Consider the following 55,930-nt stretch of genomic DNA (forward strand, 5'->3'; position numbering starts at 1 on the left):
GAACACGCCCAACACCCCCAACACCCCGGGGTGATCACACCCCCCACCTGACAGCGCCGCGCAGTGCTCCACTGCGCGGCGCTGTCACGTCACGTCACGTGCCGCGGCCCGGCCCCGCGGAGGGCTCCGGGCCGCGGGGCCCCCTGACGACCACGGGCTACGCGCGGCTCAGGCCTCCGCCCACCTGCGCAACAGGGCCTCCCGCGCGCTCTGCTTCGGCGTGCCCTCCGCGCCGTGCTCGCGCCCCCACGCCTCCAGGACCCGAGGGTCCGCCGTTCCGGCGGCGAAACGGGTGAGCAGCTCCTGCGAGAGAGCTGCCTCGTCGGCGCCGTACCCGCCGGACGCCGCCGAGTGCACCGTCACCCGCTCCGGCCCGGCCTCCGTCGTCAGCCGCAGTGTCATCTCCGGTGGACCCTCGCCGAGGAAGGCGCCGACCGCGGCCGAGACCAGCGATCCGAGCATTTTCGATGCGCGGCCCGACGAGCTTCCCGTGGGCACGTCCTCGACCACCGCGGAACGGAGTCCTTCCCAGGTCCACCTCCGGGACCCGTCCGGATCCGCGGCCTCCAGGCCGTCGGCGGTCAGCCGGACGGACCTTCCGTCGGCGGTCGGCGGCGACCCCACGTACACCGCGTCCGGGGTGACCCAGAACAGTCCGACCATCGCCACAGCCACTCCCACGTCCGACTCCGGTGCGGGACTGCGCGCCCCGCCCGCTACCCGTACCGTCCGACCGGAACGGAAGGCCGCAGACACGCCGAGGGGTGGTGCCGGGGCCCCCTCCGCGATGCCTGCTGCGCGGCACCCCTGAGCGCGCGGACCGCCAGGGCGCAGTGCTCGTGGCACGGTCGGCGGCGTGTGTCGGGGTGCGGCCCCCGTCGCGGCCCTGATGGCCAGGGCCGCACCCCGTACACCGAACGTACCCCGTCTGGGGGCCCGCGTGCGTTCCCTTATCCGGGCGGCGGAACATTTCGTACGGGGTGGGAGGCCTGTGCCGGCGGGTGCAGGGGCATGGTTGCCGACCGCGTTCGCCGCTCCGTCGGCCGGGGAGGTCACCACGGCAACGGCGCAGCAGGCCGCCTTCGGTGCCGGCCCGCCGGACCAGCACTTCATCTGTTGTCACGTCAGCGGGGACCGCCGTGCGACGGGGCCCGTACCACTGCCGGACCCCCACCCGGAGCAGCGCGCAGCCGGGCGGGCCCACCCCGTGAGGACCGGCCCTCACGCCGGGCCCGGCAATGTCAGTGCCCTGCGCGAGGATCATGTCCATGAAGAACCTTTCCGCCGATGAGGCGCTGTCCGTCGTACCCACCCGCGACGCCTACGAGGCCGCTCTCGCCCGTCTGCGGGAGGCGTCCCGTGCGTACTACGGAGACGGCGACAGCCTGCTCGACGACGCCGCGTACGACGAGCTCCGGCTCGCCGTGCTGGCCTGGGAGGGGGCCCACCCCGACGCGGTCGCCCCGGATTCCCCGACCGGCCTGGTAGGCGACGGCGCGGCCCCGGTGGGAGACGTCGCGCACACGACGCGGCTGCTCAGCCTGGACAACGTGTTCGATCCCGCCGGCCTGATGAGTTGGGGCGCGTCTCTCCAGCGCCGCCTGGGCCGGGCTCCGGCCGGCGGGTTCACCGTCGAGCCGAAGATGGACGGCGCCGCCGTAGCCGCCCGCTACCGTGCCGGGCGGCTGGAGCAGATCATCACCCGCGGCGACGGCAGCCACGGCGAGGACGTCAGCCACGTCATCGGCACCGTCGAAGGGCTGCCCGAGCGGCTGCCGGTACCGGCCACCTTCGAGGTGCGCGGCGAGGTCCTGTTCACCCAGCAGCAGTTCGAGACCGCGAACGAGGTGCGCACCGCGCACGGCGCGCAGGTGTTCGCCAACCCGCGCAACGGCACGGCGGGCACCCTCCGCGCGAAGGACCGCCCGTACCGGCTCAGCATGACGTTCTGGGCCTACGGTGCCGTCGAGCTCGACGGGGTGGCCTTCCTGCCCCCCGGCGCGACGCACGCCCAGGCCCTGGCCGCCGTCGCCGAGGCGGGGGTACGGACCACGGCGGACACGCCCGCCGGTCTGCACGTGGCCGCCACCCTGGCCGAGGCGCAGCAGAAGGTGGACGAGATCGCGGCGCTGCGCCCGGGGCTGCCGTTCGGCATCGACGGCGTGGTGATCAAGGCGAACGACCCGGCGGAGCAGGCCGCGGTCGGGTTCGGCAGCAGGTTCCCGTACTGGGCGGTCGCGTTCAAGCTTCCGGCCGTGGAGCGGCACACCGTGCTGGAGGCCGTGGTCTGGGAGGTGGGCCGTACGGGCGTCCTCGCCCCGACCGCCCTCCTCACTCCGGTGGAGATCGACGGAACCGTCGTCACCCGTGCCACCCTCCACAACCCGGCGGACATCCGCAGACGCGACCTCCACCTCGGGGACACCGTGACGGTCTACAAGGCCGGCGACATCATCCCCCGTGTCCAGGCCGCCGTGGTCGACCGCCGTCCGGAGGGCGCCCAGGAGATACCGCTGCCCACGGCCTGCCCCCACTGCGGCGGAGAGATCGACAAGTCCCAGGAACGGTGGCGCTGCGCGAAGGGAAGCGCCTGTGCGCTGCCCGCACTGATCGAGTACGCCGCCGGACGCGACATGCTCGACATCGACGGACTGGGCAGGACCTACGTCAAGGCCCTGATCGAGGCCGGAGACGTCACCGACGTCGCCGACCTGTTCACCCTCACCGAGGACCAGCTCACCGCCGCGTCCGGGAGCAGCAAGCGCGGAGCCAAGCTGGCCGAGCAGATCGAGGCCGCCAGGTCCCGACCCCTCAGCCGCGTCTTCTGCGCCCTGGGTGTGCTCGGCACGGGACGCAGCATGTCCCGCCGGATCGCCGCGCACTTCGGGACGATGGACGCCGTCCGGCGGGCCGACGCGGCAGGTCTGCAGGAAGTCGCGGGCATCGGAGGGGAGAAGGCGCCGGTCATCGTCGAGCAGATCGCCTCCCTGGCCGCGGTCATCGACAAACTGGTCGCCGCCGGAGTCAACATGACCGAGCCCCAGGAGCCGGAGGCGGTCGGTGGGGGCCCGCTGGCGGGCACGACCGTCGTCGTCACCGGGAAGATGAGCGGGCCGCTGGCCAGTTGGGGACGCTCGGAGATGAACGCCCTGATCGAGCGGGCCGGCGGCCGTGCGGGGAGCAGCGTCAACTCGAAGACCACCTACCTGGTCTGCGCACCCTCCCCGAGCGGCAAGCCGAGCTCCAAGGCCGTCAAGGCCGCGGAGCTGGGGGTCACCGTCCTCGTCCCGGAGGCCTTCGCCGAACTGGTCGCCGACCACCTGAACTGACCCCACGGCCCGCAGCCGGTGGGGCGGCACCCGCCCCACCGGCACAGGCGGTCAGCGGAACTCGTGCACCGGCCGGGTACCCGGCGCCGGGGCTTCCTCCCTGCTCCGATAGGGTGCGCGGCATGATCCGCTCGGTTTCCGGGCCTCCCCGGCGGAGGCAACTCACGGGCTTCCTCGTGCTGCTGCTCCTCGGTGCGGTGTGCTGGTACGGGCTTCAGCCGGTCCCCCTTCCCGACTGCGTGGTCTACCACGGCGCATACGTCCCGGACGGACCGAACGGCCCGTCCGGGGCGGAACGAGTCGAACAGGTCCTGCGGGAAGTGCCCGACGCCCCCGCATGCCGGCCCAAGCCCCGCTGGGAGACCTGGGGCTTCTCCATCTGAGGAGCCTCCGGCTTCCTGGGCCGGCTCCGGCCCCCACGTGGTCGGCGGTGGTACCTGGCCATGAGCGGCCCCCTTCGATGGTTCGACCGGACGTCGCCCCAGGCCCCGGAGGCGTTCCACTCCAGCGTTGGAGCGTCTGCCCCGCGGTGCCACCTGGTACCGGACGGGCCGAGCCGTGCGGTGGAGCCGCCTGCGGAGGCCAAGGTGCTGAGTCGCCCGGGCGCGACTAGCCTGTGTGGGTGAGAGCTGCCACTGCGGGGCAGGCCTGCGTGGCCGACCCTCCCGCTAGGACGGGAACCGACGCTCTGCTGTGATTCCGCCTCGGGGATCCGCGTGGCCATGTGCCGCGTTCGCGGGTGAGAACGCGTCGGACCGCAATCGGTGGCAATACGCAACCTATCCGCGCTGCACGTCGTGCGGCTGCGGCCACGCTCGGGTCGCGAAGGCTGCCCGGGAAGTGGAGGAAAGGGCAATCCTCATGCGAGCACAGAGAGTCAAGCGTCTCTTCGTGGCGTCCGCCGCAGGTCTCCTGCTGGCCGGTGGCGCCGCCCTGGGCACCGCGGGCACGGCCTCGGCAGCAGCCCCGGCCCAGCCCGTCAGTTACGTCGCCGGCGGTGGTTGCGGTGACCGTGACGGTCACGGCGGCGGCCGCTACCACCACAGTGGCTGGGACAAGGACGACGACGACAAGGGATACGGCGGCCACAGGCACGGCCATGGCCATGGCCACGGTCATGGTGGCAACGGTCACGGCGGTCACGGCGGCTACGGCGGCTACGGCGGCCACGGCGGCCACGGCGGTCACTGACCCGGCCTGTTGACGTCCGTGATGCGTGGTTCCTCCCCTCGGAGGGCCGCGCATCGCGGCGCGTCCGGGGGCGCCGCGACGGCGCCGGACGCGCCGTGCCCACGGTGTCCGATCCCGATCCCGTACTCCCTCAGCCGTCGGACCCGCCCGCCGCGCCGAGCCACGCGCCGATGGCCGGCAGGGCCTGCGGCCCGCTGTCCTGCTCCACCGAACCGACGAGGTCGGCGATGGAGACACCGCGCAGCGACGCCCGCCAGGCATCGTCGGCGGCGGACATCACGCGGGCGATCCCGCACGGTTGCGTGCAGTCCTGGGGCGGTGTGCCGAGCGGTCCCCGCTGGCGGATCTCGGTGCACACGAAGGCCGGGCTCGCGCCGTCGACCGCCAGTACGACATCCAGGACCGAGATCGCGCCGGCAGCCCTGGTCAGAACGTATCCGCCGGTCTTGCCCTGCACGGACTCCACCAACCCCGCCCGGGACAGGGCCTGCATCTGCTTGGCCAGATAGCTGGGCGAGACGTCGTGCAGCTGCGCCAACCGGGCAGCCGGAACCGGCTCGGTCGCCGTGGTCAGCACCACACAGCAGTGCAGCGCCCACTCCACGCCACCAGACAGCTTCATGTCGCCCTCCCGGTTTGACTCGGACACACACTATCCGAGTAGTATCTCGGATATCAGATGTCCGAGTTTGCGATCGCAGTGCACTCGGTTCGCGAAAGGGTTGGATCATGAAGATCACGGTCATCGGAAGCACTGGATTGATCGGTTCCCAGCTCGTGGTCAGGCTCCTCGAAGCGGGACACGAGGTGGTCCCCGCATCCCTGACGACCGGAGTGGACCTGCTCACCGGCGAGGGGCTCGACCAGGCACTCCAAGGTGCCGACACCGTCGTCAACGTGACGAACTCCCCGACGTTCGACGAAGCCTCATCGGACTTCTTCCGAACCACCGTGGGGAACCTGCTGGCCGCGGGCGAGCGCGCGGGCGTCGGCCATCAGGTCATCCTCTCCATCGTCGGCGTCGACCAGGTGCCGGACCTGGACTACTACCGCGCGAAGACGCTCCAGGAAGAGCTGCTGAAGCAGGGACCCACCGCTTACTCGATCGTGCGCGCCACGCAGTTCTTCGAGTTCATGGACGCGGTCATGTCCTGGAGCTCCGACGAGGACACCGTCCGGCTGCCCTCCACGCCCGTCCAGCCCATCGCGGCGACCGATGTCGTCACCGCCCTCGCGGACGTCGCCACCGCACCGCCGCTGAACGGCACGGTCGGCGTCGCCGGACCCGACGTCTTCTCCCTCGACGACCTCGGCCGCCTCACCCTGTGGGCACGGGACGACGACCGCCCCGTCGTCACCGACGAGCAGGCGGGTCTGTTCGCCGCCGTCGAGGGCGACGCACTCCTCGCGGGGCCCGGGGCGCGCCTGGCCGCCACCCACTACAAGGAGTGGCTCAGCACCTCCCGCTGACCGGAGCGGTCCCCACCGTCCGGACCCCGGCGTCCAACGGCACCCCCTCAGCTCCGGTCCGGGCGCAGTTCGATCCGGTCCGGGGCCAGGTCGACCGCCACACGGTGTTCCATGCCCAGGGCCTCCAGGAACTTCGGGGGGAGCTGGACGCGCCCGGAGCGGTCCAGGACGACGTACTCGCGCTCGCTGATCGATTCCTCGCCGTGCTCGTCAGTGACCAGGCGGCGCAGGACCTCGCTGCTGGTGCGGCCGTCACGTATCGCCACCGTGCGGCGGACCTCGCCCGCCACCATCGGGTCGTGCGTCACGACGACCACGGTCACGCCGAGCTCCTTGTTCACCGTGCGGAAGGCCTCGAAGACCACCGCGGCAGTCTCCGAGTCCAGTTCGCCCGTCGGTTCGTCGGCCAGCAGCACCCTGGGGTCGTTCGCCATCGCCACGGCGATCGCGACGCGCTGCTGCTGGCCGCCGGACAGTTCCGCCGGGCGCCGGTGGGCCAGCTCACCGATGCCGAGGGCGTCCAGGATCTCAGCGACCCGCGCGGACCGGCGTGCGTTCGCGCCGCGCCGGGACCCGCCGCCCCCCTTCAACTGCATCGGCAGCGCCACGTTCTGGGCGGCCGTCAGGAACGGCAGCAGGTTGCGCGCCGTCTGCTGGAAGACGAAACCGACCGCCTCGCGCCGGTAGCGCAGCCGGTCCCGCGCCGACAGGTCCAGCAGGTCGTAGCCGGCGACCGCGGCGCTGCCCGCCGTCGGGACGTCCAGGCCGGCCAGGATGTTCAGCAGGGTGGACTTGCCGCTGCCCGATGCCCCTACGAGAGCCACCAGGTCGCCCTGGGCCACCGTCAGCTCCAGCCCCTGGAGGGCCTGCACCTCGATGCCGTCCGCGCTGAAGATCCGGACCAGGCGGTCGCAGGCGATGGCGGTGTCCGCCGCCGGGGTGCGGGGCTCCGCGGCGGCCTTCGCCCGGCGGCGCAGCTCCTCGTACGTCGGCTGGTCGGTCTTCAACGCTGGTCTCCCGCTCTCAACTCGGTGGTGATCTGCCGTCGCCCGGATGTCGCCGCCTCGGCGAGTACGGCCGCGGCGACCAGGGCGGCCAGGCCCAGGGCCTGGGTCAGTACGGATCCCGCCGTGAGCCGCACACCGGTCGGCACGCTCGCGCCGACCAGCGTGGACAGGTCCATCGCCGGGCCCAGCAACGCCACTGCGGCCGCCGCGACCAGGGCGCCGCCCAGGGCGGCCGCCAGGGCCTGCGGCAGCGTCTCGGCGAGGATCAGCGCCACGCCCTGCCGGCGGCGCAGCCCCATGGTGCGCAGCCGGGCCAGCAGCGCCGCACGTTCGGGGACGGTGCGTACCAGCGTCAGCAGGACGGCCAGCAGTGCGAAGCCGGCCGCTGCGGCCACGGAGGCCCAGAAGAGGCGCTGGGCCGACCGCTGCAGCGGATCGGCGCCCAGCTCGGCGACGGCCTCGGCGCTGGTGTGCACGGGGTAGACCTCGTCGACCGGGTTCCCGGGGGAGGCCGGGCCCTGACCCGCGGCCGGAGCCGCGGCCGCCGACGCCGCTGGGAGCGCGGCCCGGACCAGTGCGCGCAGCCGGTCCGCGTCGGGGGCGCCGAGGCCGAACCAGCGGTTCGGGTGGTCGGTGCCGCCGACGAGGGCCGTCGCGGGGCCCGCCGGCAGGACGACGGTCGCGGCGTCCGGAGCAGGCCGGGCCGGGGTGCAGTCGATCACGCCGGCGATCCGTGTCCGCAGCTCTCCGCCGTTGCCGGGCCGCAGTACGAAGGTATCCGCCTCTGCCTGCCGTGCCAGGCCGGAGCTGAACAGCGCGGGCACCGGGGCGCCGGCGGAACCCCCGCCGCCCGCGGCCAGCAGGGCGGGGTCGAAGGAGCCGCAGCCGAGGGCACGGGACAGCTCCGCGTACGCGGCCGGCTCGGCGACGATCACGGTGACCTGGGTGGAGCCGCTGGTGGTGCCGACGAGGGAGGAGTCGTGGTCGATCCACAGCGGCACGGAGGTCCGTACCCCGGGCAGCTCGCCCGCGGCCCCGGCCAGCCCGTCCGGGAGCCGCGCGTACCCGTACGCGGAGATCGCCGCGTCGCCTCCGACCGTCAGTCGGGCCACCCCCAGCCGCGTCGAGTCCACCGACTCCAGGACGGCGGCCCCGAAGCCCCCGGTGGTGACGGCGACCAGCAGGGCGACCATCGGCAGGACGGAGGGGCCGCTCCGCCCGCGGGCCCGCGTCCCGGCCGCTCCCGGGCCGCGGGCGGCCCGGGCCAGTCCCAGGAAGCCGACCAGCCCGGAGCGGCGGCCGGCCAGCCGCGCGAGCCCCCCGGTGACCACCGGCAGGATCCGGGCCAGCACCAGCCCTCCGCACAGGGCGAGCAGCAGCGGAGCCGCGATGAGCAGCGGGTCCGGGTCGCTGCCGGCCGGGGCGGCCCCACGGCGGCGCACCTCCAGCACGGCGGCGGCCGTCGCGGTGAGGACCAGCAGTTCGGCCACGGGCCTGCGCCACCGCCCGGCCGGGCGCGGCGGGGACAGCAGGACGGCGGCCCGTACCGGGAAGGCCAGCAGCGTGAGCAGGGCGACGGCCGCCGCCGAGAACAGCGCGGGTGCGAGCCGGGGGGTGGGCAGCAGCAGTACGGCGAGCGCGGTGGCGGCCGCGGCCGCCGGGAGCACCGTGACGGCGCCCTCCCCGAGGAGCCGGCCGACGATACCGGCACGCGAGCCGCCCCGCGCCAGCAACAGCCGCAGTTCGGCGTCCCGGCGGTCGCCGGCGAGCGCGCCGGCCAGGCACAGGACGACGAAGGCGACCCCGCCGACCCCGGCGGGGCCGATCGCGGCGAGCGGTGCCGCGGCCTGTCTGCGGGCGTGGGCCTGCTCGAACAGCTCGGGCAGCCACGAGGTGGTCCGCAACCGCTCGCGCCGGGTGTCCCGGACGAGGGTGGCGGCGGTGGGCCCGGCCACGTAGGAGGCGATCTCCTTCGTCGTGGTGTCGAGCCGGTCGGCCCGCAGCCCCCCGACGTCCACCGGGAGCCGCCAGAAGTTCTCGGCGGTGCGGCCCCAGGTGTCGATCCGGCCGAGGTCCCCCGCTCCGACCAGGGCGTCGACGTCCCAGGAGAGGTTCTCGCCGTTGTAGTGCTCGCAGGCGCGGGCGAGGCACGGCAGGTCGACCCAGAAGTCATCGGTCTCGTCGGGGACCGCGTAGAGCCCGACGACCTCCACGGACGGCGTACCGCCGAACAGCGGCGCGCTCTTCAGGACGGATCCGAGGCGGGCGCCGAGGGTCTCGGCGGCGCGCTGCGAGAGGGCGACCTGCAGCGGCGGCATGTCCGCGCGGTCGCCCTGGGAGCCGGCTGCGGGCGTCCCGCCGGTGGGCGTGCCGTCCGGCCAGCGCCCCGCCACCAGTTCGACGTGCGCCTGCGCCTGACGGACGTGCAGCAGGGACATGCGGGGCGGGAAGCCGGACGGGCGGGACAGCTCCGGATTCAGCAGCGGCTGCCGCTTGGTGGTCCGCGTGCCGTGGACCACTTCCTCCGGGTCGACCCGGAAGCCGGCTCCGGTGCGGGCGAGCAGGCTGTCCAGGGTCCCGTCCAGGGACCGGGTGCTCTCCCCGGCGACCGCGGCCGGTGCGGCCACCAGCAGGCTGGTGCTGCTCGGCCCGCTCTGCTCCAGGAAGGACCTCAGCGCCTGGTCGGCGCCCCGGTCCTGGGCCCGCGGCAGTGCGGCGGCGAGCAGGACGGCGACGAACGCCAGTGCCGCGCCGAGCACGGTGCCCAGCGGCGCCGCCCGCAGCCGGGTCCTGACCCACGGCGCGGGCCGCGGCCCGGAGCGGGCGGCGGGGGCGGATCGCGGACCGCCCGCGGACGGCGGCGGGGTGGTCACATCTCCTCCACGGGGCGCAGTCGGGCGGCGATGTCGCGGCCCCGGGGACCGCTGAGTGCGGCCGACAGCAGGGGAACGGCGGCGATGGCGGCGGCCGTCAGCAGGGTCTGCCAGAACGGCATGTCCACCCGGACGGGCGGGAACGGCCGTCCGGCGGCGGGTGTCAGTACGACCAGGGGCGCCATCAGGTGGACGAGGGCGACACCCAGCCCGGTCCCGACCGCGGTTCCTACGGCGATCAGCACCCCGCCCTCGGCGGCGGACGCCAGGGCCAGCGACCGGCGCGGTGTGCCGAGCGCGAGCAGGACCGAGAACTCCCGACCGCGCACGCGCCGTTCGGCGGCGGTGGAGGTGGCGAAGCCGATGGCCGCGAGGACTGCGCACGCGGCGGCCAGGGCGGCCAGTGCGCTCTGCGGGCCGGCGCTCAACGGGTCGTCCAGCAGGCGCGCGACGACTTCCTCGCGCAGCTCGACGCGCTCGCTCCTGGTCCCTTCGCGCAGCGCGGCCGCGGCGCGGGCCGGCACCGGGTCGGTGGCCGAGACGGCGGGCAGCCACCATTCGGTGGGGGGCGGCGGCTGCTGACCCGCGGACTCCACCAGGAACCGGCCGAGTGTGCGCAGGTCGACGGCGAGCGCCGTCCGTCCGGCCACCGGGAGGGAGTCCACGGCGGCGGTGATCCGCACCGGGACGGTCGCGCCGTCCAGCGGGACGGGGACCGTCTCGCCCACGGAGGCCCCCAGGGCCCGCAGGTACGAGGTGGTGGCGACCGCCGGGACCGAGTCGGCGGTCGGCGCGGCGGGCGCCGGGAACAGTACGGACGTGACGCCCTTCTCGGTGCCGGCCCCGCCCCAGTAGCGCAGCCGGAGCACCTCCGGGGAACCGGCCGGGACCGAGGACAGTTCGGGGGCCCGCAGGGAGCGGGGACCCTGCGGGGGCGCGGGCTTCCAGCCGCCCGCGGGTCCGGGCGGGGCGGCGACGGCGCCGCCGTCCGCGCTGTCGGAGACGCCGATCCGGCGCACGGTCAGTTCGCTGCCGTCGCCCGCGGGGCTGCCGTCCCCGGCGTACGAGAGGCGTACCCCCGCCAGGGTCAGGGGGGCCGCGGCCGAACCGACCGGGGCGCCGGTCAGGGCGTCCAGGGAGAACGGGAGGGTGGCGTCACCACCGGCGGGCAGCGTGACCGACGAGGTTCCGTGGACCGCCCCGAAGCGGTCGCGCAGCAGCAGGCTCACGGCGGCCCAGTCCGTACCGGAGGACCGTACCGTCACGTCGAGGTCGATCCGGCGGGGTGAGCCGGGCAGGGCGCCACCGGGCACCTCCGCGGCGCCCGCCGCTCCCGCGGTGCCGGTGGCGGCGGAGCCCGTCGCCGGGTCCGGGCCCCCCGCGGCGAGCGGGACGAACAGTTCCCGCATCGGGTGGCCGCCGCGCAGGTCCGCCCACAGCGGCACCCGTTCGCCCGCCTTGACGGCATCCAGCGCGACGAGGTCGGCGAGGCCCCCGCCGGGCAGCTGCTGCTCCCGGCGGACCACCGGATTCAGGCGGTCCCCGCCGGGCAGTGCCCCGTAGCGTCCGCCCTGCCCCATCGGGGACATGCTGCTCCCGGATATCCGCAGGCCGCCCGCGGTCGCGAAGTCGGCCTGGTCCTGCTGGGAGGCGGACCAGGCGGCGTGCTGACCGAGGGCCAGGACCCCGCTGGCGACGGCGAGGACGAGCAGCAGTACCGGCCCGGTGGCCCGGCCGGGCCGGCGGGCGAGCTGCCAGCCGAACAGGGCGGGGCCCAGGTTCCGGCCGCGCGCCGCCAGCCGGCCCCCGGCCCGCGCCGCGAACGGCAGCAGCCGCAGGACCAGCAGCGTGCCCCCGCACAGGGCGAGGGCGGGGGCGGCGACCAGGACCGGGTCCACGCCGAGTCCCCCGCCGGAGGGGGCGGGGGACTCGGCGCTCCCGTACCGGGCCAGCTGCTGGTAGCCGAGGACGGCGAGGACCACCACGGCGAGGTCCGCGCCGGAGCGGGCGGCGCCCGTGACCAGGGCCTGTCTGCTGCCCACGCGGCGCAGTACGGCGGCCGAGGCGCCGCGCAGGACGGACGGCAGGGCGGTCAGCAGGACACAGGCCAGGGCGCTGCCGGCCGCGACCGGCCAGACCAGCCAGGTGTGCGGGATCTCCAGGTCGACCCGGGCGAGCGGTCCGAACCGGCCGAACACGTGCAGCAGGGGCGGTGTGAGCAGCGGTGCCAGGACGGCGGCGGGCAGGGCGAGCAGCAGCGACTCGGCCGCGCTCAGCGCGCCGAGGCGGAGGCGGGAGGCGCCGCGCGCGGTGAGCAGGACGCGTTCCGGCTCCTGGCGCACGGTCAGGATGTGGGAGACGAGGAGCAGCGCGGCGGCCGCGAGGAGGGCGAGCTGCAGCGCGCCCGCCAGCAGGGTGGACCGGGCCACGCGCATGCCGGAGTCCAGCTCGGCCAGGATGCGGGGCAGGTCGGTGGCGGCCCGGAGCGAGGTGGCGCGTTCGAGGGAGACCCGCGCGGGGTCCGTCGCGCTCCGGACGGCCGCTGCCTCGGACGTGCGGATCGTGCGCAGGTCCGGGGTCAGCAGCGTGCGGCGGTAGTTCTGCAGGAGGCCGCCCGTGGTGAAGGCGCTGTCGTCCACCAGGAGCGGGCCGTAGGTGGCGAAGGAGTCGGCCTGCACCTCCCGGCCGCCGAGCGGGTCGAGGCGCCAGTACCCGGCGTCCGGATCGACGGCCCGGTACACGCCGGTGACGAGCACGGTCAGCGGCGGCCCGCCGAACCGGTCGTCCAGCCGGACCGGCGCGGGCAGTGCGGACTCGGCCAGCCCGAGCCGTGCCAGCGCCGCGCGCGGTACGGCCACCGGCGTCGGCGCAGCGGGTGCGCCGCCCGCGGGGGCGGCGGAGACGGGCCCGGGCCAGGTACCGGCGAGCAGGTGCACGTGCTCCCGGCCGAGCGCGGCGAGCAGGGTCAGGTCGGCGTCGCGGCCCGAAGCGGCGGCGCCGGGAAGTCCGTACGAGCGGCTGTGGGCCACGCTCTCGGAGGCCACCGGCAGCCGCCCGAACACTTCGTCCGCGTAGGCCCGGGCGGCCTTGTCGTCGTCGGCGCGCGAGGAAGCGGGACGGCCGCTGGTGATCACGACGGTGGTACGCGGCTGCTCCGGGCCGGTCAGTGCCCGCCGGAGCCCCTCCTCGCCCACGCCTCGGGTGAACGCCGTCAGCGCGGTCAGAGCGGTCGCGGTGATGAGTACGGTGAGCAGCACGGCGACGGCGAGCGGCCATCGCCCGCGCAGCCGACGCACGACGAAGCCGAGCACGTGTTGAGTTCCTCCCCCGTCCGGACCCTGGGTACCGGATAGCGGACGATGCTGTCAGATTCGAGCCATGGAAGGAAGGGGCTTGCGTGGAAGGCGTTACGGATGCGCAAATGCGATCAGAAAGTTGCAGCAGCAGCATGTGAGGGCCACGGGGCGGGCGCCCCGCGCGGACGGTTCGACGGGGGAGTGCAGCGATGAGGGACCGACGGGAACGGGCAGCGGACGCGCCGGCGCGGCAGGGCGGCGGCACGCCGATCGTGGTGGTGGACGACGTGCGCCACAGCTTCGGCAGCGGCCCCCAGGCCGTCCACGCCCTGCGCGGCGTGTCCTTCGAGGTCCGCCGCGGCGAACTCACCGCCCTCAGGGGCCGCTCGGGCTCCGGCAAGACCACCCTGCTGAACCTCGTCGGCGGCCTCGACACCCCGTCCGGCGGCCGGATCACCCTCGACGGCACCGACCTGGCGGCCCTCGACGAGCCGGGCCTGCTCGCCCTGCGCCGCGACCGCATCGGCTTCGTCTTCCAGTCCTTCGGCCTGATCCCCGTCCTCACCGCCGCCGAGAACGTCGGCGTACCGATGCGACTGCGCCGCGTCCCCGCCAGGGAGCGCGAGGAACGCGCCCGGACCCTCCTCGCCCTGGTCGGCCTCGCGGACCACGCGGAGCAGCGCCCCGGCGAACTCTCCGGCGGCCAGCAGCAGCGCGTCGCGGTGGCCCGCGCCCTGGCGAACGATCCCGACCTGATCATCGCGGACGAACCCACGGGCCAGCTCGACTCGGAGACCGGTCGCTCGATCATGGAACTGCTGCGCGCGGTGGTGCGCAGCGAATCGGTCACCGTCCTCGTCGCCACCCACGACCCCCACCTGATCGAACTCGCCGACCGGGTCGTGGAACTGCGCGACGGCCGCATCGTCGGTCCCGACGCGGCCGGGACCACGGCCGACACCATGACCGCCGCAGACGCCTAGCGGCCGGGCCGATCGAACGGCAGGTCGGTCACTGCATCCCCCGTGCAAGACATCGACAGGTCCCGCTCAGTGTAGGAGAACCGGTCTCCGCGCAGGCAGGCCGTGGCCTGCGGTGCTGTGACGCCACTGTTGCCGGAACTGTGGGCTCCGCCACAGGAGTTGTGATCCCGTTCTGGTCGACTCGGCAGATGGTCCTTCTGCTCCTGCTGCTCCTTCCCGCCGGCTTCGTCGCCGCACTGGTCTTCGCCGGCTGCGGCCTCAGCGGCCTCCGGCACAGCGGACGCGCCGCGCGGCTCCGGAGCCTGGCCGCCCTGCTGGCGGCCGTTGCGGCGGCGCTGTACACGTGGGGCCTGCTCCATGTCGCCGGTGCGGTCGTGGCCGCCGAGGACGGTGGAGCCGGATCGTCACCACTTCCGCCCTGCCGGACGCCGGGGCAGTGGGAGCGGGCCCAGCACGTCATCGACTACTCCGTGGACTACGTGCCCCTCCGCTTCGTCTGCGAGACGACGGGCGGCGGCGCCTACGCCGCCGAGGCCGTGCCCGTCCACGTGAACCCGGCCGTACTGGTCCTCGCGCTCGCCTCTGCCGGATGCGCCGGCGCCGCAGCCCTCGGAACACGGCGCCGCGACACCTCGGGCGCTGCGTGAGCCGGGACCGGGGCCCCCGCGGTCAGGCGGGGGCCGGCGGATCCAACGCGACGAGTTCGACCTCGAAGCCGTCGGCGTTCTCCAGGTAGGCGGCGTACGTCCCCTCGCCACCGGCGTACGGGTGCCGGTCGGGGAACATCAGGCTCCAGCCGTGCCGCGGGGCCTCGGAGACGAGCGCCTCGACCCTGTCGCGGCCCTCGACGTGGAACGCCAGGTGGTTGAGGCCGGGCCGGCGCCGGTCGTGCTCGTGCGCGGTCAGGGCCGGGGACTGCTCGAAGACCAGATAGGTCGCCCCGAGCCGCCAGCTGCGGCCGTTGCTCCAGCTCTGGAACAGGGTGTGGCCGAGGGCCTCGAGGAGCCAGCCGAAGGAGGCTGCGGCACGGTCGAGGTCCGGAACCCAGATCTCGACGTGGTGCAGCATCCCGGAGGCCGGCCCGTTCGTACCGTCGCCACGGCCTTCCACGGCGTTGCTCCCGTCTGTGCGTGCGTCACCGTCACCCGTACCGGGGTGGTGGAGGGGCGGGGTGCGGTCAGTGTGCCGTCAGTGCGTCCAGTTCGGCGGCGAACAGCAGGGCCGGGTCGAAGCCCATCCCGTTGAAGTGGCCGGCGAGTTCCAGCGACAGCACGCCGTGCAGCCGGGTCCAGAAGGTCAGGGCCCGGCGGAGCGCCGCGGGCGGGGCGGGATGGCCGTCCGCCCACTGGCGGTGGTCCTCGAGGTGTGTGGTGAAGGGCTCGGCGGGCCCGTCCGAGGTCAGTGCGGCACACGCGTCGAGCAAGGCCGACATGATCTCGGACGCGATAGTGGTGATGTCTTCGGGTGCGTGGTAGCCGGGGACGGGGGTGCCGTAGACGAGGAAGTACCGCTGCGGGTCCTGCAGCGCCCAGCCGCGCAGGGCGTGCGCGAGCGCGGCCAGGTCGGCGCCGGATCCGGCGGCCGCGCGGATGGTGTCGGCCAGGCTCCGGTACCCGTCCCGGATCAGCTCGGTGATCAGGTCGTCGCGGCTGGCGAAGTACCGGTAGAGGGCGGGTCCGCTCATGCCCATCTGCTTGGCGATCGCATTGAGCGAGAGTGCGGTCGCTCCCGCCGTGGCGATCTGCTCCCACGCGCGTTCCTTGATCTCCGTCCGCACCTGGACGCGGTAGCGCTCGCGCGGCGTGGGCTTCGTACCGGACTCCGCCATGGCCTGCCCGTCCTCTCCTCGGTGCCCGACGTCCGGCGGGCTACAGGGATACATGCTCAAAATTTAGTGAGAAGGTATCACGAACCTTCTTGACGACGCCTGTCGGTCAGAGTTACAACTTATAACGAACACGAAAGTTTCTAACAACACCCAACCGCGCAGCGCAACGGAGGCCGTCATGAACACCCAGGGACTCGTCGAGGTCGTTCTGCCGGGCAAGGTCGAGCCCGAAGGCCTCGTGATCCGGCACGGGGCCGTCCCCGCCGCGGGCCCCGGCCGGGTGGTGGTCGCGATGGAGGCGACCGGCGTGTCCTTCGCCGAGCAGCAGATGCGGCGCGGCCGCTACTACGACCAGCCCCCGTTCCCCTTCGTGCCGGGCTACGACCTGGTGGGCACCGTCACCGAGATCGGTACCGGCGTCCCCGTCACCCTGCTCGGAAGCCGGGTGGCCGCGCTGACGAAAACGGGCGGCTGGGCGAGCCACGTGGCCCTGCAAGCCGCCGACCTGGTGCCGGTGCCCGACGGCCTGGGCGCCGCGGAAGCCGAGACCGCCGTCGTCAACGGCATCACCGCCTGGCAGATGCTGCACCGCAAAGCCCGGGTCCGGGCCGGGCAGACGGTCCTGGTGCACGGCGCCAACGGCGGCGTCGGCACCATGCTGGTGCAGCTGGCCCACAGCGCCGGAGTGAAAGTCATCGGTACGGCTTCCGCCCGCCACCACGCGGCGCTGCGGCAGCTGGGCGTGGAACCGGTCGACTACCGCACCGGGGACGTACCCGCCCGGGTCCGGGAGCTCGCGCCGGGCGGGGTGGACGCGGTCTTCGACCACGTCGGCGGGCCGGGCGTCGTCCACTCGTGGCGCCTGCTCGCGCCGGGCGGCACGCTCGTCGCGTACGGCAGCGCCTCGACCCGCGACGCGGCGGGCTCGAAGCAGGGGCCGGTACTGAAGCTCCTCGGCCGGGTGTGGGCCTGGAACGCGCTGCCCAACGGCCGCCGGGCGTACTTCTACAACGTCTGGGGCGGCAAGGCGCTCGCCCCGGGCCGCTTCCGGGCCCGGCTCCGCACCGATCTGGGCAAGGTCTTCGAAGCGATGCGGCGCGGTGAGATCACGGCGCGCATCGCGGCGGAACTCCCGCTGAGCCGGGCCGCCGAGGCGATGCGGCTGGCGGAGTCCGGCACGGTCGGCGGCAAGATCGTCCTGACCCCGTAGCCACGGGGGTGGGCGCCGGACAGGCCGGACGGGGTCCCGAACGGCCGCCGCACGGCCGGCCTGCGAAGGTGTGGATACCCGGACGCGTACCCTCACCGTCCACAGCCATGGCGACGTACTCCGGAGGGCATCATGAGTGAGCGGCCGGTCCTACTGCCCTACGCCGACCCGGCCTTCCTCGCCGACCCGTTCCCCCTCTACCGGCAACTGCGCGAGGACGCCCCCGTACGCCGCGCCGTCATCGCGGGAGGGCTGGAGGCCTGGCTCGTCACCCGCTACGAGGACGGACTCGCGGCCCTGTCCGATCCCCGCCTCAGCAGTGACGTCCGCGACGCCTCGGACACCCGGCTCCTGCAGCAACTGCCCGCAACCGAGCGCGAGTCGATGCTCAGCAACATGCTCCGCAGCGACCCGCCCGACCACACCCGCCTGCGCCGCCTCGTCTCCAAGGCGTTCACCGCCCGCCGAGTGGCCGGGATGCGCCCCCGGATCCAGTCCGTCACCGACCGGCTGCTGGACGCGGTCGTCCCGGCCGGCCGCGCCGACCTCGTCGCGGACTTCGCGCTGCCGCTCCCGGTCACGGTGATCAGCGAACTGCTCGGGGTACCGGTCGACGACCGCCACGACTTCCAGCGCTGGACCGACCGCATGATCATGCGGGGGACGGAGCCGCCGGACCCCGCCGTGGTGAACGAGGCCTGGCAGCACATGCGCGCGTACGTGACCGAGCTCATCCGGGCCAAACGGGCAGTCCCCGGGGACGACCTGCTCAGCGGCCTCGTCACCGCCCGCGACGAGGAACAGCAGCTGACCGAGGACGAACTGATCGCCATGGTGTTCCTGCTGCTGGCCGCCGGATACATCACCACGGTCAACCTCATCGCCGGCGGCATCGCCTTGCTGCTCACCCACCCCGGCCAGCTCGACCTGCTCCGCTCCGACCCCGAGCTGCTGCCCGGAGCCGTCGAGGAGCTCCTGCGCTACGACGGCCCGGTCAGCCCCGGCATCGCCCGGTTCGCGCGCGAGGACGTCGACATCGCGGGCGTGACCATCCCGCGCGGGGCGACCGTGCTGGTCGCCTCGGCCATCGCCGACCGGGACCCGGCCCGCTTCCCCGACCCCGAGCGTCTGGACCTCACCCGGCAGGACAACGCCCACCTCGCCTTCGGGCACGGCATCCACTACTGCCTGGGCGCGCCGCTGGCCCGGCTGGAAGGGCAGATCGCCATCGGCACCGCCCTGCGCCGCCTCCCCGGGCTCGCCCTCGCGGTGGCGCCGGACGAGATCAGCTGGCGCCCCGGCGGCCTGCGCGGCCCCCTGAACCTGCCGGTGACCTTCACGCCCGGCGGCCAGGGTGACCGGCGAGCCCGGCTGTCAGGCGACGCGCCTCGGTGACCACCCGGGAGGACCCGGGACGGGCCGCTGCTGCCGCCACCTCCGCCGGGACCGGGCCCGCGGCCCCGCACCGCTCCACACACTCGGCGGCGACGGCGAGCACCTCGCCCGCACCCCGCACCGAGGGCAGCAGAGCCGGCAGCACCTCGGCGAGGACGGCCCACAGGATGGCGCAGGCGCCCGAAGCCGCGACCGAACGGGCCGCCTCCGCAAGCCGGTTGGGCTTGACCGTGCCCAGGGCCGTCATCGCGGCGAGTTCGCGGCCGAGCAGCGGGGCGTCGAGATCCCCCCGGGCCGCCAGCGCCAGCAGGGCCTCCACCGCCGGCTGCCGGCTCTCCGGGTACCGGCCGCCCAGCCCCGCCGCCACCGCCGCGTGCAGCGCGGGCCCCGCAGGTCCGCCCAGCCGGGCGAGGTGCGGCAGCATCCAGGCGCTGCCGTGGTCGCCGGCCGTCGCGGCCAGCGTCACCCCCGGCAGCAGCCAGGCCGCCTGCGTCTCCCGCTCCTCGGGCAGCACCGCCGCCCGTACGGCGTGCCCGCCGTGCCAGTGGTAGCAGTGGGTGAACCCCTCGTGCGGACGGCCCATCCAGTGGAAGGGATCCGGGAACTCCGCCACCAGGGCCGGCCGTTCGCCACTGACGTACGTGACCTGCGCAGCAGCGGCGCCCGTCCGCGACCAGGCCCGGTGCACCCCCGGATCGGGCGCGACGACCCGGCGCAGCGCGACGCCCGGCTCGCCGTCCGGACCGAGCCAGGCCGCGAGCCGATCGCCCTCGGAGGTCCCGAGCCGGGCCGCCGCTTCGGCCGCTGACGCGGCAGCCGGATCGTCACGGCGTACGCGCAACAAGGCCTGCGCGAAGTCGACGGGGCCCGGCCGGATCCCCAACTGCCCGTATTCCGCCAGCCGTCCGACCAGCTCGGCCGCCTCCAGCGAACCCGTTTCCCAGGTCGGCGCGGCCAGCAGGAACGGGGGACGGTGCCCGGACAGCAGCCCGTACCCGACCTCGCGCACCCGGGCCGCGACCACCAGCTCCAGCCCGCCCTGCGCGCACTCCTCGTGCCCCCGGTGCCGCCGCACGTACGCGGGCCCCAAGCTGTACCCCGGAACCCGCCACAGGAGCGTCGCCACCACGACGTCGATCCCGGCGAGCCGGTGCGCCTCGATCTCCTCCTCCGCGTAACGGTGCCCCAACGCCGGCGACAGGGCCGCCGCGAGCGCGTGGCGGTCGCGGTGCGCCTGACGGACGAGCCCGTCGAGGGCCCGCTCGAAGTCCGCCACGGTGTGCGTGGCGGAGTCGAGGTGAGCCTCCGTCAGCTCGACGGTCTCGGCGAGCCCCGCGGGCGCGGCGGCGAGCCGCCGTACGGGCGGCGCGGCGAGAAGGGTGTCCTGAGCGGCGGTCCAGATCATGCCGCAACGCTAGAGCCACCCACCGACACGCCTCGTCGTGACTGCGTAGGAGAGGCCGGGTGCGCGGGTCAGGCGGGCCCAGGCGGGCCAGGTGGCTGACGCGGATCGGGCGGGGTGTACGCGAAGGCCGTCCGGGCGAACGACCGGCGCCCGGGGCCCATCTCCATGACGACCGACACGTCGCCCGCCTGCGTGTAGACCGGCCGCCACCGGGAACCCGTGGTGGTCACCGAGCCCCGTGGGCCCTCCTGAGCCGCGCGCCCCGTCCCCCGTATGGGGCGCGCCACCGGGTGGGTGCGTTCTCAACTGACCGGAGGGGCCGGCCGGAAGCGGCGGAGGGGCCCCGGCCGAGGCCCGGCTCGCGACTGCCTGTCAAGTCCCGAGTTCCGGTGGCATGTGGGGCCCGGGGTGGGGAGGGCTTACTGGAACGGCCCCGTTTCACCTCACCCCTGCTCGTCGGAGGACCGCCATGGCTCGTACGTCCCGGCCCCGGCCCACACCCGGGCCACGGCCCCGGCGTCTGGTGGTGTTCGCCCTGTCGGCCGTGCTGGTGGGGGGAGGGGCGCTGCTGCCGGGCAGCGCGTTCGCCGCTCCGTCGGTCGAGCCCGGCCCGAGCCCGGCGCCCGCCCCGCAGAAGCCGGCCCCGGCTCCGGCGCCCGAGCCGGCCCCGGAGGCGAACCCGGCCCCCGAGCCGCCCCCGGAGGGGGAGCGGGCAGCAGGCCCACCGTCAGGCGCCGGCCGTCCAGACTTCCGGGCCGCCGCCCTCCCAGCGGATCGGGCCGTCCTCGGACAGGTCGACGCCCTCGAGGCCGGCCCGGCGCAGCAGCTCGGACACGTCGGCGGGATGGTGGGCGCGGCCGAGGTCGGCGTCGACGCCGAGCGCGTGCACGGTGACCTTGCGGCCGCCCCTCGGTGACACCGGGTGGATGACGATCTCTGTACGGTCCGACATGCATCCAGCCTGCGGCGGTCCGCTCCGAGCGGCACTCCGGGATCCACCACCGGGGTGCGGTCGCCCCCGCCCCTGCCGCGGAGGGACGCCGCCGGGGCCTTCGGTGCGCGGCATGCGTTCCGGCATCTCGACCCGAAGGCTGGAGGGCCGGCTCGAATCCGCTTCAGCCGCTACGCCCGACCCGGGACGGCCGAGGCGCGCACCCACGGGCAGCCCGTCACCGGACACAGGTGGTAGTCCGTGCCCGGCCGGGTCCGTGCCCGGCCGGGCCTCACGGGATCGCTTGTCCGCCGTGCGAACTCCGCCCGGCGCAGCCGACGCCGAGGGGGCCCGCAATGCTCACCCACGGTGCCCCGGATCCGATCAGCCTTGCGGCAGCTGCCCGGGACGGTCCGTGACTCCCTGGGCCACGACGGCTACGGAGGTGACGGCCGTTCCGGCCTTGCCCCAGTCGCTGTCCTTGAGGGCCACGGTGCGTGCGCCCAGCAGCCGCATGGTCTGCTTGTCGAAGATCCACTCGGTTCGTTCGCCGTTGTGGACCCGGGCGACCGCCACACCCGTTCGGCCTGCAGCGTCCTTCGACTCGGGAACCAGGACGACTCCAGGAATGCGCGCTGCCGCGCGGTAGAGCGCCGCACTCAGACCGGGCGGTGCCTGGAACCTCCCCAGCATGTCGCCGATGGCGACGAATGCCTGCTGATCGGGCCCTGTGGTCGAACCGGAGCCGGAGCCGTGTTGCTTGCGCGTGTCCTCGTAGATCAAGTCCAGTAGCGCGTCGGGATCGGTCGGCAGTGTTTCGAGGAATCGGTACGTGGGGCCGTTGAGGGTCGGCGGGCCACCAGGCGGGAAGGTCTCGGACCCTCGCCCGGTGCGCACGGTCATTCCTGCCGATCCATCGACCGAGTACCAGCGCTCCGCCGACTCGTCGGTGGGGGCCGCCTCCATCCTTCCGCCGTCCCCCGCGACCTCGGACAGGGACGTGGAGTGTCCGACCGTCTTCGCGTACATGAACTGCCCGTCGCGCACCGCCGGGGCGGGCGCGGATCCCGCCGCCAGGGCGACGCGGTCCAACAGCTGCACGGCCGCAGGTTCAGGACGGGCGGCCGTGGCGGTCTGTCCCGGACCGGAGCCGTGCAGAGTGAAGGTGACGGCCACGGCACACGCCGCCGCCACGACCCCGAGGGAAAGGAAGAGGGGGCGCCGGGACCTCCGGCGAGCGGTCCGCCCGCCCTGGGTGATCTCGCGCATCACGTGCTCCTTGACCGGACGACGGCCGCGGAAGGCGAGGTCCCCATCGGCGATCCCGCTCAGTCGCCGGAGGAGTTCGTCATGCTCGGACGGTTCGATCCGTGCGTCATCAGCGGCGTTCAAAGGTGTCCCTCCCGTGCGATGCGCGACGTCGACGCACGTCCCGCGGCCGGCTCCGCGTCCAGATCGGCGGTGGTGAGTCTGCGAAGGCGGCTGCGTGCCCGCGACAGCCGGGAACGGACGGTCGCCTCTGAGATGCCGCAGGCCTTTGCCACTTCCCCGTGGCTGAGACCGGACCAGACGGCCAGGACGATGGCCTCGCGGTCGGAACGCCGAAGCCGGCCCAAGGCGGCCAGGGCGGCCTCGGCCTCGGCGGTGTCCGTCATGCGGGACACCACTCCATCGGCCGGATCCGGGACGGCATCCGGTACGGGCAAGCGCGTCAGTGCCTCCCTGTGGCGGCGGGCAGCCCTGCGGGTATTGCGTATGACATTGGTGGCGACCCCGAGCAGCCACGCCCGATGACGCGTGACGTCGTCGAGGGTCGCCCTGAGTCGCCACGCCTCCAGGAACGTGAGAGAGACGATGTCCTCCGCCCCCGAGCGGTCAGAAGTCATGCGGACGGCATGCGCGTACACGGCCTGGGCGTGCGCTTCGTAGATTTCCGCGAACAGTTGCTGTTCCACACCGAGTAGTGTCCGCTCGGCGCAACTCGTTGCATGTGGCGCTCGTCACGCACCTCAGTCGGGTGCGCGTCCTCGCCACCGGCGAGGCAGGCCCGGGCGGAGGTGCGTGAGGGGCAGACCGTGCTCTGCGTGCAGGCGCTCGGCCACGAGCGAGCGGTGGCATGCCTCCGGGTCGCGCTCGACGCAGAAGAGGGCGGTTGCCGAGTCGTCCGGAAGTTCGGCCACGAGCGCGCCGAGGTCGAACGGGTCGAGGATCTCCCGGGTGTAGCGCTCGACGTACTCGGCCGCCAGCGCGATGCGGTTGCGCTTGCCCACGCCTTGGCGGTCGTCCTCTCGGTACTGGAGGTGGCGCAGTTCCGTCGTCGGCGCGAGCTCCTTGACGTGCCGGTAGTCGATGTCCGCCGCGGCGAGCGCGCGCTGCAGCCGCGCCGAGTTCGCCCAGGAGTACTCGGGGCCCCGAACACCGCGCCGCTGGCGGAGGTCGAGCAGCAGCCCCACGCCCCCGCCGGTGAGCTTCTCCAGGAAGGCTCCGGCAGTGAACTCGTAGACGCCGATCGTCGCGATGCGCTTCATCGCAGCTGTCTGAGGCGCTCGTCGGGCGCGTCACCGTTCACCGGCGTGCCGGCGCGGAAGGTGATGGCGTACCTCCAGGTCTGGGACCAGTGTGGGGCAGGGCTTTCAAAGCCTAGAGGGATGCGCGGAGAACAGCAGGTCAGAGTTGGGGTGGGGAGGGGGCGCGTCGGCGCCGGAGGTCCCGAGATCCCGATCACGGCAGGTCGCCGGCGGCGGTCGGCCCGCCCACCTGCTGGTGAAGGGCTCCAGCGGGTGCGTGCGGCCAGGGGCTGTTCTAGCGTCGAAGGAGGGAAGGGGCCCTGCCGAGCCGGTCCGGTGCGGGGGCCGGGCCCAGCGGCTGTATGCGGGTCGCGTGCGTTCGGCGCCGTCTCCACGCGGATCCGGCACATCAGGTTCCGGGCTGCGCGACGATCCCGGAGAGCAGGTTTGCGTCCCATGCGCACGTCGACTCGTATCGCAGGTGTTCTCACCGGCTTGACCCTCGCACTCGGTGGAGTGGCCTTCACGGCCCCCGCCGCCCACGCGGACGTCACGGCCTGCATCAACCAGGTCGAACGGGAACTGCAGGGCGGCGAGGCCCCGGAGTACGTCCATACGGGATGTTACGTCGGCCTGGCCGGCGACCACGAGCGGTGTGTGTCCACCCTGACCGAAGGCGGTGTGACCAACGGGACCGCGGTGAGCGCCTGCCGGGTGTCGCTCACGTAGGAGTTCCGCGGAGGAGTTCGGTGCCGCCGTGCCCCTACAGCGCGTCCGGCAGGAGGAGCCGGACCAGCTCCGGGCCCGTGACGCCGGCGGCGGTCGCCGGGGGTGCCCTGGTGGAAGGCGGTGCCGTGCACCCCGAGGCGAGGGCCCCGTTGCCGCCGCAGACGGTGCGCAGAGGATGATCGGTGCGGTGCGCCGCCGAAGCCCCGCGCCGGTACTCCGCCCCCCGATCGGGCGTTCGGGCCGGCACCGGGCCGCCGTTGGATGGGGGAGAGGAAGGAGCTCCCCATGCCACCACAGGAACCTGCGGAACGACCCACGACCGAACTCGACGCCCGCTACAGCGCCGCGCTCAACCCCCGCCCGGGCGCCGCGGACGTCACCGCCACCCCATGGGCCGAGGCCCAGCGGCAGCTGGAGGCCGCCGAGATCTTCTGGGTGTCCACGGTGCGGCCCGACGGCCGGCTGCACGTCACCCCCGTGATCGCCGCCTGGCACGAGGGGGTGCTGTACTTCTCCACCGGCACGGGGGAACAGAAGGCGAAGAACCTCGCTCACGACGGCCACTGCGCACTCACCACCGGGCGGAACTCCCTCACCGAAGGTCTCGACCTCGTGGTCGAGGGCACGGCGGAGCCGGTTGCCGACCCGGAGGTGCTGGAGGAGGTGATCGCGGCGTTCGAGGCGAAGTACGGGCCGCACATCACCTCGCCCGAAGGCACCTTCCACGGGATGGGGGACGCGTTCCGCAAGGGGGACGACGTGGTGTTCGCGGTGGCTCCGGACACGGCGTACGGCTTCGGCCGGGACGACGGCGTCTACACCCACACGCGGTGGGCGTTCTGAGCCACCGGGCCCACGGGCTCCGGCCGACTGCGGGTGGCCGGAGCCGGGGCCGGATCCCGGTACGTCCCTCGGTCACGCGCCGGGAGGCCGGTACCGCACCTCCCCGGCTCTGCGCAGGGCGTCCAGCGTTTCGTCGACGGTCAGCAGCACGGTCGTCTCGAACGAGCTGAGCGCGCCACCCCCGCTGATCGCCAGTGCCACCGCGGCCATGGCCACGTTGTCCGGCGCCTCCCACAGGCTGTAGCCGTCGTGGGTGCCGAAGGCGTACCAGAAGCCGTGGAGCTTCCCGCCGACGGACTCGATGTACGACTGGGCGGCCTTCGCCCGGTCCTCGGGGTGACCGGTCAGCCTCGCCCACGTCTCCGGCGTGTAGCTGAACCTCGACAGGTAGAGCGCCATCGTGTCCCTCTCCTTCGTTTCGTCGAGGGGTACCCGTGCGGGTTCGGAGAAGAGCCGGACCGGCCGCGCGTCCCCCGAACAGCCGGGAAGGACCGCACCCGTACGGGCGACCGTCGCCGCCGGGCCGTCCCCACCCCCGGCCCGCCGCAACGGGCGTCCGCCGTCGCGGGGCCGACGCGGCGTACGGCTCGCGCGAGTGCCCGTACACTCGGCCCATGAACCGCACACGCATCACCGGAGAGTGCCTGCCGCAGGCCGCTCCCGCCGCGCGTGCGTTCTCCGCGGGCCGGACGGGCGCCGGCCCCCGGGCCGCCGCCGACGGCCAGGCCCCCACGGCCGGCCGCGGCGCCCTGCACGGCCACGGCTAGCGCTTCCCCACCGCGCCCCGGCCCGGATCCTCCCGTACCACCACCTTCCGCGACGGGCCCTGCCCCGGACCCCGGCCGGGCCGCCGCGCGCGGACCGGCCCGGCGCCGTCGCCCGGGGCGAAGCACCGCCCCACAGCGCACACGATCACCGCAGTCCCGACGCTCCGTCGGCGCTGCTGCCAGGCGAGGGCCGCACGCCGGGCCGTAGCCGCCTCCGAAGGGACCACCGTGAAATTGAGCGGGCTGCTGACCGGCCATGAGCACCACGTCATCCAGGGCGACGCCGACGCGACGCGCATCACCGCGGGTACCACCTTCGACGTCGACCGGGTGGTGCCGGGCTCGCTCTTCATCGCCGTACCGGGCCACCACGGTGGCGGCCCCGCCGCCATCGGCGCGGCGCTCGCGCGCGGGGCGGTCGCGGTGCTCGTGGACGCGGCCGGCGCCGCCGCCGCACCGCCCGGGCGGGAACTGCTGCCCGAGGTGTGCCTCGTGCGGGTGTCCGACACCCGGAAGGCGGCTGCGGTGGTCTCCTCCCGCTACTTCGGCGAGCCCGGCCGGCAGATGGACGTGGTGGCGGTCACCGGCACCAACGGGAAGACCTCGATCTCCTACATGGTCGAATCGCTGCTGAGGATCTCCGAGGGCGCCTCGGTCGGTGTGATCGGGACGGCGGGCAGCCGGATCGGCGACGAGATGATCCCGATGCCGCCCTCGGTGCTGACCACGCCGGAGTCGCCCGACCTCCAGTACCTCCTGGGTCGCATGCGGGACCAGGGCACCGGCAGCGTCGTGCTGGAGGCGACCTCGATGGCCCTGCAGACGTACCGCGTCGACCGGACGTTCGTCGACGTCGGCGTCTTCACCAACCTGACCCAGGACCACCTGGACGACCACGGCACGATGGCCCACTACACGGACGCCAAACTGCGGCTGTTCCAGGGACTGTGCCGGCACGCGGTGGTCAACGTCGACGACGCCGTGGGAGCCGGGATCAGGGCGATGATGCCGGGCGCGGTCACGACGTACGGCCTCGACGCGGAGGCCGACTTCCGGGCCACGGGCCTGATCGCGGACGCCTCCGGCACGCGGTTCACACTGCACCACGCCGGCCGGGAGTACCAGGCGGCCGTCCCGGTCCCCGGCCGGTTCTCCGTGTCCAACGCGCTCGCGGCCGTGGCCGCCTGCCGGGTCCTGGGGCACGACCTCGACGGACTGGTCGCCGCGCTCGCCCAGATGCCGCCCGTACCGGGCCGGTTCGAACGGTTCGTGACCCCCGGCGGCACGTCGGTGATCGTGGACTACGCCCACTCGCCCGACTCCCTGGACAAGGTCCTCACGGCCATCCGCGGCTTCGCCCGGGGCCGGGTCATCACCGTCTTCGGCTGCGGAGGGGACCGGGACACCACCAAGCGGGCGGAGATGGGCCGGATCGCCGGAACCCACTCCGACCTGTGCGTCCTGACCTCGGACAATCCCCGCACCGAGGACCCCGAACTGATCCTGGACCAGATCGCCCCCGGCATCGAGGCGACCGGCACGCCGTACGAGCGCTCCGCCGACCGGCGGCGGGCCATCGGGCTCGCGCTGACCGCCGCGCGGCCCGACGACGTCGTCCTCATCGCCGGAAAGGGCAGCGAGCCGCACCAGATCGTCGGCGAGGCACTGCTTCCCTTCAGCGACATGGCGACCGTACGCGACCTCGTCCGGACCACCGGGGACCGGAACGCCTAGACCTCGTCGGCGCGTTCGCCGTGCGGTGCCTGTGAGCCGTCGCCGCGCGTGGGCGTCGCCGCCGGGCGGCGACGGCTCACGGTGCACGGACGGGCCAGGGGCGGGCCAGGGACAGCTGAAGCGGCCGTTGATCGTGCAGCCGCGGGCGTTGTCCACCGAGGTGGTCGCCGTGGCCCTGTTGTCGGCGGGCACCGGGTCCTGCTGGGCGGCGCCTGTGCAGGTCCGCCGTCCCCCCGGGAGGTCTGGCTCTCCAGGCGCCGGGCCGGGCGGGGCTGCTGATCGTGCTGTCGGTGATCAGGATCCCGTGCGGCTTCGCCACGTCGGTGTTCGGCGGGGCGAGGTAGCCGTGGTGTCCGCCGGCCGGGCGCCCCGGTCGCCGAAGACGAAGTCGACGTATCCCGCGATGAAGCAGTGGCGGAAGTACTGCCGGTACTGGCCGGTGGCCGAGGGGGCCCAGTCGAGGACGGCGTCCTGGTGCCCGATGAAGCACGAATTGAGGTACCTCGGGCGGTCGCTGGTCGCCGGTCGCGTGGAGGGCCACGGTCCGAGTGTCCTTGCCCCCGGGTGCGCCGACCGCTGCCAGGTGTTCTGCACCGTCACGCCGGTGACGGTGACGGTGACGGTGACGTCGTCCGCCGCGAAGGTCGCGTCTCACTGCCCGCGGTGCCGTAGGTGCCGCCGCCGGGCTTCGGCGTGCCGGAGGCGTTGTCGCAGGTGATGACGACGTCCTCGGCATGGCCGGCCGCGCCGTGGGGGCAGCCCGCGTTTGGCGGTGGGGACCTTCACCGTCTCCCGGTAGGTGCCGCGTGCGACGAGGACGGTATCGCCCGCGGCAGCGGCGTCGACGGCCGCCTGGACGGTCCGGTGGGCCGCGGCGACCGTCAGCGTACGGCCGCAGGCCCCTGGCCTGAGGGGGCGGGTGCGGCCCTGCCGCAGTTCTCGGTGAGGACGCCGACGCCTGCCGTCGCCGCCAGCTTCGCGGGCAGTCCGGCGGCGGGTTCCAGTCAGGCGGTGAGGGTGGGTTCCCAGTCGGCGGCCGCCTTGATCTTCTTCCCGGGATTCGCCGGGTTGCGGGCGGCGACCAGGTCCACGGGGGCGCCGCCGACGAGGTTGCCGCTGCCCGCGAAGGCTCCCGTGCCGTCACCGCTGAGCAGCTGGGAGACCTTCCCGGCCGGCAGCAGGTGGGTGCGCCGGCCGGGCCCGGCCGTCCGGAAGCCTGCCGTCAGCGCTTGCCGCGGAGCCGTCCGAGCAGTCCGCGGGCCTGCTCCCGCTTGCGCGGGTCGGCAGCCGCACGTCGAACCGAGGCGATCGTCTGCCGACCCTGGGGGCTGCGGCTGAACTGCTTGATCTTGGCGAGTAGTCCGGACATGTGCGCTCCCGATGGGTGGGTCTTCCTGACGCTACGTCGTGTGCCCGCCGACGACCCGTCGAAACGCGTCCGGCGATGCCGGGCGTCTCCTCGGGGCCGTCCCGCGACGAGCCGCCCCCCGTTCAGCGCCGCGGGACGGCCGCGGTCAGGCGGCCGGCGGCCCCGGACGTCGCTGCGCCCACGGCCGGACCGCCTCCAGCTGCGCCGCCACCCGCAGCACGCCCACCTCGTCGTCGCGGCGGCCCACCAACTGCACGGCGAGCGGCAGCCCGTCGCCGCCCTGGCCGGCCGGTACGGAGGCGGCCGGATGCCCGGTGACGTTCCACAGCGCGGTGTAGGCGACCATCGGCCGCGAACGCGCCAGCGCCGTCAGCAGCCCGGCGCCGTCCAGCGCACCGACCGGGCGCGGGCGCTCGGCGACGACCGGAGTCAGCAGCAGGTCCATCGTGGTGAACATCCGGTCGACGCGCTCCGCCAGCCGCTCGCCCGCCAGGACCCCGCGTTCCACCGCGGACCCGGGGACCAGCCGGGCGAGCGCGAGGGTGCGGCGGGTGCGCCGCTCCAGTAGATCGGGCCGCTCGACGGCGGCGGCCTCCGCCCGCACCCCGCCGCAGAACTGCGCGGCGAAGGACGCCGTCGCATCCGGGTAGCGGGGGTCGACCTCCCGGACGTCATGGCCCAGTCCGCGCAGCGCCCCTACGGTCTCCAGCAGGGCCCCGACGTGCGCCGGATGCGGGCGCACCCCGGGCACCGCGGGCTTGGCGGAGTACCCGATGCGCAGCCGGCCGGGCGGGGTCTCCAGGGCCCGAAGCCAGCTCGTGGCAGCCGGGCGGGCGCTCCAGCGGTCGGCGGGGGTGGTGCCGGCGAGGACGTCGTAGAGCAGCGCTGCGTCCCGCACGCTGCGGGTCAGGGGTCCCACGGTGCCGAGGGCGTACCACAGGTGGGGGTGCGGGGCGGTGGACACCCGGCCGCGCTGGGGCTTGAGGCCGAAGACGCCGCAGCAGGCGGCCGGGATGCGGATGGACCCGCCGCCGTCACCGCCCAGCGCCGCCCCGACCAGGCCGGCCGCGACCGCCGCGGCGCTGCCTCCGCTGGATCCGCCGGGGGTGCGGGTGGTGTCCCAGGGGTTGCGGGTGTGGCCGTGGGCGGCGGATTCGGTGAACGGCCACTGGCCGAACTCGGGCATCGCCGTCTTGCCGATGACCACGGCTCCGGCAGCGCGCAAGCGGCGTACGGCCTCGGAATCGGCCGTGACGGGGGTGCGGTTGGCGGCGCCGCCGAAGGTGGTGACCTGCCCCGCGACGTCCAGCTCGTCCTTGACCGCGACGGGCACGCCGTGGAGGGGCCCGTCCGCTCTCGCCGCGTCACGGGCATCGGCCTCCGCGAGGGCCTGCTCGGCGAGGACGACGCGGAAGGCCCCCAGGGCGGGGTCGATACGGGCGATGCGGCGCAGCGCGGCCTCGACGAGGGCCCGGGAGGTGGTCTTGCCGGTACGCACCAGCTCGGCCTGCCGCTCGATCCCCTGGAACATGGACTCCGCGTCGTCGCGGTCCTGTTCCCCGCCGCGTGCGCCGTTCCTGACCATGGCCACCATCCCCTCGCCGCCTACCTGCCGGTAACTCCGGCAAGGCTGGTGGCACGGGCTCCGCCCGTCAAGCGCCGGGCGGAGCCCCGCCGTTCCAGGACCGCGGGCCCGCCCGTCCCCGTCGCCCGCGCACAGCTCCCTCAGGAGGCACCGCCGCCCCGCCCTCCGGTGAGCCCGTCGCCGAGGGGGCTTCGCCGGTACAGCACGCGACGGCCGTCGCGGGCCCGGTCGACCAGCCCGGCGGCGTACAGGACGCCCAGGTGCTGGGAGACGGCGCTGGGCGTCACGCGCAGGCGGCGGGCGAGCTCCACCGTGGCCAGCGGCTCCGCGAGCAGGACGAGCAGCCGCGTCCGCGCCGCGCCGATGAGCGGTACGAGGGCGGCCCGGGGGTCCTGACCGGAGGGTCCGGCGGGGCCGGCGGCGGGTTCGGGCTCCCACAGCGTCGCCACGCCACGGCAGGGATAGAGCAGGGACGGCGGCTCCGCCGGGCCCACCGGCGGCGCGCACTTGTGCGCGAACACGGAGGGCACGAGCAGCATCCCCCGGCCGGACGCCGCCGTCCGGAAGCTCTTGATGGTGCGGTCGACGTGCAGCACACCCCGGGACCCGGCGTCCTCCCAGCGCAGTTGGGGGTGCATGTCGGAGAAGAGCAGCCGGGCGCCGCCGCGGGCGAGCTGCCGCGCCCGGTAGGTCATGTCCGCCTCGGCGACGAGCCGGATCTGCGGCCAGGCCGGCCGCACGGCGGCCTCCCAGTAGCGGTGCAGGAGCACGCAGATCCGGTCCCGCAGCGCGAGGACGGACCCCTCCCCGCCGGCGGCCGCCGCGCGCAGCGGCTCCGGCAGCGGGTCGGGGGCGTGCGCGGCCGCCAGGTCACGGCTCACCAGGCCGGCCGGGGTGCGGCGGACCACGGCCAGCTCCGCTTCGAAGTCCGGCTCGAAGACGGCCGGCCGCGGGGTGAGGAAGTCGGGCAGCGTCAGCCGGTCCGCCACCAGCGCCGTCAGCAGAGCGGTGTCCAGGCCACCGAGCCGGCCGAGGACCGCGCTGCGCCACGGCAGGTGCAGCGGGGACACTCCGGGATCGCGCAGCACCCGCAGGCTCAGGACGGTCTCGCCGAGAGGCGAGAGGGCGAACCGGGTGTCGGCGAGGTCCTCCACGCCCAGCTCGAAACTGATCATTAAGCCGTAAGCTACATCAATTGGCAGGGCACGTGCGGCGCCGTGCACTGGCTCCCATGACCTTCCTCGACCTCCCCGCCCGCCCGGCCGCCGGGGTGCCCGGATGAGCCGCCGCCTGGTGCTGCTCCTCGCCGTGGCCTGCGCCGTCGCCGTCGGCAACCTGTACTTCCCGCAGGCCTTGGGCCCGTTGGTCGCCGAGGGGCTGGGGGTCCCGGCCGGCACGGCCACCCTCGTGGTGACGGCCACCCAGATCGGCTACACCGCCGGGATGGTCCTGCTCGTACCGCTGGGCGACCGGTTCCGGCACCGCTCGCTGCTGGTCGTGCTCCTGTCGCTGACCGGGCTCGCCCTGCTGGCCGCGGGCTGCGCGCCGGCGCTGCCGCCGCTGGTCGCGGCGAGCGCCCTGGTGGGACTGACCACCGTGGCCGCGCAGATCATCGGTCCGATGGCGGCGGGCCTGGTGGAACCCGGGCGGCGGGGCGCCGTACTGGGCACGCTGCTGAGCGGATCGACCGGCGGCATGCTGCTGGCCCGCACCTTCAGCGGGGTGCTCGGCGAGCGGCTGGGCTGGCGGGCGCCGTACCTGGTGGCCGCGGTGGTGGCCCTGCTGCTCGCGGCCGTCCTCGCGTACGCGGTGCCGGTGACGACCCCGACGGCGGCGCGCCGGCCGTACGCGGAGATCCTGACCGAGCCGCTGCGGCTGCTGCGCGCGGAGCCGCAGTTGCGCCGGTCCTGCCTCTACCAGGCCGCCGTCTTCGGAGGGTTCTCGGCCGCCTGGACCTGCGTGGCCCTGCTGCTGACCGGGCCGGCGTACGGGCGGGGAGCGGAGGCCGTCGGCCTGCTGGCGCTGGTGGGCGGGGTGACCATGCTCTGCACCCCCGTGGCCGGGCGGCTGGTGGACCGGCACGGGCCGGGTCCCGTCAACCTGGTGTCGCTGCTCGGTGTGCTGGGCGCGGCCCCGGTCCTCGCGGCCGGTGCCCGCGGGGGCACCGCGGGGCTCGTCTCGCTGGCGGCGGGCATCCTGCTGCTGGACGTCGCCATGCAGTGCGGGGCGGTGGCCAACCAGACACGGGTGTACGCACTGCGCCCGGACGCCCGGAGCCGGCTCAACACCGCGTACATGACCTGTGCCTACACCGGCGGGACGGCCGGTTCCTGGCTGGGCGTCCGCCTCCACACCGCGTACGGCTGGCCCGCGGTGTGCATGCTGATCGGCCTGCTCGCCACGGGAGCCCTGGCCCGCCACCTGTGGCCGTCCCGCACCGGCCCCGGCGCCGGCCGGGCGAACGGCCGGGCGGGCGTAGCGCCGCGGGACGGCCGCCGGGACCAGGAAGGGGGCAAGAACCGGGGAGGGGACAGGGGCAGGGAGGGCCGCCGGGACGCGGACGCCGGAGGCGGCGGGGCCCGGATGCCGTCGGCATGCCCAGGTCCCCGCCACCCTCGCCCCTGAACCGGGGCACGGCCACCCCCGGACGGGGCGGGGGGTCACACCTTGCGCCAGGCCGCCATCGCCCAGGAGAACACGCCGAACACCATCAGGCCCGCCGCCACCGCCACCAGCAGCCACGGGCCGGCCGGCGTGTCCGCGAAGGCCCGCAGCGTGTCGTCTATCCCCTTCGCCTGTGCCGGATCGAACCGCACCGCGGCGTGCACGGCGAATCCGCCCGCCGCCGTGAACACCGCACCGCGGGCGACGCCCCCGACCACTCCCACCACTTCGACGGCCCGACGGACCCCGTCCGGCACCCCGGACAGGTCCATGCGCTTGCGGAAGGTCCGCATGGCCGCGCGGACGGCGATGACCACACCCGCAACCGCGATGGCGGCCCCGGCGAGACCCACGAGCCACTGCCCCGCCGCCATGTCCAGCACCCGGGCGGTGACGTCACGGGACTGCTGGTCGCCACCGCCACCGCCGCTGCCGCTGCCGCTGCCCGCGGCGAAGGCGAGGACCGAGAAGGCGACGACCCCGTAGAAGACGGTCCGGCCGGCCGAGGCCAGCCGCTTGCCGGGCTTGCGGCCGTCAGGGCCGGCGGCGCCGAAGACGGCCTCGGAAAGCCGCCACAGGGCCATGCAGGCCAAGCCGATGCCGACGGCCCACACCAGGACGCCACCGAAGGTGTGCCCGGACAGTTCCTGCAGCGCCCCGGTCCGGTCCGCCTCGCCGCCGCCGGTCCCGAAGGCGATGCGGAGCGCGATGAAGCCGACCAGTACGTAGAGCACGCCGCGCGCCGCCAACCCGCAGCGGGCCGCCACGGTGATCGCCCCGGACTGTGCCGTCGAGCGGGTGGAACGTCTCATCCGGCTCTCCTCCTCCCCTGGCGGGTCGCCGTCCGACGCCCCGACGGCGTCCGCCACACGGCGGTCCCCACGGCTTCCGCCTGCCCAGGACCGCCCACCGCACGCCTTCCCGCCCCGGCCGATGCGGTGGCAGGGCGCCGTACGGGACGTGGCTGCGCTGCAAGGGGTTCACGGGGAAGGCAGCGGGCGCCGCCGCCGAGAACTCCCGCAGTCGCCGGACTCGGTGCCGGCAGGCGAGCGAATCGTTTCGTCCCGTGTTGCTTGGCCTGGCACGGCCCGACGACGCCGCCGCTCTGTCCACGCTGCGCGCATCGCCCCTCCGGTGCGAGGTCCACGACCGGATCGGGGAGCAGGTCGCGGAACTCGTGCGCTGCCTGGCACCCCAGGAGGCCTTCAGCCGGCCGTCCCTGGACCGCGCGGTCGCCGACGCCACGGGCGGGCGGCCGGGCGTGTACGGCAGGCGGGCCTGGTAGCCGTGGTCGGGCCGGCCGGTCCACGTACTGCCCGAAGCCGAGTTCCGCCTGGTGCGCACCGACCGCCACCGCATCGACGTCGGCGAACTCGTCCCCGGCACGGCGCCCTTGCCCGCCCCCCAGGGAGCCTCCCGGTGAACCGGGTTCCCGAACTGCGACACCCTCACCTGCGGCTGGGGGACTGCCCGCGGGCGAACTCGCCGTCCTCGACGGCACGGACCGCCTCGCCAGGGTCTGACCCGTCCGGCCGCGCCGCGGGCCCCGGTCACGGGCCCGCGGCACGTACGTCCGCGGCGACACGGCCACGGCTCCGGGCGCGGAGCGCCGGCTCCCGCCCCATATGCAGCTATTGTCCCGATCTGTCAGCTTCGGCACTCATTCGGGGATCAGTCTTGCGCCGACTCACTGTTGCCCTCACGCTGCTGGCCACCCTCGCCGGGGGCTCGTACGCAGGCTCGCGGGCCCTCTCCGCCGAGCGGGACACGCCGGGCGCCGGCCGGGGCACCAACATCCTGGTCGTCGGCATCGACAGCCGCGCCGGCCTCTCGGCCGCCGAGAAACGCCGCCTCCACGTGGGCGGCGAGGGGTGCAACTGCACCGACGTGATGATGCTCGTACACCTCTCCGAGAACGGGCGGCGGGCGAGCATCGTCTCCATCCCCCGCGATTCGTACGTCCAGTACGCCGACCCGGCGGCCCCGCCCGGCGCTCCGCCCGCGGCCCCGCTCCCCGCCCGCTTCGGGAAGATCAACGGCGCGTTCAAGGCCGGCTCCGGCCCGCTGAGCGTACGCACCGTGGAGAAGGCCACCGGCCTGCACATCCACCACTACCTGGAGACCGACTTCACCGGCTTCGAGCAGACGGTGAACAACCTCGGCGGTGCCACCGTCTGCACGGACAAGCCGCTGAAGGACGACGGCTCCGGCCTCGACATCACCGCCGGCGTCCACCACACCGACGGAAACGGAGCACTCCGCTACGCCCGCGCCCGCCACATCAACCGCCCGGGGGACCTCGGCCGCGTACGCCGCCAGCAACGCCTGGTGAACGACCTGTTGGCCCGCCTCACCGCCGAAGGCGCCCTGTCCGGACCGGTGAGCACCGCGAAGACGGCCCGCACCCTGCTGAAGTCCGTACGGACCGACGCGCACACCGGGCTCGACGACCTGATCCGCATCGGCCGGGCCCTCGGCCGCCTCCGCCCCGAACGCACCGAGTTCGCCACCGTCCCCATCCGCCTCTTCGACCACCGCGTGCCGGGCGTCGGCTCCACCCTCGTCTGGGACGAGGCCCGCTCCGCCGCGCTGTGGGAGGCCCTGGCCGCGGACCGGCCCGTCACGGGAGACACCCGCATCCAGCCCGTTCCGGAAACCCCGGCCGCGGTGGACCCCGCCAAGATCAAGGTCCGCGTGGACGACGCGACCCTCGCCGCGGCCCTGGGCCGCAACGGATTCGCCGTCACCGACACCTCGCCGTCCGCCCCGCCGGTCCGCCCGGCCGGCCCGCCGGTCATCAGCTACGCCCCCGGCCGCGAGGAGGAGGCGGCCACCCTCGCGGCCGCCCTGCCCGGCGCCCGCCTCCAGGAAGTCCCCCACCACGACACGGCCCTCGACGTCGCCGTCGGCACGCAGCCCGTCCCGGTCAAGACCGTCACCTTCGACCGCAACACCGCCGAAGGCGCCCCCGTGACCGCCGACACCCTCCGCTGCCCCGGCACGCCGAAACCGCCCGGGCCCACCACCGCCGCAGGCGCCCCGCGGCCTTGACGCGCCGCGCACCCGGCAGCGGCAGAGCGTCCTCGCTCACCGCCGCCGCGGGCGGGCTTCGACCGCCGTCGGGCCGGAGCAGCGCACTCCAAGTCCCCTGAAGAGGCTGGGAGAGACGCCGCGCAGGGACGGGCCGGGTCGGCGGCGGCGTTCAGGCGCAGGGGCGGCCTCCTGCACCTCGTACAGGACCGGGTGGCAACGCACCCGGACGTCCGGCCGCGGCTCAGGAGCGGTGGATCCGGTCCACGCCGTACCACTTCGACACGCAGGCCGCGACCCAGTCCCGCCGGTAGTTCCCCGTGAAGAAGGGCTCGGCCAGACCACCGATGTACAGGGGCCGGTAGCCCACGTCCGTGACGCCCCGGGCGACCTCGGCCCGGATACGGGTGTTCTGGGCGTCCCAGGCCACGGAACGCGCGACCGTGGTGGTCGTGAGCCGCTGGACGTCCGGGACGAGCGCGGCCAGTGAGGCCAGCGTCAGGCAGGCCGCCCCCACGGCGCCGGCCGCGAGGACCGTGCCGGCCCTGGGCCGGTCCGACAGCCACCGGGCGCCCCATGCGCCCACCAGTGCGCCGTAGCCGCACAGCGCCAGCTCCATCGGTACGAGGAAACTCGTCCAGGTACGGGCGTACGTCCACCCGCCCGGCCCGTAACCGCTGCGCAGACCCACCGCCACCGCGAACGAACCGAGCAGCACCACGGCCGGGGGGAGCAGCAGCACGGTGACCAGCACCTTGCGCGGGACGCTCCGGCGCGGCCCCCGATTCCCGGGCCCGGACCTGGCCCCGGACCCGCGGAACCCGCTCGCCAGCCCCAGCAGCACGCCGGCGGCGAGGGCTCCGAGATAGGCCCACTGGCCGGTGACGGTGCCCCACATGTGCAGCCAGTCCTCGAAGGTGCCCCGCAACTCGCCCCCCGAGAGCACCGACTCCCTGTCGGGCTGCTGGGACCGGCGCCACCGGGCGCCCGGGGAGGTGTAGAGCACGACCAGCCCGCAGACTAGGCCGGAACACCAGAGCAGGCACCAGGCGGACGTGCGCCGGTCGCGCGCCGGACCGAGGCGGGGCAGGCACAGCAGCCCGACCGAGGCGGCGAGCAGCCCGCTGACGAGCGCGAACGGCTCGCTCAGCGTGCCGAGCGCGAAGCCGACGAGGAACGCCGAGGCGTTCCCGGCCACGCGGACGGCGGCACGGGGATGGCGTACGGTCCGGACGGCCAGCAGGAGCGCCCATAGGCCGATGACGCTCGGAAGGGTGTGGGAGATCGTGGCGGGGGCCCACAGCAGCACCTGGTAGCTGCGGGTCCCCGCGAAGTACAGCAGCGCCTGGAGGACCAGGGCGCAGGCGAGCAGGACCGGCAAGCGGGGTCTGCCCCCGAGGACCCGGATGACACGACTCCCCAGCAGGACCAGCCCGGCGGTGAAGGAGACGGCGATGACCGTCGGCAGGATCTTCGTCCCGGCCCACCCGTCCCCGTAGACGACGCCGCTCAGGAAGGCGTTGGCGACCCTGCCGTTCTGGGTCAGGTAGAAGTCGGACGTGAGGCCGAGGACCCCCAGGTCCCGGGCCTTCCAGCCGGCGCACCAGTCGTCGGAGGTGGGCCGCAGGTAGAGGCCGAGGAAGCAGCCGACGGCGATCAGGGATCCGGCAGCCGCGACGAGCGTCGCCCCGGCCACCGGGAGGACCCGGTACAGGAAGGGGCGAGGGCCCTTTCCTCCGCTCCCGGGGGACGAAGGGGTCCGGACGTCCTCGTCCTCGACCGCGGCAGTGCTCATCCACCATCCCTTCTCAGCAGGATCCGGCCGGAGAGGCGGCCGGTGCACCCCGCTGACAGCGGTGACCGCACGGCGCGCGCGTACCCATGGTGTGCACGGCTCGCCGCGACCGGCATCCCGGGTGCGCCAGGACGGGTCGGGTGGGCGGCACCGCGCTCACCCGGGCGGCGGGTGTGCCGTGGCGGCCCCCGTACAGCTCGACCAGGATGGGGATCCGGGTCCCTCCGCGGCCCGCGGAGGGAGTGACGATGCCCCGTCTCCTGCTCACCCGTTGGGCGGCCGTCACGATGGCCCTGGCCGGCGTCGCCGTTCCGGTGGGCACGACGGACCACCGTGCCGGGCGGGACGCGGGAGCGGGTCGTCCGGCGCTCGTCCGGCCCCTGGGCCACCAGAGCCGTGGTGAGGCCGAGGGCAGTTACGCGCCCCGGTCGATGGTCGCCGCCCCCACCGTCGGCCTCCTGGCCAACTCCACCGCCGTCGAAGGCGTTCCGCCGTCCGTCGCCAGGGGTGCGCGGTACGTCGAGGGGAGCCACGTCCTGCGGCTGGAGTCCGGCCGGTGGATGTACCTGCCCGAAGCGGGGACGGCGCCGGCCGTGGTCACCTCCGGCCACCCGCCGGCCCGGCAGCAGATCGCGCAGAGCCGCGCCTGGCTGGCCTCGGGCCGGGTCCCGGGCAGGACGCCCGCGCAACGCACCGCGGCCGAGCGGGCCCTGCTGTCCATGCGCGCCCTGCTCCGGCCGAACGGCGCCATGGCGGCGGGCGCCAGTCCCGGCTGGACGTACTCCTGGCCCCGCGACTCCAGCTTCGCCTCCGCCGCCTTCGCGCACACCGGCCACGACGCCGAGGCCTACCGGATCCTGCGCCACAGTGCCGCGACCCAGCGCGAGGACGGCACCTGGGAGGCACGGACGAAGCTCGACGGATCAGGCCGGCCCGACGGCAGGCGGTGGCAGCTCGACGCCAACGGCTGGGTCCCCTGGGCCACCTGGCAGTGGTACCGGACGGCCCCTCGGGCCGCCCGCCGGGCCCGGCTGGCCACCCTCTACCCGATGGTCCGCAAAGCGGCCGACCACGCGGCCGGCACCCTGCGCAAGGACGGGCTGCCCCCCGCCTCCCCCGACTACTGGGAGCTGATGACGACCAGCACGAACATCGGCACGGCCGCGCCGCTGCTCGCCGGCCTCAACGCCGCCGCGGACCTGGCCCGGGAGCTGGACCTGCCGGCCGACACAGCGCGCTGGGCACGGGCCGCCGGCCGGCTCTCCTCCGGGATCTCCGCACGGTTCGCACCCCTCGGCTACCAGCGCACCGTCGACGGACGGCACGGGCACGACAGCGCGCTGGCGTTCATGGCGCCCCCCTTCAACGCGGCCCCCGCCGGCCTGCCCGCCGCATTGGACGCCACGTACCGGGCGCTGCTCCTGCCCAACGGGGGCCTGACGCCCGGCAACGACCCCGCGGCGCCCTGGGGCGCAAACGCCTGGACGCCCAGTACGGGGTTCTTCGCGCTCGCGTGGGCCGCGACGGGGAGGCCTGAGAAGGCCGGACCCGTCCTCGACTGGATCCTTGCCAAGAGGAACCCGCTCGGCGAGCTGCCGGAGAAGGTGGACGGGCAGGGCAGGCCGTCCTCCGTGGCACCCCTCGCCTGGACGGGCTCGATCGTCGTCCTGGCCCTCGTGGCGCTCGACGGCACGGCGCTCCCCACCCCGCCCCTGCGGCCTTAGGGATGGTCCTACCGGTCAGCGCTGCCCGTCGGAGCCGGCGCGCCCGGCCTGGGCGAGCGTCGAGGGCGGAACCGCCGGGTGCCAGGGGGAGGAGGGCGGGAGGCTGCCGAGCGGCTCTGATCCGGCCGGGGGAGCCGTCGTGACGTGCAGACCGGCGTCCAGGCCGAGCGTCGCCGCGACGGCCGTACCGTCCGGCTCGGCGACGGCTGCCGGGGCGCCCGTGTAGAGCATCCGGGACGCGTACCAGGTCGGCGTACGGTCCGGGGCCGACACGCCGACCGTGCCCCCGCGCGCCCGGCCTGCGAGCACGTCGCCCGCCACGCCGACGGATCCGTAGCCACCCTCACCGCCTGCCTCGGTGACCGGGGAGAAGACGGGCGCGGGCCCGTCCGCGATGGCCAGACTGGTACCGACGGTCCCCGTGCCGGGGTGCCGGAAGTACAGGCGGACGCCGTCGCCCCGCGGGCTGGCCGTGAGCGGACCGGTGGTCGCCGGCAGCCCGGTCGGGAAGGGCCCGGTGAACGCGGCGTCCGGCGCGGGCTGCACCCAGGCCAGGACGGTCCGGGCCGTGGCCGCGTACACGTGGCGGCGACCCGCCGCGTCGGTCGCGGTGACGGGATCGCCCTGCAGAGCGCCGCCGCCCAGGGCCTGCCACCCACCGAAGGGGCCGTCCGGCGCCGCCTGCGCGCGGGCGCGCAGGGTGCGGCCGGAATCGCGTACGTACACGGTCATCCGGCCCGTGCGGTCGACGGCGACGGAGGGAGCACTGAGCGCCGAAGTGCCGGATATGTCGGCTGTGTCCGGGGTGCCCAGCGACTGCCACGGGGTGAAGTCACCGCCGGGCGCGGCCTGGACGGCGTACACCAGCTCGCGCCCGTACTCCGCGGCCGTGTTGCCCAGGGTGGTGCGGGTGCCGAGGACCGCGATCCTGCCGTCGGGGAGCCGGGCCGCCGTCGCGCCCGCGTCGATCCCGGTGCCGGGGAGGAACCGGGGACCCTGCCAGGAGGCCTGGGGGCCGCCGCGTGACCAGTACGCCATCCGGCCGTCCAGGACGGCGAAGGCCCACAGCCGGCCCGATGCGCCCTCGGTCATCCAGGAGGTGCCCTCGCCCCGGCTGTAGCGGATGGTCTGGTTCCATCCGGCGCCGGTGGGCCGGGTCGCGGTCTTGCGGTCGCCGCAGCCGGCCGGGCTGCCGCACCAGTCCTGGTGGTCCGTCCAGGCGTAGGTCTTGAGGTAGCCGAGCTTCTCCTCGGCCGCCTGCGGGTCGAGGGTCGGGGGAAGCGCGCTGTTGGGGTAGCTCACGTAGTTCTGGACCGAGAAGTGCGGCCGGTCCGGGGACTTCGCGTAGCGGTCGGCCGCGGCCTGCACGAAACGGGCCCCGTACATGTGGTCCTGGTGGTCGTGGAAGGCGCCGCCGCCCTGCGACCGTCCGGGCGTGGGGTCCTGCGTCCGTATCGTGGTGGGCCGGTACCGCGCGAAGACGCCGGCTATGGCCTCCACCGCCTGCTCCTTGGTGTAGGAGAACGAGGTCCTGACCGGTGTGCCGGAGGCCAGCTGCGCGCCCAGGGCGCCGACCCTGCCGTCCCACAGGCCGCGCAGGCTGTCCGGATTGTCGCCGGAGATGCTGCGGGCCTCGCGCAGCTGCATCCACACCAGGCTGACCTCGGGCCTGGCGGTGAGGACGTCCACCTCGGCGCTGCCCCCGCCGGCCGTGGGCAGGGAGGTGCGCTGCCAGGCGCTGGCGCGGTCGCCGGTGGCCATCTGCGCGTAGGCGGCCCGTATGCCGTTCTGTCGGGCCTCCGCGTAGGCGGCGTGGTCCGCGGGACGGGCGGGGTCCCTCAGGTGCGGGCTGTGGGCCTCGTTCCTGCCGTCGGACTCGCCGGAGGTCAGGTAGACGGTGGCGACCTCGACGCCCGAGGCTATGGAGCGGCTCACGTCGGGGTTCATGAAGAAGAGGTCGTCGTCGGGATGCGCGACGACCTGGAGGACCGTGCCCTCCGTCACACTCGGCCGCGGGCCCGCCTCGGGGGCAGCCGGTTCGGGCGCGTTGCCGTGCCCGAAGGCCCAGGTGGTCACCCCGGCGGCGCCGACGGTGAGCGCGGCGAGCAGGGCCGCTATGTGGGTGCGGCTGGCCAGGGACATCTGCAACGCCTTGAGGATCGGTCCGGTGCGGAACTCCGCCGTGGGGGGTGTCGGTGCCCCGATGGCTCCACCACTTCCGGAGACGACCGGGCCCGATTATGCATCGCACGTTTTCGACTGACACACCCTCAAGTGGTATATGGATGCAAACCGAGTTGAATGCGTTGTATGGGTGACTTGTCCCATTTTTTTGTTGCTTGGGTGGCGTGCGGGAGAGGGGGAGACGTGACGTGCATCTCGTCGCGCGGCAGTCCGGCTTCAGGCGCGACCGGGTGAATTTCTCGCTCGCTGCCCTCGGCCGGACGCCGGCGCCGGCGCGGAAAGGCCAGGTCCGGCCGGTTCGGCGGTGCGTGAGCGCAAGACCGGTCGGCGGACAGCGCCGGTCGTGTCCATGGGGTCGTCCCTGCGCAGGTCCGTGTGACGAGTGACACGACCACGGGGGCAGGTGGCCGTGCGGTGGTTCGACCGGCACGCCGTCACCTGATCTTGTCCGTCCGCACGGCCCACCGCGGTGTATTTCCGCGCCGAGCGGCACGGCCACGCGGGCCCGGCGCGGATCTCGTCGTCGACCGGAGCCGCACACCGCTGCCCTCGCACCTGTGCCGACGGGCTTCTTCACCGCGACGCGGTAGAGCGCGCCGCGGTCAGGGCAGGACGCCCCGCCGGCTTCCGGCCGGACGGGGCGCCCTGCCCTCTGAGCCCCCTCAGTCGATGCCCTGGGCGAAACGGAAGAAGCGGTCCGGGTCGTACGCGCGCTTCACCGACCGCAGCCGCGCGTAGTTCTGCCCGTAGTACGCCTGCCGCCAGTTCGTCAGAGCGGGGTCCATGTAGTTCTGGTAGGACCGCTGCATCGAGTAGGAGTCCATCGCCGTGAAGGCGCCGTCCACCCACGCCTGCCCGCGGTCCTTGTCCTCCTGGCCCGCGTCCGGGCGGGTCAGACCCACCGAGTACCCCGCGTTGAAGAGGGACTCGCGGTGGACGAAGGCCGTGGCCGTCGGCGCGACCTCGTTGATCTGGCCGCCGTACGCGAAGAGCCCCAGGAAGCGGAACTGGCCGGGCCGGAAGTCGGCCGTGAAGGAGCCGAGGGCCTTCTCCGCCGCGGTACGGGTCCACTTCTGGGCGAAGAACTGGTTGCGCCCGGTCGCGTAGTTGTCGCGGGGCAGCTGCGCGTCGGGCGAGTAGCCGATCCGGTGGCACTGGGTGACCGTCTTGTCCCCGCAGCCGAAGATGTTCATCATCGCCTGCTGGTAGGGGAGTTCCACGACCTGCCGCGAGGTGGTGGCGATGCCCGCCGCCGCGACCAGCCGGTCGAGCGTACGGTCGGCATCGGCCTTGGCCCCGGCGTAGCCGCCCATGAGGACGACGTTCGGCTCGGTGCCCTGGGGCGCGTCGGTCGGGAGCAGGAACAGCAGCTCCGAGGACAGCTCCCGTGGTGCGTCGGCGATCCAGTCCTGCCAGGCCAGGATCAGCGTGACGGCGTCCGACCAGCGGAAGTTGAGGTTGTACGTGGTCAGCGAGGGTATTTGGACCGGCCGCACCTCGAAGTCGGTGACGACGCCGAAGTTACCGCCGCCGCCCCCGCGCAGCGCCCAGTACAGGTCGGGGTGCTCGTCCTGCGCCGCGCGGACGGTCGTACCGCAGGCCAGGACGACCCGGGCCGACACCAGCCGGTCGGAGCCCATGCCGAACTTGCGGGAGGGGAAACCGAGCCCGCCGCCCTGCAGCCAGCCGCCGACCGCGACGGTCGGACACGTGCCCGAGGCGACCTGGATGCCGTACGGGGACAGGGTGTTGAGCACGTCCACGCCCTGGCTGCCGGGACCGAGGTGGACGGTGTCGCCCGGCCGGACGCTGTTGAGCCGGGACACGTCGATGACCAGCCCCGGCGTGGTCGAGTAGCCGGCCGCGCTGTGGCCGCCGCTGCGCACCGCGGGAGCGAGGGCGTGGTCCTGGGCGAAGCGGATGCACGCCGCCACGTCGGCCTCGCTGGTGCAGTAGGCGATGGCCTGCGGATGGATCGCGTCGAACTGCGCCAGCTGCAGCTGCTTGGCCGTCTCGTACGTGGGGTCGGCGGGAAGGACCAGGCGGCCGGAGAGCCGGCGCTGCAGCCTGCTCCAGGGGACGGTGGGGCCGGCGGCGTGCGCCAGCATCAGGCCGCCGCCCGTGGTCAGGGCGGCAGCCGCGCCGACACTGGCTCCGGCACGGATGAGCGAGCGCCTGCTGATCACGTGGACCACACTCCGTTCCGTCCTGGCATGCAGGACACAGGGCGTTCCGGCGCCGGCGCAAGGGCCGCGTCCGGGACGAGGACTTCGAACAGATGCAGCATCCGCGAGGGAGCCGCAGGAACGGGCAGAACCGGTGCGTAGTCCGTCACCACGGGCGCGCGCACCGGTGCTGTGCCCGGCGCGCAGTCGGCCGACCGCGGCGCCCGGTCCCGGCTACGCTCGAAACATGGGCCATCGTGTCGATCCACCCCCGGAGCAGGCCGGGTCCGACGCCGACCACGAACGGCTCACCGCTGCCGCCGAGGCGTGGGCGACCGCGATCGTCTCCAACGACGCGGAGCGGATGGCCGGGTTCATGGCGGACGACTGGGTCATCGTCTCCGCGTCGGGCATCTCCACGAAGGAGCAGTTCCTGGCCTTCGTCGCGTCCGGCGAGCTGACCCACTCGGCGATGGAGTTCGTCAGCCCGCCGAGGATCCGCCTGCACGGTGACACCGCCGTGTTCACGGCGCGGGCGACGAACACGGCCCACTACGGGGGCCGGCGGTTCGACGCCGAGGAATGGACGACCGACGTCTTCGTACGGCGTGAGGGCGGCTGGCTGTGCGTGCTGAGCCACATCACCGCGGCGGCCCCGGCGGCTCCGCCCGAAGCGTCACCGGCTCCGCCCGCCACCCCGCCCGCGCCGGGTGCGAGCTGAAGGCGCTCCGGGAGGCGCGGGAGGCGACCCGGTGCGCTATTGCGTGGCGGGCGTGGCACGGGCGATGAGCAGGGCGACGTCGTCGTGGTCGCCCGGGTGCCGCAGCCGGCGCAGGAGCAGGTCACAGGTGATGTCCAGCGCGCGGTGCGGGTCGTCGAGGACGTCGAGCAGAGCTTCCAGCCGTTCGTCGATCGCCTGGTCGCGGGTCTCGACCAGCCCGTCGGTGTACAGGACGAGCTGGGCGCCCGGCTCGATGTCGACGAGGGTGGTGCTGAAGGCGACTCCGCAACCGCCCAGGGGGGCGCCGGACGGCAGGTCGAGAAGCTCCCGCGTCCCGTCCGGGTGGAGGAGGACGGGCGGCAGGTGTCCGGCGAGGGAGATGTGGCACTGCCCCTGGTGGGGGTCGTACACCGCGTACACGCAGGTCGCGATGGTGTTGAGCCCGTCGGTGACGTGGTCGAGGTGGTACAGCACCTGGGCGGGGTTGAGATCCAGATCGGCCAGTGTCCGGGTGGCGGTGCGCAGCTGGCCCATGCTGGCCGCGGCGCCGACCCCGCTGCCCATGACGTCGCCGACGACGAGGGCGGTCTTGTCACCGCTCAGGGGGATGACGTCGAACCAGTCGCCGCCGATCTCCATGGCGGCCTGGGCGGGACGGTAGCGCGTGACGACCTCGAGGCCGGGCCGGCGCGGCGGCGGGTGCGGCAGCAGACTGCGCTGGAGGGTCAGGGCGGTGTGGCGCTGTTCTTCGACGGCCCGGTGGCGCTCGGTGACGTCCACGCTGGAGGTGGCCACCCCCAGCACCTTCCCGTTGGGCGCCTCCAGCCGGTAGAAGGAGATCGACCAGGCGTGTTCGTTGTCGGGGTCGGCCGGCGTACGGCCGACGGTGTACTGGTCCACGATGGGGACGCCGGTGGCCAGGACCTCTCGCATCGCCGCCTCGAAGGACCGGTCCAAGAAGGGCAGCACCTCATGGACGTGCCGGCCGATGTGATCGGCGGCCGGTACGCCGTTCATCCGTTCCTCCGCCGGGTTGACCGAGACGTACCGGAGGTCGGTGTCCAGAACGCCCAGCCCGATCGGGGACTGGGCCACCAGCCGGGCCGACAGGGCCAGCTCCCGTTCGACCTGGCGTAGCGTCGCCTGCTCCGTGGCCAGCCCCAGGGCCCAGTACTCCCGCGCACTGTCCTGCAGCCGCATGTTGCGGAACTCCACCATCCGCGTGGTGCCGTCCTTGTGCCGGACGGGGAAGACCCCGGCCCAGCTGCCGCCGTCGTCCATGACCTGGGCGAACATGTTGAGAACGAGCTCCAGGTAGTCCTCCTGCACCAGCAGCTGTCCCGCGAAGGCGCCGAGGGCCTCCTGGGCGCTGTACCCGAACAGCTTCTCGGCCTGGGGGCTCCAGAGGTCGATCCTGCCCTCGGCGTCGAGGAGGACGGCAGCCACGTTCAGTACGTCGAGCAAGCCGCCCGGTCCCGACGGAGCGGGCCGCGCCGTGCCGCGACCGTTCCGCAGGGGCTCGGCTGCGTTCATCGTCCGGGCTCTCCTTCCGGCCGGCCGGGAGCTGCTGTCCTCTGCCGGGCCGAAGCGTGTGCGGGTACGGGTGGTGCCACCCGAGTCCATGGTCCCCCGCCGCCGGCCCCCCACGCACGCCATGCTGTCCGGACACCCGGGTCACGCCATGCTGTCCGGATGCCCGATCACGCCGCCGACCGGGCGAAAAGATCCGTCCGGCCCGGTGCCACGCCGTACCCGCGCGCGAGCGGGCGCCCCCAGGGGCCGGGGTGGCCGGGGAACGCAGCCGTCATCCGGCACCGTCCGGCCCGCTGCGGTCCAGGCGGCCGACCTGGACGGTGTCCTGGTGGAGCACGCCGACGACGTGGTGATGTGCGGCGTGCCACCGCCGAAGGGAGGCGTCCGCGGGCTCCGCGCCTCCCGGGATGCGCGGCCGCCCTTCTTGGCGGGGCAGGCGCAGGGCGCCTCGTTCGAGATCGTGTCGCCGGACGTCACGGCCGGGGCCGCGTGGCCTGGGCCCGTGCCCTGCTGCGGTGGGGAAGGCCCCAGGAGCCCGCCGGGGACCCGGCGAACCGCATGCGTCTCACGGTGGGCCTGCGCAAGGGTGCGGGGCCGGCGGGTGAGCGCGCACGAGCACCACCCCTTCCCTGACACCTCGGTGGGGAAGGATCCGCCGACCGGGTGACCGCTCTTCGCCAGGACGCCGGAACGTGCGCGGCCCGACGGGTCAGGGGGTCAGGTGGTGGAGTCGCCGACGGGTTCCAGGGCGGGCATCAGCGCGGCGAGGACGCTCTGCATGAAGGCCGGCGGGACGGGCCGGGTGCGCAGCAGCCAGGTGTGGTAGATCGGGCCGTAGATGAGCTCCACGGCCAGCTCCAGGTCCAGGTCGGGACGGATCTGGCCGGCGTCGCGGGCCTTGGCGAGGCGGTCGACGCATTGGTCGATGGACCCACGCAGGATGCGGCGCACGCCCTCGGCGGCGACCTCCTCGGTCTGCGCGGCGGCGATCAGTCCCCGCCAGATCTCACCGAACTCCGTTTCGAAGAGCCGCATCACGTTGGTGGTCTGGGTGACCAGGTCGGCCCGGATGTCCCCGGTGTCGGGATAGCCGGCGGAGGCGTTCCGGTGCATGTCCACGCCCTCGAGGAGGATGGCCGCCTTGGAGGGCCACCAACGGTAGATCGTCGTCTTGCCCACCCCCGCTCTGGTGGCGATGGCCTCGATCGTGGTCGCGATGAATCCGCGCTCGGCGCAGATCTCGAAAGCGGCCGAGATGATCGCTTGGCGGGCCTTCTCGCTGCGGCGGGTCGGATCCGGAGACATACGGCGATCCTACCCCAACGCAACGCTACGTCTCGTGTTGACAACCTGGGTTCCACCTGGCATCTTGACGTCAACGAAACGCTTCGTATCGTGTCGTATCGCGGAGGGTGTGCGGACGGTGTGACGCGGTGGAAGACCGTCTCACCCGTGACCTCGTGTCACGGGGGTCACCTCCGGCGCGGAGTACGGGATGCCCGGGCTGGATCGGAGTCCCCCCACGGGGGTGGGGGGCTCGGGATCCGGCGGAACGGGTCCACCTCCCGCGCTCCGCTCCGCAGGGACGGCCGGGCGGCGGCCCGGCAGCCACTCCCGCGCTGCGGCCCGGGTTGCGTGGTGTCGCGGGGTCGAGCGTGCCGTTGAGCCGCCGGAAGGAGCTGCCGCCTGCCCGGTGCGGAGAGCCTCGCCCGCCGGGGGGTCAGACGTCGCGGGCCATGACGCGCCGGGCGGCCTCGGCCTCGGCCGCGCGCGGCGACAGCTCATCCAGGGTGTCGAGTTCGTCGTCCGACTCCAGCTCCCGCTCCCAGGCGGCCGCGAGGCGCTCCTGCTCCTCGGCCGGTCTGTCGGCGACGGCCTCCCGGTGGTGGGGGTCAAGGGCCGCGAGAAAACGTCCGAGCGCGTCCGTCGGCATGCCGTACTCCTTGTCGCCGGGGGGGGGGAGGGGTGGCAGCGATTGCGATGCCGTGCCCGGCCCAGCATGGCGAACCCGGCCGACGCCGGCGCCCCGACACGGCTCCCCGCCACCCTTATGCCGCTGCGGCTTCCGGCGCCGGACTCCCGGCCCCCGGCTCCCGGCTTCCGATGCCCGGCCCCGGTGCCCGGCGCCTGGCCCCGGCTCCCCGCCTCCAGCCGTCGGTGCCCGCCCCGGCCCCCGGCTTCCGGCGCCCGGCGGCCCTGGCTTCCAGCCTCCGGCGCCGGCCCCCGGCGCTCGGCCCCCGCGCCTGGCCTCCAGCCGTCGGTGCCCGCCCCGGCCTCCGGCCTCCGGGTCTCCATGGCCCTCCGGGGATTCCTCCGAGCCGGAAGCCCGGACAGCCGCGTGGCCGGACTGCCGCCCGTCGGCGTACGGATGCTCAGGCGGGCCTGCGTGCGTCCAGCAGCACAGGAACGCGCGCCTCGACCCCGCGCGCAGCCGCGAGGGCGGGCCCTCGCCGGGCAACGGCACCATCCGGGCCTGCGCCGATCCGTCCCGCCGCAGGACAGCGCCTCGTGGGCCGCACCACGGAGCTGGCGCGGCGGCCTCCGCCCACGGGCGGACCGTGGGACACCCGCAGCGCGGCACCCCGGAGTCGACCGCCCTACGCGACGACGTCGAACGCACCGCCCGGAGCCGGATCGGCGACCGGGCCCACCGCGGGCGCGCACGGCGAACCGGCTGCCGAGGTCCGACGCGTCCTCGCCGACGCACCCTGAACCGGCGGCCGGAGCCCGGGCGCCGCCTACGTCGCGGACCGCTTCGACGGCACCGGCGCCGCCGCCCCGGTGGCCGCGGCCGGCACGGCGTGCGCGGGAGCGGCAGGGTCAGTGCCCGTGCCCGGGGCAGCGCCGGTGGTGGCCAGCCTCAGGGCCGCCACCAGTTCGCGGTAGAGCGGGTCGGTCCTCAGTAGTTCCTGGTGGGTGCCGCGGGCGCGGATCCGGCCCGCCTCCATGACGACGATCGCGTCCGCGTCGACCACCGTCGACAGGCGGTGCGCGATGGTCACCACGGCGCCGGTCGCGGCGCGGCTGCGGATGCAGTCCTGGACGGCCGCCTCGGTAAGGCCGTCCAGCTGGGCCGTCGCCTCGTCCAGGAGCAGCACGTCCGGGGTGCGCAGCAGGGCGCGCGCGAGGGCGATGCGCTGACGTTCGCCGCCCGACACCTGCGCAGACGACAGCGGGGTGTCCAGACCCTCGTCGAGCGCGTCGACCTTCTCCGTCAGCCGTACGTCCTCCAGCACCTGGCGGAGCTCCTCCTCGGTGGCCTCCGGCCGGGCGAGCACCAGGTTGTCGCGGAGGGTGCCGGGCACGACGGGGGTGTCCTGCTCGACGTACGCCAGCCTGGCCCGTACCTCGGAGTGGCTGTACTCGCCGTACGGCCGCCCGTTCAGGAGCACTTCACCCTGGACCGGCTCCAGGAAGCGCAGCACGAGCGAGAACAGGGTCGTCTTGCCGGCTCCCGAGGGCCCGACGATCGCGGTGTGCCCGAGCCGCGGGATGGCCAGCCCCACGCCCGTGACGGCGGGAGCGGCATCGGGGCCGTACGCGGCGCTGACGCCGCGCAGTTCGAGCACCGGCACCTGCGCCGGGTCGCCGACCACGGGCGGGTCCGCCTCCGTGGCGGCCGGCGGAGGCGCCGCGTCCTCCGCCGTCAGGTCCGCGGTCTGCCGGATGCGTTCGGCCGCGGCCATCCCGCCCTGGAGGGTGGTGAGGTTCTGGCTCAGTTCGGTGACCGGCTCCATCAGCGTGAACGCGTACAGCAGGAAGGCGATCAGGCCGGACACCTCCAACTGCCCCTCACCCACCCGCCAGGCCCCGACACCGAGGATCGCGATGACGGCCAGGTGGATGCCGGAGCCGGCGACCGTCCAGGCCAGGGCCTCCTGGCGGACCGCGCGGATCCCGTACTCCGCCGACGACCGCGCGTCCGCCATGATCCGCTCGGCGGCCCGCTCCTCGGCGCGGCTCACCTTCACGGTGCGGATCGCGCGCAGCGTGCCCTCCAGGACACCGCCGAGCCGTCCGATGTGCTCCTGGGACCGCTGCTGCGCCTTGCCGATCCCGGGCATGAGGAGCGCGAAGAGCATGCCGGTCACGGCCACGGCTGCCATGGTCGTACCGAGCAGCACCAGGTCCAGTACGCCCATCAGGACCAGGCTCCCCACCAGCATCACGGCGCCGTTGACCAGACCGACGAACGACTGGGCAGTGGCCTCGCGGAGCAGGACGGTGTCGGAGGTGACCCGCGTGACGAGTTCACCGGTCGGGCGCCGGTTGAGTGCGGGCACGGTGGCGCCCAGGAAGCGCCGCACCATCGACTCGCGGGCCTCCAGCACGATCCGCTCGCCCAGTGCGCCGAGCATGCACCACTGCCGGTACGACACGGCGGCGCCCACGACGAGGAGTACGAGCAGGGCGGTCACGGGGCCGGACAGGGACCCGGAGTCGCCGAGTGCGTCCAGGACCCATTTGGTGATCATGGGCGTGGCCAGGCCGAGGGCCGAGCCGGCCAGGGCCAGGACCAGTCCCATGGCCAGGGTGCGCCGGTGCGGCCGGGCGAACGACCACAGGATGCGGAGCCGGGGCGCGGTGCCTCCGGCAGGGGAACGGGGACGGTCGGGGTCGGTCGGAGAGGTGGATGTCGGGTCAGCCATGCCAGAAATGGAACATCGCTGTTCCATTACGGTCAAATGTGTTTCACAGCGGGTGCCGCGCTACCGTACGCCCATGGGGCCCGACCACACCGCTACGTCCACCGAGAGCGCCACGCGCATGCGCACCCGGCGCTCGATCCTCGACGCCGCCGTCAGCGTCCTCTCGGGCAACCACGGCGCGTCCCTCGCGGACGTCGCCGAGGCCGCCGGCGTCGGGCGGACCACCGTCCACCGCTACTTCCCCGAACGGTCCGACCTGGTGGCGGCGTTGGGGGCGGACGTACGGGAGCGGCTGGAAGAGGCGACCGTACGCGCACGGGTGGACGACGGCCCGGCCCCGAAGGCGCTGGAGCGGCTCTGCCTGGAGTACTTCGAGCTGGGGGACCGGCTCATGCTCCTCTTCGACGTGCCGCAGTTCATGACCTGGGCCGGCTTCGAGGAGGAGACCGACGCCGACCGCACGCTGATCCGGCTCATCGAACGCGGACAGGCCGAGGGCACGGTCGACACCGAGGCGGACGCCGACTGGCTGCAGAACGTACTGTGGTCGCTGCTGTACGCGGCCTGGATGCAAGCACGCGACTACGGCACCCCCCGCCATACGGCCATCTCCTTGTGCCTGCACACCCTGCGCAAGGCAACGGCGGCCGGCTGACCCGCGCGACGACGGCGAGGAGTTCAGGTGGAGTTCAGCCCCGCCGCAGCAGGCCCGCGCGGCGGGCCAGTGCGTCCTCGGCGGCCGAACCCTGCCGACGGCCCGGCTTCTCGCGCGTGACGTAGCGGAACGGCAGCCCGCCCGGAACGGCCAGTACGCCACCGAACCGGGTGTCCCCGGCGAACCACACCTCCCTGTCGACCGGCTTGCGTTCCGGGCCGTCCCAGCCCTCACCCGGCGGCGGGAACGAGCACTGGCTCTGTCCGTCGGGGCCGAGCAGGACCACCCGGCCGTCGGCGGCCCACCGCCGACCACCCGCACGGTCGCCCTCCGCCGCCACCACCCGCACCTCGCGAGCGGCACAGGGCCACACCTGCCAGCCGTACGTGGCCAGCACCAGGCGCTCCCGGCGCCGGGCCCGGCGCCACAGCAAGGTCAGGCCGACGGTCGCCCCGAGCAGGGGCACCAGCATCACGGCCGCCCCCACCGCGTACGCCGACCCCGGCCCGGCCGTCGCGACCACCGCCACCAGCACCGCCGCCTCGGAGGCGACGGCCCACCACCCCCGCCGCAGCCCCCGTTCCCGGCGCCGCAGCACCTCCGCGACTCCAGGGGTGTCCAGGGCGGTGCCCGGCAGCACCGGGTACCCGTACTCATCGGCCGGCATCGGCAGGCTCCGGTTTCGGTCAGGGCCGCGACAGCTGCGGCGGCGGGGCAGAAATCGTCCACGGGAGCGGCACGCCCCCGCCGGAAGTGCGGGAGACCGCGCCCGTCCCCCTGTGAGCACGCGCCCGTGACGGAAATGGTTCCCCGGGACTCCGGCGGCTCGCGCCTGACCACCGCACCCGTATGACGCGTCCGGCGGTGGCAGGAACACGGGTGGCGACGGCACCGGCGGTGATGCTCGATCTCTCGTCCTGCACGGCGCTCGAGCCGATGGGGATCATCCCGGTCGACTCCAGCCTGCGTGCGGCGCTGACCGGCTTCACCCAGCTCTCCGCCGAGACCAGGACGCGGCAAGGGCATTTGCATGAACAGCCTCATGCCCGGCTGCGTGAACAGCCGGCAGTCGGTCACAGGCTCGTGAAGAGGCCGTCGAGCGGGGCCGGTACCTGCCCGGGGCCGAGGGCCTCCACCAGGAGACGGCCGTAACGGATCTTGCGGCCCTTCTTCGTCCCGAGGAAGCGCCGCAACTGCTGCTGGCGGGGCCGGCCGTGGTGTGCGGGCTGGTGCAGGAAGGTCTCCCAGGCCCGCAGGTCCTCGTCGGCCCGGACGATCTCCTCGACGCGGGCCGGGCCCAGCGCCCGGATGAGTTCGTCCTCCAGGTCCGCCACGCACACGAAGAACCCCCGGTGAGGTGCCCGGGCCCGCTGCAGGCCGCGGTCGTAGAAGCCCCGCTCGCCCTCGTCGCACAGCCCCCTCAGGTTCAGGCCGAGACCTGGCGGACCGAGGAGGCCGGCGTAACGGCCGATACTCATCGCCCCGCCCATCGACACGACGCACACCCCTTCGGCAGCCAGGTCCCGGCCATGCCGTGCGGCGAGCGCCTCCACAGCCGCGAGGTCGCTCGGTCCTTCCAGGAGCACCGCCGTCCGCAGTCCCAGCCGTACGGCGAGATCACTCGCCGGGGCGCCGGGACCGCCGGCCGCCCAGTGGGTGACCGCCTCCCGGAATGCGCGCATGTCCGTCATGGAGCGAGTCTGCACTCCACCGAGCGGCACAGCACGCACTGTTCGACGGCCCTGCTCGGTCACCGGGCGTCCGACGGGAAAACCAGGTGCGTCCGGCCGTCACCGTCTCCTACCGTTCCGGGCATGCGCGTCGTTTTCACGAAGGGCCCCCGTACGAGCTACGAGATCGCGGTGAGCCGCGAGAAGGGGCCCGTGCTCGCCCCGCGCAACGGACCCGGCGGGCACCCGTATCTGCCGCACGACCTGGTGCACTTCCTGGTCGAGGCCGAGGCGGGCATCGAGCTGGGCGTCTACGGGCGCCTGGCCGCGGGCGACAACGGCCTGTTCTGGCCGGCCGACCCGGCGGAACGCGCCAAGGCCGCACGGCGCCGCAAGTCGAAGCCGACAGCCCCGTCCCCCCGGGCACAGGCCGACATGGCCCGGTCCGAGCAACTGGCGGGCATCGCCGTACCCGTGTGGGAGGTCCGGCACGGCCACGCGCAGGAACTGCCGGCCTATGTGACGGCAACGGGCGAGATCCCCGCGGTCGTCGACCGGATCGTGTCCCGCTTCGACGACTACGCCCCCCGCTGGCACGCGCTCCCGGTCGGGGGCTCGCTGACCCTGATGTGGTGAGGCCCGCCCGCTCCGGAGGCCTGACCGGTCCGGGACGCCCGGTCGGCAGCAGGGCGGCGAACGGGGCCGTGTGACGGACAATGGGGATGCCCGGCCATGGACGGGGTAGTTCGTGCTGATCACCCGGCGGTGCGAGATCATGCAGTGCCGGGACACCGGCCGCATGCGGGGGGAGATGCCGATGACAGCCGAACCGGACGCCGAGGGGACCACCGTCGCCGACCTGGTCGCGGCCGCCGGGGAGGATCAGAGCGGCGCCCTGTGGCGGCTGCGCGACGCCGACAGGCAGCTCGACGCCAACCTCGTCCGGCTCCTGCCCGGCGCGGAGGTCGCCGCACACACGGAGGCCGACGTCGACGTGCTGCTCCTCGTCGTCGCCGGCGACGGTTCCCTCACCCTCGACGGCGCCGTGCGCGCGGTCGGTACCGGCTCCCTCACCTTCCTGCCCCGCGGCGCGGCCCGGGCCCTCCTGGCCGGCCCGCAAGGCCTGACCTTCCTCACCGCGCACCGCAGACGAGCCGGCCTGGCCATCGGCCGACGCCCACGATCCGCAGGCCCTCGCCCGGAGTGCGACGTGCACCTCGTCTGCACCCGGTGCCACCGTCACGCCATCGAGGCCGACGCCCAGTACTGCAGCCGGTGCGGCACCCCACTGAAACGCCGTGCGGCGGGCACCTGACGGAACCGAACCGTGTACAGGGCGCGAGGCGGAGACCCGACGCCAACGGCGGCCCGGCCTACGCCGGGCCGGAGACGTACGAGGTCATCTGCATCATCCGGTGAGCGCTCGTGCCCCCACGCAGACCTCAGGGCGCGGTCTCGCGCCCTGAGGTGGGGGTCCGACGACGGGGGGCGTCTTCAGCGCTTGGCGCTGGGTACGGCCAGGGGTTCACCCGGGGCCTTCTTCTTCGCCCGCTCCATCTGTTCGCCGAGTTCGGTGAGGCGGTTGCGGCCCATGGCCTTGCGGACGTCGGGGAACCACTCCTTCTCCTCCTCCTCGACGTGGTGGCGGACGTTCTCCATGAGGACGCTCATCTTGGCGTCGAAGCGTTCGTCGGCTGCGTCCAGGTCCTTGAGTTCGGACAGCATCCACAGCACCACGTGGTGCTCCTCGATGCTTTCCAGCACGTGGTCCTTGGTGTCGGGGGCGGCCTCGCGGGCGGCCGGGTAGAAGATCTTCTCTTCGATCCACGTGTGCGTGGTGAGCTCCTCGATCACCTGGTCGGCGATCTTCCGCTTCTCTGCGTGGGCGTTGTCGTCGGCCTTCTCGAACTGCTTGAACAGCTTCTCGACCGTCTTGTGGTCTTCCTTGAGCAGCACGATCCCGTCCACCGGCGCCTCCTCGGCCTCGCGTAGCGGGCGGCGTGGCCTGCCGCCCTGACGCCGACTACCCCGTGCCGCCCGGCGACGCCCGTGCAGGGCGGAGGGTTGGCCCGTAAGGAGGACGCGCCTACGCCGTACGCCCCATTCGCGCGCTGACGCCTCATGGGCCCCCGCCGGCCACTTCCGGAGCGGGTGCGGGTGCGGGTACGGGTGCGGGTGCGGGTGCGGGTACGGGAGCGGGAGCGGGAGCGGGAGCTGGGGCTCCCCTGCGTGGTGGGGAGCCCCAGCGGCTGCCGGGCGGGGAGTCAGCTGTGGTCGTGGCCGTAGTACCGGCCGAGCTGGTCGCGGTAGGCAGTGTCGCCGCGGTGCTCGTCCTTGTCGTAGGTGGGGGAGTCCTTGATCTGGTCCTTGGTGAGGTTGAGCCGGACCAGTTCCTTCTCCACGTCGATGCGGGCGATGGTGCCGGCCGGGATCAGGACGTGCTTGCCGAAGATCCAGGGGCCGGTGTCGACGACGAGGTAGGAGGCGTCGACGTCTTCGGTGGCCTCGTCGACCTTGCCGATGTGCCCGTCCGTGGCTTCGACCTTGTAGCCGACCAGGCGGGTGCCGGGTTTGTAGTGCGACTCGGAGTTGTAGCTCCACATGTCAGCGGTCACGGGATGTCTCCACTTCTCTGCGGACGGGCTTCCGCGCCCGTCAGGTGTGCAGGAGGCTGTTGCGGCCGTCGTG

50 protein-coding genes (1 of these 50 cut by a window edge) are annotated in these 55,930 nt (G+C 74.2%); 20 read left to right on the forward strand and 30 right to left on the reverse strand.

The window, feature by feature from the left end:
* Positions 1-168: 168 nt before the first annotated feature.
* Positions 169-669 carry a hypothetical protein gene (locus ACFWUZ_RS30460; protein WP_384380007.1) on the reverse strand — a complete coding sequence of 167 codons (501 nt, stop codon included), beginning with the start codon at positions 667-669 and terminating at the stop codon, positions 169-171.
* Between the two features lie 599 nt (positions 670-1,268).
* On the opposite strand from ACFWUZ_RS30460, the gene ligA reads away from it, so the two are divergent.
* The 3 genes from ligA (at position 1,269) to ACFWUZ_RS30475 (ending at position 4,520) form a co-directional block, all read left to right on the forward strand.
* Positions 1,269-3,329: an NAD-dependent DNA ligase LigA gene (ligA, locus tag ACFWUZ_RS30465; protein ID WP_384380010.1), complete on the forward strand. Its 2,061-nt coding sequence runs from the start codon at positions 1,269-1,271 to the stop codon at positions 3,327-3,329.
* A 122-nt stretch (positions 3,330-3,451) separates the two neighbouring features.
* Positions 3,452-3,712 carry a hypothetical protein gene (locus tag ACFWUZ_RS30470; protein WP_384380013.1) on the forward strand — a complete coding sequence of 87 codons (261 nt, stop codon included), beginning with the start codon at positions 3,452-3,454 and terminating at the stop codon, positions 3,710-3,712.
* 478 nt (positions 3,713-4,190) lie between these two features.
* Entirely contained in the window at positions 4,191-4,520 is a 330-nt protein-coding gene (locus ACFWUZ_RS30475; protein ID WP_384380016.1) for a hypothetical protein, read from the forward strand.
* A gap of 130 nt (positions 4,521-4,650) precedes the next feature.
* On the opposite strand, the gene ACFWUZ_RS30480 is transcribed toward ACFWUZ_RS30475, so the two are convergent.
* Positions 4,651-5,142, reverse strand: coding sequence for an RrF2 family transcriptional regulator (locus ACFWUZ_RS30480; protein ID WP_384380019.1), 492 nt, complete (start codon positions 5,140-5,142; stop codon positions 4,651-4,653).
* A 107-nt stretch (positions 5,143-5,249) separates the two neighbouring features.
* Here ACFWUZ_RS30480 and ACFWUZ_RS30485 point away from each other — a divergent pair, with 107 nt between their 5' ends.
* Positions 5,250-5,990: an SDR family oxidoreductase gene (locus ACFWUZ_RS30485; RefSeq protein ID WP_384380022.1), complete on the forward strand. Its 741-nt coding sequence runs from the start codon at positions 5,250-5,252 to the stop codon at positions 5,988-5,990.
* 47 nt (positions 5,991-6,037) lie between these two features.
* Here the strand turns inward: ACFWUZ_RS30485 and ACFWUZ_RS30490 are convergent, their stop codons facing one another.
* From ACFWUZ_RS30490 to ACFWUZ_RS30500, 3 genes are read right to left on the reverse strand one after another with little or no spacing between them, the layout of a single operon-like run.
* Positions 6,038-6,997, reverse strand: coding sequence for an ABC transporter ATP-binding protein (locus ACFWUZ_RS30490; protein WP_384380025.1), 960 nt, complete (start codon positions 6,995-6,997; stop codon positions 6,038-6,040).
* Positions 6,994-9,870 carry a hypothetical protein gene (locus ACFWUZ_RS30495; protein WP_384380029.1) on the reverse strand — a complete coding sequence of 959 codons (2,877 nt, stop codon included), beginning with the start codon at positions 9,868-9,870 and terminating at the stop codon, positions 6,994-6,996. The genes ACFWUZ_RS30490 and ACFWUZ_RS30495 overlap by 4 nt, the downstream gene beginning before the upstream one ends.
* Positions 9,867-13,181 carry an FtsX-like permease family protein gene (locus ACFWUZ_RS30500; protein WP_384380032.1) on the reverse strand — a complete coding sequence of 1,105 codons (3,315 nt, stop codon included), beginning with the start codon at positions 13,179-13,181 and terminating at the stop codon, positions 9,867-9,869. The genes ACFWUZ_RS30495 and ACFWUZ_RS30500 overlap by 4 nt, the downstream gene beginning before the upstream one ends.
* Before the next feature lie 194 nt (positions 13,182-13,375).
* Between ACFWUZ_RS30500 and ACFWUZ_RS30505 the strand changes: the two genes are divergently transcribed.
* Together ACFWUZ_RS30505 and ACFWUZ_RS30510 are read left to right on the forward strand one after the other, a co-directional pair.
* A complete protein-coding gene (locus ACFWUZ_RS30505) occupies positions 13,376-14,149 on the forward strand; it encodes an ABC transporter ATP-binding protein (protein WP_384380035.1) in 774 nt (257 codons plus the stop codon).
* Between the two features lie 188 nt (positions 14,150-14,337).
* Positions 14,338-14,796 carry a hypothetical protein gene (locus ACFWUZ_RS30510; RefSeq protein WP_384380038.1) on the forward strand — a complete coding sequence of 153 codons (459 nt, stop codon included), beginning with the start codon at positions 14,338-14,340 and terminating at the stop codon, positions 14,794-14,796.
* A 22-nt stretch (positions 14,797-14,818) separates the two neighbouring features.
* Here ACFWUZ_RS30510 and ACFWUZ_RS30515 read toward each other — a convergent pair whose 3' ends face one another.
* Positions 14,819-15,217 carry a VOC family protein gene (locus tag ACFWUZ_RS30515; RefSeq protein ID WP_384380214.1) on the reverse strand — a complete coding sequence of 133 codons (399 nt, stop codon included), beginning with the start codon at positions 15,215-15,217 and terminating at the stop codon, positions 14,819-14,821.
* 109 nt (positions 15,218-15,326) lie between these two features.
* Positions 15,327-15,977: a TetR/AcrR family transcriptional regulator gene (locus tag ACFWUZ_RS30520; RefSeq protein WP_384380217.1), complete on the reverse strand. Its 651-nt coding sequence runs from the start codon at positions 15,975-15,977 to the stop codon at positions 15,327-15,329.
* Between the two features lie 178 nt (positions 15,978-16,155).
* Here ACFWUZ_RS30520 and ACFWUZ_RS30525 point away from each other — a divergent pair, with 178 nt between their 5' ends.
* On the forward strand, positions 16,156-17,187 hold the full coding sequence (locus ACFWUZ_RS30525) for a medium chain dehydrogenase/reductase family protein (RefSeq protein ID WP_384380041.1): 1,032 nt from the start codon (positions 16,156-16,158) through the stop codon (positions 17,185-17,187).
* A gap of 132 nt (positions 17,188-17,319) precedes the next feature.
* Positions 17,320-18,582: a cytochrome P450 gene (locus ACFWUZ_RS30530; RefSeq protein WP_384380044.1), complete on the forward strand. Its 1,263-nt coding sequence runs from the start codon at positions 17,320-17,322 to the stop codon at positions 18,580-18,582.
* Here ACFWUZ_RS30530 and ACFWUZ_RS30535 read toward each other — a convergent pair.
* From ACFWUZ_RS30535 to ACFWUZ_RS30555, 5 genes are all read right to left on the reverse strand, one after another.
* Complete coding sequence (locus ACFWUZ_RS30535; RefSeq protein ID WP_384380047.1) at positions 18,524-19,987, reverse strand: hypothetical protein; 1,464 nt, start codon at positions 19,985-19,987, stop codon at positions 18,524-18,526. The two genes, ACFWUZ_RS30530 and ACFWUZ_RS30535, sit on opposite strands and share 59 nt — an antisense overlap.
* Positions 19,988-20,714: 727 nt before the next feature.
* Positions 20,715-20,939, reverse strand: coding sequence for a hypothetical protein (locus ACFWUZ_RS30540; protein ID WP_384380050.1), 225 nt, complete (start codon positions 20,937-20,939; stop codon positions 20,715-20,717).
* A gap of 363 nt (positions 20,940-21,302) precedes the next feature.
* Positions 21,303-22,310, reverse strand: a complete 1,008-nt coding sequence (locus ACFWUZ_RS30545; protein WP_384380053.1) for a CU044_5270 family protein — start codon at positions 22,308-22,310, stop codon at positions 21,303-21,305.
* Entirely contained in the window at positions 22,307-22,873 is a 567-nt protein-coding gene (locus tag ACFWUZ_RS30550) for an RNA polymerase sigma factor (protein ID WP_384380056.1), read from the reverse strand. The genes ACFWUZ_RS30545 and ACFWUZ_RS30550 overlap by 4 nt, the downstream gene beginning before the upstream one ends.
* A gap of 54 nt (positions 22,874-22,927) precedes the next feature.
* A complete protein-coding gene (locus ACFWUZ_RS30555; RefSeq protein WP_384380059.1) occupies positions 22,928-23,446 on the reverse strand; it encodes a DUF488 domain-containing protein in 519 nt (172 codons plus the stop codon).
* Between the two features lie 474 nt (positions 23,447-23,920).
* Between ACFWUZ_RS30555 and ACFWUZ_RS30560 the strand changes: the two genes are divergently transcribed.
* The gene (locus ACFWUZ_RS30560) at positions 23,921-24,154 is read left to right on the forward strand and encodes a hypothetical protein (protein WP_384380062.1); all 234 of its coding nucleotides are present in this window, start codon (positions 23,921-23,923) and stop codon (positions 24,152-24,154) included.
* Positions 24,155-24,439: 285 nt separating this feature from the next.
* Positions 24,440-24,997 carry a pyridoxamine 5'-phosphate oxidase family protein gene (locus ACFWUZ_RS30565; RefSeq protein WP_384380065.1) on the forward strand — a complete coding sequence of 186 codons (558 nt, stop codon included), beginning with the start codon at positions 24,440-24,442 and terminating at the stop codon, positions 24,995-24,997.
* A gap of 72 nt (positions 24,998-25,069) precedes the next feature.
* Here the strand turns inward: ACFWUZ_RS30565 and ACFWUZ_RS30570 are convergent, their stop codons facing one another.
* Positions 25,070-25,396, reverse strand: coding sequence for a GYD domain-containing protein (locus ACFWUZ_RS30570; RefSeq protein ID WP_384380067.1), 327 nt, complete (start codon positions 25,394-25,396; stop codon positions 25,070-25,072).
* Positions 25,397-25,611: 215 nt separating this feature from the next.
* Between ACFWUZ_RS30570 and ACFWUZ_RS30575 the strand changes: the two genes are divergently transcribed.
* Together ACFWUZ_RS30575 and ACFWUZ_RS30580 are read left to right on the forward strand one after the other, a co-directional pair.
* A complete protein-coding gene (locus ACFWUZ_RS30575) occupies positions 25,612-25,764 on the forward strand; it encodes a hypothetical protein (RefSeq protein ID WP_384380070.1) in 153 nt (50 codons plus the stop codon).
* A 228-nt stretch (positions 25,765-25,992) separates the two neighbouring features.
* A complete protein-coding gene (locus tag ACFWUZ_RS30580) occupies positions 25,993-27,498 on the forward strand; it encodes a UDP-N-acetylmuramoyl-L-alanyl-D-glutamate--2,6-diaminopimelate ligase (protein ID WP_384380073.1) in 1,506 nt (501 codons plus the stop codon).
* A 294-nt stretch (positions 27,499-27,792) separates the two neighbouring features.
* Here ACFWUZ_RS30580 and ACFWUZ_RS30585 read toward each other — a convergent pair whose 3' ends face one another.
* From ACFWUZ_RS30585 to ACFWUZ_RS30600, 4 genes are all read right to left on the reverse strand, one after another.
* Positions 27,793-28,098 carry a hypothetical protein gene (locus tag ACFWUZ_RS30585; protein ID WP_384380076.1) on the reverse strand — a complete coding sequence of 102 codons (306 nt, stop codon included), beginning with the start codon at positions 28,096-28,098 and terminating at the stop codon, positions 27,793-27,795.
* Between the two features lie 622 nt (positions 28,099-28,720).
* Positions 28,721-28,867 carry a hypothetical protein gene (locus ACFWUZ_RS30590; RefSeq protein WP_384380078.1) on the reverse strand — a complete coding sequence of 49 codons (147 nt, stop codon included), beginning with the start codon at positions 28,865-28,867 and terminating at the stop codon, positions 28,721-28,723.
* A gap of 145 nt (positions 28,868-29,012) precedes the next feature.
* The gene (locus ACFWUZ_RS30595; protein ID WP_384380081.1) at positions 29,013-30,452 is read right to left on the reverse strand and encodes an amidase; all 1,440 of its coding nucleotides are present in this window, start codon (positions 30,450-30,452) and stop codon (positions 29,013-29,015) included.
* Positions 30,453-30,592: 140 nt separating this feature from the next.
* Positions 30,593-31,627 (reverse strand): ArsR family transcriptional regulator, encoded by a 1,035-nt coding sequence (locus tag ACFWUZ_RS30600; RefSeq protein WP_384380084.1) that lies wholly within the window; start codon positions 31,625-31,627, stop codon positions 30,593-30,595.
* Positions 31,628-31,730: 103 nt separating this feature from the next.
* Between ACFWUZ_RS30600 and ACFWUZ_RS30605 the strand changes: the two genes are divergently transcribed.
* A complete protein-coding gene (locus ACFWUZ_RS30605; RefSeq protein WP_384380087.1) occupies positions 31,731-33,077 on the forward strand; it encodes an MFS transporter in 1,347 nt (448 codons plus the stop codon).
* A 35-nt stretch (positions 33,078-33,112) separates the two neighbouring features.
* On the opposite strand, the gene ACFWUZ_RS30610 is transcribed toward ACFWUZ_RS30605, so the two are convergent.
* Entirely contained in the window at positions 33,113-33,928 is an 816-nt protein-coding gene (locus ACFWUZ_RS30610) for a DUF1206 domain-containing protein (RefSeq protein ID WP_384380090.1), read from the reverse strand.
* 254 nt (positions 33,929-34,182) lie between these two features.
* Here ACFWUZ_RS30610 and ACFWUZ_RS30615 point away from each other — a divergent pair, with 254 nt between their 5' ends.
* Both ACFWUZ_RS30615 and ACFWUZ_RS30620 read left to right on the forward strand, forming a co-directional pair.
* Positions 34,183-34,401: a hypothetical protein gene (locus tag ACFWUZ_RS30615; protein WP_384380093.1), complete on the forward strand. Its 219-nt coding sequence runs from the start codon at positions 34,183-34,185 to the stop codon at positions 34,399-34,401.
* Positions 34,402-34,793: 392 nt separating this feature from the next.
* Complete coding sequence (locus ACFWUZ_RS30620) at positions 34,794-36,167, forward strand: LCP family protein (RefSeq protein ID WP_384380096.1); 1,374 nt, start codon at positions 34,794-34,796, stop codon at positions 36,165-36,167.
* 223 nt (positions 36,168-36,390) lie between these two features.
* Here ACFWUZ_RS30620 and ACFWUZ_RS30625 read toward each other — a convergent pair whose 3' ends face one another.
* Entirely contained in the window at positions 36,391-37,941 is a 1,551-nt protein-coding gene (locus ACFWUZ_RS30625) for a DUF6056 family protein (RefSeq protein WP_384380099.1), read from the reverse strand.
* A 248-nt stretch (positions 37,942-38,189) separates the two neighbouring features.
* Here ACFWUZ_RS30625 and ACFWUZ_RS30630 point away from each other — a divergent pair, with 248 nt between their 5' ends.
* A complete protein-coding gene (locus ACFWUZ_RS30630) occupies positions 38,190-39,665 on the forward strand; it encodes a hypothetical protein (RefSeq protein ID WP_384380102.1) in 1,476 nt (491 codons plus the stop codon).
* Positions 39,666-39,680: 15 nt separating this feature from the next.
* Here the strand turns inward: ACFWUZ_RS30630 and ACFWUZ_RS30635 are convergent, their stop codons facing one another.
* Together ACFWUZ_RS30635 and ACFWUZ_RS30640 are read right to left on the reverse strand one after the other, a co-directional pair.
* Positions 39,681-41,807 (reverse strand): PIG-L family deacetylase, encoded by a 2,127-nt coding sequence (locus ACFWUZ_RS30635; RefSeq protein WP_384380105.1) that lies wholly within the window; start codon positions 41,805-41,807, stop codon positions 39,681-39,683.
* Between the two features lie 704 nt (positions 41,808-42,511).
* On the reverse strand, positions 42,512-44,035 hold the full coding sequence (locus ACFWUZ_RS30640) for an FAD-binding oxidoreductase (protein WP_384380108.1): 1,524 nt from the start codon (positions 44,033-44,035) through the stop codon (positions 42,512-42,514).
* A gap of 226 nt (positions 44,036-44,261) precedes the next feature.
* On the opposite strand from ACFWUZ_RS30640, the gene ACFWUZ_RS30645 reads away from it, so the two are divergent.
* The gene (locus tag ACFWUZ_RS30645; protein ID WP_384380111.1) at positions 44,262-44,735 is read left to right on the forward strand and encodes a nuclear transport factor 2 family protein; all 474 of its coding nucleotides are present in this window, start codon (positions 44,262-44,264) and stop codon (positions 44,733-44,735) included.
* Positions 44,736-44,771: 36 nt separating this feature from the next.
* Here ACFWUZ_RS30645 and ACFWUZ_RS30650 read toward each other — a convergent pair whose 3' ends face one another.
* The 4 genes from ACFWUZ_RS30650 to ACFWUZ_RS30665 all read right to left on the reverse strand — a co-directional run bounded on the left by ACFWUZ_RS30650 (position 44,772) and on the right by ACFWUZ_RS30665 (position 50,917).
* Positions 44,772-46,268 carry a SpoIIE family protein phosphatase gene (locus ACFWUZ_RS30650; RefSeq protein ID WP_384380114.1) on the reverse strand — a complete coding sequence of 499 codons (1,497 nt, stop codon included), beginning with the start codon at positions 46,266-46,268 and terminating at the stop codon, positions 44,772-44,774.
* A gap of 717 nt (positions 46,269-46,985) precedes the next feature.
* Positions 46,986-47,573 (reverse strand): TetR/AcrR family transcriptional regulator, encoded by a 588-nt coding sequence (locus tag ACFWUZ_RS30655; protein WP_384380117.1) that lies wholly within the window; start codon positions 47,571-47,573, stop codon positions 46,986-46,988.
* Between the two features lie 415 nt (positions 47,574-47,988).
* Positions 47,989-48,201, reverse strand: a complete 213-nt coding sequence (locus tag ACFWUZ_RS30660; RefSeq protein ID WP_384380120.1) for a hypothetical protein — start codon at positions 48,199-48,201, stop codon at positions 47,989-47,991.
* Between the two features lie 805 nt (positions 48,202-49,006).
* Positions 49,007-50,917 carry an ABC transporter ATP-binding protein gene (locus ACFWUZ_RS30665; protein WP_384380123.1) on the reverse strand — a complete coding sequence of 637 codons (1,911 nt, stop codon included), beginning with the start codon at positions 50,915-50,917 and terminating at the stop codon, positions 49,007-49,009.
* 73 nt (positions 50,918-50,990) lie between these two features.
* On the opposite strand from ACFWUZ_RS30665, the gene ACFWUZ_RS30670 reads away from it, so the two are divergent.
* Positions 50,991-51,572: a TetR/AcrR family transcriptional regulator gene (locus ACFWUZ_RS30670; RefSeq protein WP_384380126.1), complete on the forward strand. Its 582-nt coding sequence runs from the start codon at positions 50,991-50,993 to the stop codon at positions 51,570-51,572.
* A gap of 34 nt (positions 51,573-51,606) precedes the next feature.
* Here ACFWUZ_RS30670 and ACFWUZ_RS30675 read toward each other — a convergent pair whose 3' ends face one another.
* Together ACFWUZ_RS30675 and ACFWUZ_RS30680 are read right to left on the reverse strand one after the other, a co-directional pair.
* On the reverse strand, positions 51,607-52,239 hold the full coding sequence (locus tag ACFWUZ_RS30675) for a hypothetical protein (protein WP_384380129.1): 633 nt from the start codon (positions 52,237-52,239) through the stop codon (positions 51,607-51,609).
* Between the two features lie 406 nt (positions 52,240-52,645).
* Positions 52,646-53,263: a TOPRIM nucleotidyl transferase/hydrolase domain-containing protein gene (locus ACFWUZ_RS30680; RefSeq protein WP_384380133.1), complete on the reverse strand. Its 618-nt coding sequence runs from the start codon at positions 53,261-53,263 to the stop codon at positions 52,646-52,648.
* 123 nt (positions 53,264-53,386) lie between these two features.
* Between ACFWUZ_RS30680 and ACFWUZ_RS30685 the strand changes: the two genes are divergently transcribed.
* Both ACFWUZ_RS30685 and ACFWUZ_RS30690 read left to right on the forward strand, forming a co-directional pair.
* Positions 53,387-53,878 carry a hypothetical protein gene (locus ACFWUZ_RS30685; protein WP_384380136.1) on the forward strand — a complete coding sequence of 164 codons (492 nt, stop codon included), beginning with the start codon at positions 53,387-53,389 and terminating at the stop codon, positions 53,876-53,878.
* A gap of 181 nt (positions 53,879-54,059) precedes the next feature.
* Positions 54,060-54,557: a hypothetical protein gene (locus ACFWUZ_RS30690; RefSeq protein WP_384380139.1), complete on the forward strand. Its 498-nt coding sequence runs from the start codon at positions 54,060-54,062 to the stop codon at positions 54,555-54,557.
* 179 nt (positions 54,558-54,736) lie between these two features.
* On the opposite strand, the gene ACFWUZ_RS30695 is transcribed toward ACFWUZ_RS30690, so the two are convergent.
* From ACFWUZ_RS30695 to ACFWUZ_RS30705, 3 genes are all read right to left on the reverse strand, one after another.
* Positions 54,737-55,210, reverse strand: coding sequence for a hemerythrin domain-containing protein (locus ACFWUZ_RS30695; protein WP_384380142.1), 474 nt, complete (start codon positions 55,208-55,210; stop codon positions 54,737-54,739).
* A gap of 296 nt (positions 55,211-55,506) precedes the next feature.
* On the reverse strand, positions 55,507-55,857 hold the full coding sequence (locus ACFWUZ_RS30700; protein WP_384380145.1) for a PRC-barrel domain-containing protein: 351 nt from the start codon (positions 55,855-55,857) through the stop codon (positions 55,507-55,509).
* A 40-nt stretch (positions 55,858-55,897) separates the two neighbouring features.
* Positions 55,898-55,930, reverse strand: the 3' end of a protein-coding gene (locus tag ACFWUZ_RS30705) for an isoamylase early set domain-containing protein (protein ID WP_384380148.1). It continues 243 nt past the right edge of the window; the window shows 33 of its 276 coding nt (coding positions 244-276); the start codon falls outside the window, past its right edge; it ends in the stop codon at positions 55,898-55,900.

This window comes from Streptomyces sp. NPDC058646, from assembly GCF_042716875.1.
Taxonomy (GTDB): domain Bacteria; phylum Actinomycetota; class Actinomycetes; order Streptomycetales; family Streptomycetaceae; genus Streptomyces.

Coding starts and splice junctions, on each gene's coding strand:
- ACFWUZ_RS30645 (WP_384380111.1), top strand. CDS start 44,262: ATGGGCCATCGTGTCGATCCACCCCCGGAGCAGGCCGGGTCCGACGCC.
- ACFWUZ_RS30680 (WP_384380133.1), bottom strand. CDS start 53,263: ATGACGGACATGCGCGCATTCCGGGAGGCGGTCACCCACTGGGCGGCC.
- ACFWUZ_RS30540 (WP_384380050.1), bottom strand. CDS start 20,939: ATGTCGGACCGTACAGAGATCGTCATCCACCCGGTGTCACCGAGGGGC.
- ACFWUZ_RS30690 (WP_384380139.1), top strand. CDS start 54,060: ATGACAGCCGAACCGGACGCCGAGGGGACCACCGTCGCCGACCTGGTC.
- ACFWUZ_RS30670 (WP_384380126.1), top strand. CDS start 50,991: ATGGGGCCCGACCACACCGCTACGTCCACCGAGAGCGCCACGCGCATG.
- ACFWUZ_RS30610 (WP_384380090.1), bottom strand. CDS start 33,928: ATGAGACGTTCCACCCGCTCGACGGCACAGTCCGGGGCGATCACCGTG.
- ACFWUZ_RS30565 (WP_384380065.1), top strand. CDS start 24,440: ATGCCACCACAGGAACCTGCGGAACGACCCACGACCGAACTCGACGCC.
- ligA (WP_384380010.1), top strand. CDS start 1,269: ATGAAGAACCTTTCCGCCGATGAGGCGCTGTCCGTCGTACCCACCCGC.
- ACFWUZ_RS30600 (WP_384380084.1), bottom strand. CDS start 31,627: ATGATCAGTTTCGAGCTGGGCGTGGAGGACCTCGCCGACACCCGGTTC.
- ACFWUZ_RS30470 (WP_384380013.1), top strand. CDS start 3,452: ATGATCCGCTCGGTTTCCGGGCCTCCCCGGCGGAGGCAACTCACGGGC.
- ACFWUZ_RS30570 (WP_384380067.1), bottom strand. CDS start 25,396: ATGGCGCTCTACCTGTCGAGGTTCAGCTACACGCCGGAGACGTGGGCG.
- ACFWUZ_RS30485 (WP_384380022.1), top strand. CDS start 5,250: ATGAAGATCACGGTCATCGGAAGCACTGGATTGATCGGTTCCCAGCTC.
- ACFWUZ_RS30685 (WP_384380136.1), top strand. CDS start 53,387: ATGCGCGTCGTTTTCACGAAGGGCCCCCGTACGAGCTACGAGATCGCG.
- ACFWUZ_RS30530 (WP_384380044.1), top strand. CDS start 17,320: ATGAGTGAGCGGCCGGTCCTACTGCCCTACGCCGACCCGGCCTTCCTC.
- ACFWUZ_RS30505 (WP_384380035.1), top strand. CDS start 13,376: ATGAGGGACCGACGGGAACGGGCAGCGGACGCGCCGGCGCGGCAGGGC.
- ACFWUZ_RS30535 (WP_384380047.1), bottom strand. CDS start 19,987: ATGATCTGGACCGCCGCTCAGGACACCCTTCTCGCCGCGCCGCCCGTA.
- ACFWUZ_RS30510 (WP_384380038.1), top strand. CDS start 14,338: ATGGTCCTTCTGCTCCTGCTGCTCCTTCCCGCCGGCTTCGTCGCCGCA.
- ACFWUZ_RS30605 (WP_384380087.1), top strand. CDS start 31,731: ATGAGCCGCCGCCTGGTGCTGCTCCTCGCCGTGGCCTGCGCCGTCGCC.
- ACFWUZ_RS30675 (WP_384380129.1), bottom strand. CDS start 52,239: ATGCCGGCCGATGAGTACGGGTACCCGGTGCTGCCGGGCACCGCCCTG.
- ACFWUZ_RS30635 (WP_384380105.1), bottom strand. CDS start 41,807: ATGTCCCTGGCCAGCCGCACCCACATAGCGGCCCTGCTCGCCGCGCTC.
- ACFWUZ_RS30655 (WP_384380117.1), bottom strand. CDS start 47,573: ATGTCTCCGGATCCGACCCGCCGCAGCGAGAAGGCCCGCCAAGCGATC.
- ACFWUZ_RS30515 (WP_384380214.1), bottom strand. CDS start 15,217: ATGCTGCACCACGTCGAGATCTGGGTTCCGGACCTCGACCGTGCCGCA.
- ACFWUZ_RS30475 (WP_384380016.1), top strand. CDS start 4,191: ATGCGAGCACAGAGAGTCAAGCGTCTCTTCGTGGCGTCCGCCGCAGGT.
- ACFWUZ_RS30660 (WP_384380120.1), bottom strand. CDS start 48,201: ATGCCGACGGACGCGCTCGGACGTTTTCTCGCGGCCCTTGACCCCCAC.
- ACFWUZ_RS30520 (WP_384380217.1), bottom strand. CDS start 15,977: ATGGCGGAGTCCGGTACGAAGCCCACGCCGCGCGAGCGCTACCGCGTC.
- ACFWUZ_RS30665 (WP_384380123.1), bottom strand. CDS start 50,917: ATGGCTGACCCGACATCCACCTCTCCGACCGACCCCGACCGTCCCCGT.
- ACFWUZ_RS30630 (WP_384380102.1), top strand. CDS start 38,190: ATGCCCCGTCTCCTGCTCACCCGTTGGGCGGCCGTCACGATGGCCCTG.
- ACFWUZ_RS30575 (WP_384380070.1), top strand. CDS start 25,612: ATGAACCGCACACGCATCACCGGAGAGTGCCTGCCGCAGGCCGCTCCC.
- ACFWUZ_RS30625 (WP_384380099.1), bottom strand. CDS start 37,941: ATGAGCACTGCCGCGGTCGAGGACGAGGACGTCCGGACCCCTTCGTCC.
- ACFWUZ_RS30555 (WP_384380059.1), bottom strand. CDS start 23,446: ATGAAGCGCATCGCGACGATCGGCGTCTACGAGTTCACTGCCGGAGCC.
- ACFWUZ_RS30595 (WP_384380081.1), bottom strand. CDS start 30,452: ATGGTCAGGAACGGCGCACGCGGCGGGGAACAGGACCGCGACGACGCG.
- ACFWUZ_RS30590 (WP_384380078.1), bottom strand. CDS start 28,867: ATGTCCGGACTACTCGCCAAGATCAAGCAGTTCAGCCGCAGCCCCCAG.
- ACFWUZ_RS30650 (WP_384380114.1), bottom strand. CDS start 46,268: ATGAACGCAGCCGAGCCCCTGCGGAACGGTCGCGGCACGGCGCGGCCC.
- ACFWUZ_RS30480 (WP_384380019.1), bottom strand. CDS start 5,142: ATGAAGCTGTCTGGTGGCGTGGAGTGGGCGCTGCACTGCTGTGTGGTG.
- ACFWUZ_RS30525 (WP_384380041.1), top strand. CDS start 16,156: ATGAACACCCAGGGACTCGTCGAGGTCGTTCTGCCGGGCAAGGTCGAG.